46 protein-coding genes, 4 pseudogenes and 1 riboswitch (1 of these 51 cut by a window edge) are annotated in these 57671 nt (G+C 45.0%); of the genes and pseudogenes, 17 read left to right on the forward strand and 33 right to left on the reverse strand.

The window, feature by feature from the left end; all coding sequences use genetic code 11:
- Nucleotides 1-486 precede the first annotated feature (486 nt).
- The 4 genes and pseudogenes from DWY79_RS23395 to DWY79_RS15860 all read right to left on the reverse strand — a co-directional run.
- Nucleotides 487-585 (reverse strand): annotated as a pseudogene (locus tag DWY79_RS23395) (AraC family transcriptional regulator); the annotation flags it as partial.
- Between the two features lie 164 nt (nt 586-749).
- Complete coding sequence (locus DWY79_RS15850) at nt 750-1763, reverse strand: ABC transporter ATP-binding protein (RefSeq protein ID WP_008779842.1); 1014 nt, start codon at nt 1761-1763, stop codon at nt 750-752.
- Nucleotide 1764: 1 nt separating this feature from the next.
- Nucleotides 1765-2802, reverse strand: coding sequence for an iron ABC transporter permease (locus tag DWY79_RS15855; RefSeq protein WP_008772222.1), 1038 nt, complete (start codon nt 2800-2802; stop codon nt 1765-1767).
- A gap of 9 nt (nt 2803-2811) precedes the next feature.
- Complete coding sequence (locus DWY79_RS15860; protein WP_008772223.1) at nt 2812-3975, reverse strand: ABC transporter substrate-binding protein; 1164 nt, start codon at nt 3973-3975, stop codon at nt 2812-2814.
- A 62-nt stretch (nt 3976-4037) separates the two neighbouring features.
- Nucleotides 4038-4237: riboswitch (cobalamin riboswitch) on the reverse strand.
- Nucleotides 4238-4303: 66 nt separating this feature from the next.
- Between DWY79_RS15860 and DWY79_RS15865 the strand changes: the two genes are divergently transcribed.
- On the forward strand, nt 4304-5008 hold the full coding sequence (locus DWY79_RS15865) for a precorrin-2 C(20)-methyltransferase (protein ID WP_121962327.1): 705 nt from the start codon (nt 4304-4306) through the stop codon (nt 5006-5008).
- Nucleotides 5009-5056: 48 nt separating this feature from the next.
- On the opposite strand, the gene DWY79_RS15870 is transcribed toward DWY79_RS15865, so the two are convergent.
- Nucleotides 5057-5569 carry a hypothetical protein gene (locus DWY79_RS15870; protein ID WP_048927265.1) on the reverse strand — a complete coding sequence of 171 codons (513 nt, stop codon included), beginning with the start codon at nt 5567-5569 and terminating at the stop codon, nt 5057-5059.
- A 393-nt stretch (nt 5570-5962) separates the two neighbouring features.
- On the opposite strand from DWY79_RS15870, the gene DWY79_RS15875 reads away from it, so the two are divergent.
- On the forward strand, nt 5963-7630 hold the full coding sequence (locus tag DWY79_RS15875; protein WP_005862573.1) for a formate--tetrahydrofolate ligase: 1668 nt from the start codon (nt 5963-5965) through the stop codon (nt 7628-7630).
- Between the two features lie 97 nt (nt 7631-7727).
- Here DWY79_RS15875 and proS read toward each other — a convergent pair whose 3' ends face one another.
- Entirely contained in the window at nt 7728-9209 is a 1482-nt protein-coding gene (gene proS, locus DWY79_RS15880; protein ID WP_122369690.1) for a proline--tRNA ligase, read from the reverse strand.
- Between the two features lie 108 nt (nt 9210-9317).
- Here proS and DWY79_RS15885 point away from each other — a divergent pair, with 108 nt between their 5' ends.
- Nucleotides 9318-10421, forward strand: a complete 1104-nt coding sequence (locus DWY79_RS15885) for a Gfo/Idh/MocA family protein (RefSeq protein WP_122369692.1) — start codon at nt 9318-9320, stop codon at nt 10419-10421.
- Between the two features lie 4 nt (nt 10422-10425).
- Here DWY79_RS15885 and DWY79_RS15890 read toward each other — a convergent pair whose 3' ends face one another.
- The 3 genes and pseudogenes from DWY79_RS15890 to DWY79_RS15900 all read right to left on the reverse strand — a co-directional run bounded on the left by DWY79_RS15890 (nt 10426) and on the right by DWY79_RS15900 (nt 12928).
- A complete protein-coding gene (locus DWY79_RS15890) occupies nt 10426-12165 on the reverse strand; it encodes a thiamine pyrophosphate-dependent enzyme (protein ID WP_048927262.1) in 1740 nt (579 codons plus the stop codon).
- A 72-nt stretch (nt 12166-12237) separates the two neighbouring features.
- Nucleotides 12238-12384, reverse strand: a pseudogene (locus tag DWY79_RS23080) (cytochrome-c peroxidase); the annotation flags it as partial.
- Nucleotides 12385-12523: 139 nt separating this feature from the next.
- Complete coding sequence (locus DWY79_RS15900) at nt 12524-12928, reverse strand: HsmA family protein (protein WP_048927261.1); 405 nt, start codon at nt 12926-12928, stop codon at nt 12524-12526.
- A 114-nt stretch (nt 12929-13042) separates the two neighbouring features.
- Between DWY79_RS15900 and DWY79_RS15905 the strand changes: the two genes are divergently transcribed.
- Both DWY79_RS15905 and DWY79_RS15910 read left to right on the forward strand, forming a co-directional pair.
- Nucleotides 13043-14200, forward strand: a complete 1158-nt coding sequence (locus tag DWY79_RS15905) for an MFS transporter (RefSeq protein ID WP_122369694.1) — start codon at nt 13043-13045, stop codon at nt 14198-14200.
- A 12-nt stretch (nt 14201-14212) separates the two neighbouring features.
- Nucleotides 14213-17323, forward strand: a pseudogene (locus DWY79_RS15910) (glycoside hydrolase family 2 TIM barrel-domain containing protein).
- Between the two features lie 90 nt (nt 17324-17413).
- On the opposite strand, the gene DWY79_RS15915 reads toward DWY79_RS15910, so the two are convergent.
- Genes DWY79_RS15915 through DWY79_RS15925 form a run of 3 tightly spaced genes read right to left on the reverse strand, consistent with a single transcriptional unit; the run spans nt 17414 to nt 20534 of the window.
- Complete coding sequence (locus DWY79_RS15915) at nt 17414-18580, reverse strand: MalY/PatB family protein (protein WP_044545375.1); 1167 nt, start codon at nt 18578-18580, stop codon at nt 17414-17416.
- Between the two features lie 5 nt (nt 18581-18585).
- The gene (locus tag DWY79_RS15920) at nt 18586-19452 is read right to left on the reverse strand and encodes a DUF3737 family protein (RefSeq protein ID WP_005862587.1); all 867 of its coding nucleotides are present in this window, start codon (nt 19450-19452) and stop codon (nt 18586-18588) included.
- Nucleotides 19453-19460: 8 nt separating this feature from the next.
- Complete coding sequence (locus DWY79_RS15925; protein ID WP_005862589.1) at nt 19461-20534, reverse strand: alpha/beta hydrolase; 1074 nt, start codon at nt 20532-20534, stop codon at nt 19461-19463.
- A gap of 232 nt (nt 20535-20766) precedes the next feature.
- Here DWY79_RS15925 and DWY79_RS15930 point away from each other — a divergent pair, with 232 nt between their 5' ends.
- On the forward strand, nt 20767-21684 hold the full coding sequence (locus DWY79_RS15930) for an AraC family transcriptional regulator (RefSeq protein WP_036615856.1): 918 nt from the start codon (nt 20767-20769) through the stop codon (nt 21682-21684).
- Between the two features lie 15 nt (nt 21685-21699).
- Nucleotides 21700-22587, forward strand: coding sequence for an AraC family transcriptional regulator (locus DWY79_RS15935; RefSeq protein ID WP_122369696.1), 888 nt, complete (start codon nt 21700-21702; stop codon nt 22585-22587).
- A gap of 43 nt (nt 22588-22630) precedes the next feature.
- Here DWY79_RS15935 and DWY79_RS15940 read toward each other — a convergent pair.
- Both DWY79_RS15940 and DWY79_RS15945 read right to left on the reverse strand, forming a co-directional pair.
- A pseudogene (locus tag DWY79_RS15940) lies at nt 22631-25147 on the reverse strand (glutaminase domain-containing protein).
- A 4-nt stretch (nt 25148-25151) separates the two neighbouring features.
- Entirely contained in the window at nt 25152-25835 is a 684-nt protein-coding gene (locus DWY79_RS15945; RefSeq protein WP_057326552.1) for an SGNH/GDSL hydrolase family protein, read from the reverse strand.
- Nucleotides 25836-25967: 132 nt separating this feature from the next.
- On the opposite strand from DWY79_RS15945, the gene DWY79_RS15950 reads away from it, so the two are divergent.
- Nucleotides 25968-27152 carry a dicarboxylate/amino acid:cation symporter gene (locus DWY79_RS15950; protein ID WP_122144684.1) on the forward strand — a complete coding sequence of 395 codons (1185 nt, stop codon included), beginning with the start codon at nt 25968-25970 and terminating at the stop codon, nt 27150-27152.
- Nucleotides 27153-27227: 75 nt separating this feature from the next.
- Here the strand turns inward: DWY79_RS15950 and DWY79_RS15955 are convergent, their stop codons facing one another.
- On the reverse strand, nt 27228-28061 hold the full coding sequence (locus tag DWY79_RS15955) for a helix-turn-helix domain-containing protein (protein ID WP_005862599.1): 834 nt from the start codon (nt 28059-28061) through the stop codon (nt 27228-27230).
- Nucleotides 28062-28211: 150 nt separating this feature from the next.
- Between DWY79_RS15955 and DWY79_RS15960 the strand changes: the two genes are divergently transcribed.
- From DWY79_RS15960 to cysK, 4 genes are all read left to right on the forward strand, one after another.
- Entirely contained in the window at nt 28212-29321 is a 1110-nt protein-coding gene (locus DWY79_RS15960; RefSeq protein WP_122369698.1) for an efflux RND transporter periplasmic adaptor subunit, read from the forward strand.
- A gap of 5 nt (nt 29322-29326) precedes the next feature.
- Complete coding sequence (locus DWY79_RS15965) at nt 29327-32530, forward strand: efflux RND transporter permease subunit (protein WP_122369700.1); 3204 nt, start codon at nt 29327-29329, stop codon at nt 32528-32530.
- 28 nt (nt 32531-32558) lie between these two features.
- The gene (locus tag DWY79_RS15970) at nt 32559-33923 is read left to right on the forward strand and encodes an efflux transporter outer membrane subunit (RefSeq protein WP_044545221.1); all 1365 of its coding nucleotides are present in this window, start codon (nt 32559-32561) and stop codon (nt 33921-33923) included.
- Nucleotides 33924-34092: 169 nt separating this feature from the next.
- Complete coding sequence (gene cysK / locus DWY79_RS15975) at nt 34093-35040, forward strand: cysteine synthase A (protein ID WP_122369702.1); 948 nt, start codon at nt 34093-34095, stop codon at nt 35038-35040.
- 130 nt (nt 35041-35170) lie between these two features.
- Here cysK and hisB read toward each other — a convergent pair whose 3' ends face one another.
- From hisB to DWY79_RS16020, 9 genes are all read right to left on the reverse strand, one after another.
- Nucleotides 35171-36307 (reverse strand): bifunctional histidinol-phosphatase/imidazoleglycerol-phosphate dehydratase HisB, encoded by a 1137-nt coding sequence (gene hisB, locus DWY79_RS15980; RefSeq protein ID WP_122369704.1) that lies wholly within the window; start codon nt 36305-36307, stop codon nt 35171-35173.
- Nucleotides 36304-37341 (reverse strand): histidinol-phosphate transaminase, encoded by a 1038-nt coding sequence (hisC, locus tag DWY79_RS15985; protein WP_122369706.1) that lies wholly within the window; start codon nt 37339-37341, stop codon nt 36304-36306. The genes hisB and hisC overlap by 4 nt, the downstream gene beginning before the upstream one ends.
- Nucleotides 37338-38618, reverse strand: a complete 1281-nt coding sequence (hisD, locus tag DWY79_RS15990; RefSeq protein ID WP_122369708.1) for a histidinol dehydrogenase — start codon at nt 38616-38618, stop codon at nt 37338-37340. The genes hisC and hisD overlap by 4 nt, the downstream gene beginning before the upstream one ends.
- Before the next feature lies 1 nt (nt 38619).
- On the reverse strand, nt 38620-39471 hold the full coding sequence (hisG, locus tag DWY79_RS15995) for an ATP phosphoribosyltransferase (RefSeq protein WP_005857196.1): 852 nt from the start codon (nt 39469-39471) through the stop codon (nt 38620-38622).
- Between the two features lie 243 nt (nt 39472-39714).
- A complete protein-coding gene (locus DWY79_RS16000; protein ID WP_044544649.1) occupies nt 39715-40056 on the reverse strand; it encodes a type II toxin-antitoxin system RelE/ParE family toxin in 342 nt (113 codons plus the stop codon).
- Nucleotides 40046-40312, reverse strand: a complete 267-nt coding sequence (locus tag DWY79_RS16005) for a hypothetical protein (RefSeq protein ID WP_036615828.1) — start codon at nt 40310-40312, stop codon at nt 40046-40048. Before DWY79_RS16005 ends, DWY79_RS16000 begins: the two co-directional genes overlap by 11 nt.
- A gap of 54 nt (nt 40313-40366) precedes the next feature.
- Nucleotides 40367-42895 carry a M1 family aminopeptidase gene (locus DWY79_RS16010; protein WP_122369710.1) on the reverse strand — a complete coding sequence of 843 codons (2529 nt, stop codon included), beginning with the start codon at nt 42893-42895 and terminating at the stop codon, nt 40367-40369.
- Nucleotides 42896-42904: 9 nt separating this feature from the next.
- Complete coding sequence (locus tag DWY79_RS16015) at nt 42905-43360, reverse strand: DUF4268 domain-containing protein (RefSeq protein WP_005857205.1); 456 nt, start codon at nt 43358-43360, stop codon at nt 42905-42907.
- Entirely contained in the window at nt 43360-46209 is a 2850-nt protein-coding gene (locus DWY79_RS16020; protein WP_122369712.1) for a pitrilysin family protein, read from the reverse strand. Before DWY79_RS16020 ends, DWY79_RS16015 begins: the two co-directional genes overlap by 1 nt.
- Before the next feature lie 142 nt (nt 46210-46351).
- On the opposite strand from DWY79_RS16020, the gene DWY79_RS16025 reads away from it, so the two are divergent.
- The 4 genes from DWY79_RS16025 (at nt 46352) to DWY79_RS16040 (ending at nt 49397) form a co-directional block, all read left to right on the forward strand.
- Entirely contained in the window at nt 46352-47521 is a 1170-nt protein-coding gene (locus tag DWY79_RS16025) for a mechanosensitive ion channel family protein (RefSeq protein WP_008772244.1), read from the forward strand.
- A gap of 69 nt (nt 47522-47590) precedes the next feature.
- Nucleotides 47591-48862, forward strand: a complete 1272-nt coding sequence (locus DWY79_RS16030) for a mechanosensitive ion channel family protein (RefSeq protein ID WP_122369714.1) — start codon at nt 47591-47593, stop codon at nt 48860-48862.
- A gap of 26 nt (nt 48863-48888) precedes the next feature.
- The gene (locus tag DWY79_RS16035) at nt 48889-49128 is read left to right on the forward strand and encodes a DUF3791 domain-containing protein (protein ID WP_008772246.1); all 240 of its coding nucleotides are present in this window, start codon (nt 48889-48891) and stop codon (nt 49126-49128) included.
- Entirely contained in the window at nt 49125-49397 is a 273-nt protein-coding gene (locus tag DWY79_RS16040) for a DUF3990 domain-containing protein (protein WP_034531272.1), read from the forward strand. The genes DWY79_RS16035 and DWY79_RS16040 overlap by 4 nt, the downstream gene beginning before the upstream one ends.
- A 279-nt stretch (nt 49398-49676) precedes the next feature.
- Here DWY79_RS16040 and DWY79_RS16045 read toward each other — a convergent pair whose 3' ends face one another.
- The 8 genes from DWY79_RS16045 to DWY79_RS16080 all read right to left on the reverse strand — a co-directional run bounded on the left by DWY79_RS16045 (nt 49677) and on the right by DWY79_RS16080 (nt 56725).
- On the reverse strand, nt 49677-50423 hold the full coding sequence (locus tag DWY79_RS16045) for an SEL1-like repeat protein (protein ID WP_122369716.1): 747 nt from the start codon (nt 50421-50423) through the stop codon (nt 49677-49679).
- A gap of 95 nt (nt 50424-50518) precedes the next feature.
- Complete coding sequence (locus DWY79_RS16050) at nt 50519-52069, reverse strand: WG repeat-containing protein (protein WP_122369718.1); 1551 nt, start codon at nt 52067-52069, stop codon at nt 50519-50521.
- Nucleotides 52070-52178: 109 nt separating this feature from the next.
- The gene (locus tag DWY79_RS16055) at nt 52179-53045 is read right to left on the reverse strand and encodes a hypothetical protein (protein WP_147431807.1); all 867 of its coding nucleotides are present in this window, start codon (nt 53043-53045) and stop codon (nt 52179-52181) included.
- A gap of 7 nt (nt 53046-53052) precedes the next feature.
- On the reverse strand, nt 53053-53856 hold the full coding sequence (locus DWY79_RS16060; RefSeq protein ID WP_122369722.1) for a M48 family metallopeptidase: 804 nt from the start codon (nt 53854-53856) through the stop codon (nt 53053-53055).
- 6 nt (nt 53857-53862) lie between these two features.
- Nucleotides 53863-54597 carry a DUF3944 domain-containing protein gene (locus DWY79_RS16065; RefSeq protein ID WP_122369724.1) on the reverse strand — a complete coding sequence of 245 codons (735 nt, stop codon included), beginning with the start codon at nt 54595-54597 and terminating at the stop codon, nt 53863-53865.
- A gap of 173 nt (nt 54598-54770) precedes the next feature.
- On the reverse strand, nt 54771-55031 hold the full coding sequence (locus DWY79_RS16070) for a hypothetical protein (protein ID WP_122369726.1): 261 nt from the start codon (nt 55029-55031) through the stop codon (nt 54771-54773).
- Between the two features lie 2 nt (nt 55032-55033).
- On the reverse strand, nt 55034-56221 hold the full coding sequence (locus DWY79_RS16075) for a hypothetical protein (protein WP_122369728.1): 1188 nt from the start codon (nt 56219-56221) through the stop codon (nt 55034-55036).
- A gap of 210 nt (nt 56222-56431) precedes the next feature.
- Nucleotides 56432-56725 carry a hypothetical protein gene (locus tag DWY79_RS16080; RefSeq protein WP_122369730.1) on the reverse strand — a complete coding sequence of 98 codons (294 nt, stop codon included), beginning with the start codon at nt 56723-56725 and terminating at the stop codon, nt 56432-56434.
- 565 nt (nt 56726-57290) lie between these two features.
- Here DWY79_RS16080 and DWY79_RS16085 point away from each other — a divergent pair.
- A complete protein-coding gene (locus DWY79_RS16085) occupies nt 57291-57512 on the forward strand; it encodes a hypothetical protein (RefSeq protein WP_122369732.1) in 222 nt (73 codons plus the stop codon).
- Here the strand turns inward: DWY79_RS16085 and DWY79_RS16090 are convergent.
- Nucleotides 57496-57671: the 3' portion of a phospholipase D-like domain-containing protein gene (locus DWY79_RS16090; protein WP_122369734.1), read on the reverse strand. It continues 304 nt past the right edge of the window; 176 of the gene's 480 nt are visible here — the last part of the coding sequence; the start codon falls outside the window, past its right edge — the gene reads right to left on this strand; the stop codon is at nt 57496-57498. The genes DWY79_RS16085 and DWY79_RS16090 overlap by 17 nt on opposite strands.

Here is a 57671-nt window from a genome sequence, read left to right on the forward strand (position 1 = left end):
ACTCGAATTGCGCTGTCTCTTTCTTACGCAGAAAGAGACAACAGGAGTATAAACGCTCCTATCCTCTGTTTTTCAAGCCCTTGGAAATGTTAATAGGACAAGGCACGTCACGCTTGACGGCTCGCTATTGTTTGTCTTTTTTAATTTTGACAAAAGATTTAAGCACTCTCCTTGCCTTTATCAGCTATTTGAGCTACTTTTACACCCGAAAACGGATATTTACCCGTCATTCTGAAAGTTGTCTCTTTCTGCGTAAGAAAGAGACATTTTTTTTCTCCCTACTTCTTTATTCTCAATCACTTCTATTTTTCGATTCATTTTACATTATCGTTTTTTTTACCGTTTGTCTCTTTACATCTCACTACTCATTTAACATTTAGGACTTACTGTCCGGAAAGGCACGCACGAGCTAGCACGATTCCCGACGGAAGAACCGTGTAAAGATCCATACATGCAAACTTCATATTGTTACATGACGTTGAATTGATTCACATTCTCCCGCGTTTCGAATTGACGGTCATAGAACCGCTCACAATAATCAAGTAGGAGTTTTATATTGTCTGTAATCAGTGATTTCGTATGCTTATACAACACCTGTACTCCACACAGCCGTAGAAGTGACAGGAATGGTGGAATTAAAGTTGTATGTATCTTTCAAGCAATTACAGGAAAGCCGACGAAGCTAGCTTACTTTAAAACAATGGATTTGAATGGAAAAAATTCATAACTATGAATGAAGAAAAACATAGTTATGATTTTTCAGTATCAAAATAGGCAAGTAATTCTTCTATCGTTTGGGTGATATAGGTACCGCCGGAAGTCTCATGGATGATAAAGTGGGTGGTCTTTAAATCGCCAGTCTCAATCCAGATATTCGATTCCACTTCCCGATTCGCCAAAATTCCGTTTCGCTGGAGCGCTTTACGCACCATAGCGTATTTCTGGCCATGTCCAACGAGGCGGATCTGTCGGGAGAATTGATTATCTATACGGAATAATCCGGTATCCTTATCGAAAACAATCCCTTTCCGGGCGAAGAAATTGCTTAGATGACCACTCAATGCCAAATCCTCGGGGGTACCGGTAGAGATACCATTCGCTTTGTCCATTAACCAGATCTTATCCGATATCTGGAGAGCCAGCTCCAAATCGTGAGTGGACATAAATATCGTCTTATTCGTTTTCCGGGTTAGATGATGGAGTAATTGCATAATCTCTACCTTGCTGGGAAAATCAAGGAATGCGGTAGGTTCATCCAAGTAAATAACCGGAGTCTCCTGAGCGAGCGCCTTAGCGATCATCACTTTCTGGCGTTCTCCATCCGATAAGGTATGGACCATGCGGGATGCTAGTTCCTCAATGCGGACAAGGGCGATGGATTCTTCCACGATCCGCTTATCATCCTTGCTCAACTTGCCCCAGAAGCCGGTATACGGGCTACGTCCCATCCCGACCAATTCCCGTACCAACATATTCCGGATCTCACATTTATCGGTCAGCACGACACCGATCGTGGTGCTCAATTCCTTATCGGAATAAGCATCTATATCTTTTCCTAGGACCAATATTTCCCCATCTAATTTAGGTTGGAAAGCCGATAACGTGCGCAATAAAGTAGACTTCCCCACCCCGTTAGCACCCAGCAAACAGGTTAATTCACCACTATAGATCGTAGAGTGTATACCTTTAGCTACCAGCTTTGTACTACTCTTAGAATGGTAACCGATCGAAAGGCCGTTAATATGAATCGTATCTTGTTTCATCTTACTCGTTCAATTCATTCTTTCGTTTTCTAAATAATACCGAGGCCACTACAGGAGCACCTACTAAAGCGGTTACCGAGTTGACAGGTAACGCTCCCTCGAACCCCGGCATACGGGCGATCAAATTACAGATCAACGCCAACGCCGCACCTGCGAATAAGACCGCAGGCATTAAAATCCGATGGTCGGAAGTTTGAAATATGGCCCGGCATAAATGCGGAACGGCTAGCCCCAAGAAGATAATAGGTCCGCAATAAGCCGTGACAATCGCCGTAAGGACCCCGGCCGAGGTGATAACCAACAAACGGGCCCGCTTGATATTAAGTCCCAAATTGCGTGCGTAGCTATCCCCAAGAAGCATCAAGTTCATGGTCTTGATAAGCAGGAACGAGAGAGGGATCAAGACTGTCATAAGAATCACGAACAACGTCATCTGATTACCGGAAACACGGGCGAAACTACCCAATCCCCAAATCACGTATGCACGGATATCCTCCTCGACGCTAAAGAATTTAAGTACACCGATCACGGCGTTTGCCACGTAACCGATCATCACACCGATAATCAACAACGTGACATTTCCTTTTACCTTTTGGGAAACATACACGATCAGCGCCATCACGGATAAGGAACCGATCACGGCCGCTATCGATAAGGCGATCTCCCCCATAAAACCAAGTTTACTCAAGGCAACGCCCCCTAAACTACCGCTTAACAACACCACGAAAGCGACACCCATGCTCGCTCCCGAACTGATACCTAAGACCGAAGGTCCGGCCAATGGATTACGGAAAACGGTTTGCATCTGTAAGCCGCTGATGGATAAGCCTGCTCCCGCTACCAACGCTGTCAATGCCTGTGGTAGTCGGGATTTCCAGATAATATTCTGCCATGTAATAGGCTCATTTCCTGAATTCCAGATAATATGCCAAACCGATTGAAGAGGAATAGAGACTGACCCCAACACCAAATTCAAAAAGATTAGAACAAAAATAGCCGTGACAATCGCCAGCATCCATAGGGTATTTGAATGTCTCATCAGCGTTCCTTATTTAAGTCGAGAATAATAGACCGGCTCATGATCCGGTAATAAATCCGGATGAAAGATATGAAGCAAATCCGCTAGGACGATCTCCGGTTCTGTCGGCATACTCTCATAAAACGGCGTGTTCTTCATATTACAATAGATAATCCCTTTCTCCCGGAACGCACGGAAATCCGCATAACGAGGATCTTGCTCTTTCAATGCCTCATAGCTAAACGTTCCCGGGAAACTATTCACGATACGCCAGAAATCAGCATCGTCCGCTTGGTTATAGACCGTCTCGAAGTCTAATGTAACACCACCGGATCGCTCATCGTCTTTCAAGAAATAATCAGCGCCGGCATCCTTGAAAAGCTGTGCCAAGAAACTCTTTCCTCCTACGGCATACCAGTTTCCACCCCGTAACTCGCCACTAAAAACGATCGGACATTTTTTAACCTTGCCATCCGCCGTAAGTTCCTTTAATTCATTATACCTCTTCTCAATGGCGGCAAAACGCTCATTGCCCTCTTTCTCTACCCCTAACAACAAGCCTATGAACTTGATCCATTCAGCTTGTCCCAATGGCGTAGTCTCCTTATAACCCAAATGGGGAATCAAGGGGATACCCACGTCTTTCAGCGTCTCATAGCCTCCCCGCTTGAATGGCGATACAAGGATCAAATCAGGATTCATACTCATGATAACCTCGTTATCGAAATTTCCCTCTATACCGATCTTTGCGGTTTTACCTTCTTTCAGGCGTTCGTTCATCTCTTTATTGAACAAATGCCGTGTACTGGTAATCCCAACGACCTTATCCAAGGCACCCAATTTAATAAAATTCGATAATTGCAGGGAAGTCATACAGATAACGCTTCGGATAGGAAGCTCTATCATCGTATAATCAACGGGAATCCCCGTGGGTTTCGAACCTCTTTTTACGAACGCATAATGAAACGTGGTGCTTTCCTCGTTTTGAGGATCTTGAATATCAGCCAAGACATATTGATCCGCATAGGTAAGCTTGAATCCTTGGGCGTATAAAGGCTTAACCTGCTCTTGCGAGAATGCGGATTGCTCTACGGAAGCCGTCTTCCCTATTTCTCCTTTTTCACGGATACCTGAAGTACATGATAAAGTCAATACCGATAAAAGCAAGCATCCACCCGCTATAAACTTATTCATAATCCTTGTTTAATTGACAGTTGATCATTGACAGTTACTCTCGTCCTGCTCCACGGGACAGCAACATTTATTTATGAACCGGCAGGTCTTCTGACTTACTTCCATTCTAGACGCCTTCCCGATTACGAAACCAGTGGCCAAGGTATTGTCCGAATGTTTAGAAGTTCACAGCAGCGTGGTCTGTCCGGGATTCTCACCCGGTTCCCTTTTAATCCGCCTCCCGGAAAAAGAGATAAGCGGAGCCTGTTACAGCGACAAAAGTAGTAAGAATATTTGTATACATCCGCAATTTTAAGGACTTTTGCGTTTCAAATAAAAACAGATACACATGAATCATCCTATTCACTTCGTCTCATTAGGTCCCGGTGATCCGGAATTAATTACGCTGAAAGGGCTTAAAACATTACAAAAGGCTGATATTATCTATTGTCCTGCTACACAAGGCAAGCATGGAATCATATCTCGGGCGACGGATATATTGAAAGCTATTGAGGTAGACGAATCCTTGATCCATCCGTTTATTTTGCCAATGAGTAAGGAACGGACAGATGCGTTAAACGCTTATAACGAATTGTTTCTGGATGCCCAAGCTGAATATTTGAAAGGAAAACAAATCGTGATCGTCGCCGAGGGAGACGCTGGTTTTTATTCATCTATACAATATGTATACGATAAATTCGAGGAAGCAGGAATCCCGGTCGATCGAATCGCAGGAATTCCGGCATTTATAGCGGCAGGTGCCTTGGCCGGGATACATATCGTAAAACAAGAGGAGCAAATTAATGTAATCCCCGGGACTGCGTCGTTCGATGAACTTTCGGCAAAAATAGAAAATGGAATGATCATCGTCATCATGAAATTACCGGGTTGCCAAGAGGCTATTCATACTTGTATCCGGCAGTATGCGGATAAGGCGGTTTTTCATTATTTCGAGAATGTAGGAACAGGAAAAGAATATTATACTACTGATATCGCCACTATACATTCCAAGGATTTCCCCTATTTCTCCCTACTGATTATCCAACCTCGCTAAAAGAAGAAGGCTGCCCGGAGAGTAACCAAACCCGGACAGCCCATCTTATTACGCTACATGCAATATATGCTTAAGCTGATCGATATGGAAACGAAGTGTATCCATATAAGGTTTCACTGAATTATGGTACATGATCGCTTTTGCGTGCATATCTTCCAACTCGCTTACTTTACGGTTCGCCTCACGCATTTTACAAGCGTTGTAGCGAATACCCGATACATGCCCTTTGATATCCTCGATCGCTTGGTTTCCCCGGTTGAAGATAGACTCTGCTTCTTCCGGAGCGTATACCGTATAGGCTTGGGCAACGTCATCCAGTAATGCCTGTTGATAAGAGCCGGCTATCGGGAGCAATTGATGGATCGCATGATGACATAAAGAATGAACCTCGTTTTGAAGCTTCTTCAATTCTACTTCCCACTTTGATTCACATACTTCATCCAATTGTTTGACTTCCGCTACGACACGACCGCTAAACAATTCCACTACCATCTTTTCCCATGCTTCTGCTACCCACGATTTAGTAGCAAATGTAACCTGACTAAATCTTACTGTTGACATAACCTTAAATTTACATATTATATTGCTAATGTTATTAATCTCTCATCTATTTCAATTTATCACACTCAAACCATTTTAGCTTTCTTTTTATCGTTGTGACACCACAAAATTAATCAAATTATCATAGACGGATAATTTTAAAGACTATTTTATAATTCTTTAAGAGTGCAACAAGCAAAACGTATGATTTTTGCAAAGTTCACTTTACAAAAAGTTCAATTTCAAGCCTAACAGCTATCACAAAAAGCGAGATCATCGCCATTTTCGCACAAAAATATCAAAATAACACAATCTTCTTATTCCATAAAGGGGGAAAACCTTGTTCCGTATCATTTTGTTATTATAATAAATTAGATTTACTTTGTTCAAACTATATAAACTTACATAAAGCACATGAAATCGGACATTGAGATAGCAAGAGAAACAGACTTGCGTAAAATTAAGGAAGTTGCGACAACGTTAGGTATCCCTCGTGAGGAAGTACAAAATTATGGCAGGTATATTGCCAAGGTTCCTATCCATTTGATCGATAAAAAGCAAATGGACCAGCATAATTTAATTTTAGTGACCGCTATCACTCCCACTAAAGCGGGAATCGGAAAGACTACGGTTTCGATCGGTCTGGCTTTAGGGCTGAATAAAATAGGGAAGAAAGCGGTGGTCGCTTTACGTGAGCCGTCTCTTGGCCCGTGTTTCGGCATGAAAGGTGGTGCTGCCGGAGGTGGATATGCCCAAGTGCTTCCCATGGAAAACATCAACTTGCATTTTACAGGGGATTTTCATGCGGTTACTTCCGCCCACAATATGATTACCGCTTTATTGGATAACTATATTTATCAGACTCGCAACACCTGCGAGGGATTGAAGGAGATCAAATGGAAACGGGTTCTTGACGTAAACGACCGTAGCTTACGTAACATCGTATCGGGTCTAGGCGGCTCGGCGAACGGTGTCCCTACCGAGACCGGATTTGACATCACTCCCGCTTCAGAGATCATGGCGATCCTTTGCTTGGCTACGGATATAGAGGATTTGAAACGACGTGTCGGAAATATTTTATTGGGTTATACAAACGAAGATAAGCCTTTCACGGTAAATGATCTTGGCATAGCCGGAGCTATTACCGTATTGCTAAAAGACGCATTACTGCCGAACCTAGTACAAACAACGGAGAATACTCCCGCATTTGTACATGGAGGTCCTTTCGCTAATATCGCCCATGGATGTAATTCCATATTGGCCACCCAAATGGCTCTTACTTATGGAGATTATGTGATTACGGAGGCTGGTTTCGGCGCTGATCTGGGTGCGGAGAAATTCTTTAATATCAAATGTAGAAAAGCGGGGCTTTCACCGAAACTGACAGTCATCGTAGCGACTGCCCAGAGCTTAAAACTTCATGGTGGCGTTCCTGAAAAAGAAATCAAGGAACCGAATATCGAAGGATTAAAGAACGGATTCGCTAACTTAGATAAACACATTGAGAATATGAAGAGCTTCGGACAGCAAGTAATCGTGACTTTCAACCGTTTCGCTACCGATACGGACGAGGAGATCGCTTTAGTGGCTGAGCATTGCAAGGAAAAAGGGGTTGGATTCGCCATGAATAACGTTTTCTCCGAAGGAGGTGAAGGGGGTACGGAGCTTGCCCGCTTAGTGGTTGATACGATCGAAAATCATCCTTCCGCTCCTTTACAATATACATATGATCTGAATGATCCGATCCGTACGAAGGTACAAAAAGTGGCCCAGAAGATATACGGAGCCTCTTCGATTGTTTATACGACTTTGGCCGATAAAAAATTGCGTCAGATCGAAAGCTTGGGTATTTCCCATTATCCGATCTGCATCGCCAAGACTCAATATTCATTCTCTTCCGATCCGAAAGCTTATGGGGTTGCCAAGGACTTCGAACTAAAAGTACGAGATGTAATCATCAATAACGGAGCCGAGATGATCGTTGTCGTCATGGGCGAGATCATGCGTATGCCGGGGCTCCCTAAAGAGCCGCAAGCCCGAAAGATCGATATCGTGGATGGCATGATTGAGGGATTGAGTTAATAGACAGTAAAACAATTTAAATAAAAAAGGTACGCCTCACACATTCAGTAAGGCGTACCTTTTTTATAACCACTCTCGCCCCGAAACCGGGGGGCGATCAATAAGCTCTGGCGAACAGTACCCGGCAAGCCGACGGTTTACCTGTCACCATACACTTACCCGGAGTCTTATCACCAGCTAAAGGAATACAGCGGATCGTAGCTTTCGTCTCGTTCTTGATCAATTCTTCTGTTTCCGGGGTTCCATCCCAGTGGGCCATGATGAAGACGCCATCCTCGATCTTCTCCTTAAATTCCTCATACGTATCTACGTTTATGATGTTAGCCTCACGGTGATCGTACGCTTTCTTGAAGATATTCGCTTGGATTTCCTCCAACAGATTCTTCACGTATTCCTCAATGCCATCACAAGTGATCGTCTCCTTCTCCAAAGTATCACGGCGCATTACTTCGATCGTATTATTCTCCAAATCACGACCACCCATAGCCAAACGCACGGGAACACCTTTTAACTCGTACTCAGCGAACTTCCAGCCCGGCTTCTTGTTATCAGCGTCATCATATTTCACGGAAATGCCTAACGCTTTCAATTTAGCCACGATACCAGCGACCTTCTCGCTGATCTGCGTCAATTGCTCAGCGCTACGGTAGATCGGTACGATCACAACCTGTATCGGAGCCAAATGTGGAGGCAATACCAAACCGTTATCATCAGAGTGAGACATAATCAACGCTCCGATCAAACGTGTGGAAACACCCCAAGAAGTAGCCCAAGCATAGTCGCTCTTACCGTTCTTGTCGATGAAAGTAACGTCGAAAGCCTTACCGAAGTTCTGCCCCAAGAAATGGGAAGTTCCCGCCTGCAAAGCTTTTCCATCCTGCATCATCGCCTCGATCGTATAGGTATCCAAAGCACCGGCGAAACGCTCGCTCTCAGACTTCACGCCCTTTATTACCGGCATTGCCATATAATTCTCAGCGAAGTTCGCGTAAACCTCTTGCATCTTCTTAGCTTCTATCTCCGCTTCTTCACGAGTAGCGTGAGCGGTATGGCCTTCCTGCCACAAGAACTCAGCCGTACGAAGGAACAAGCGAGTACGCATCTCCCAGCGCATCACGTTCGCCCATTGGTTGCACAAGATAGGCAGGTCACGGTAAGACTGAATCCAGTTACGGTATGTATTCCATATAATGGTCTCCGAAGTCGGGCGAATGATCAATTCCTCTTCCAGTTTAGCTGCCGGATCTACGACAACCCCCGTACCGTCATGATTTGTCTTCAAACGATAGTGAGTAACCACGGCGCACTCCTTAGCGAACCCTTCTACGTGCTCAGCTTCTTTGCTTAAGAAAGACTTCGGGATCAGCAAGGGGAAATAAGCGTTCACATGACCGGTTTCCTTGAACATATCGTCTAGGATACGTTGCATCTTCTCCCAAATAGCGTATCCGTAAGGCTTGATCACCATACAACCACGCACGGCGGAATTCTCCGCCAAATCTGCCTTAATTACCAAATCTTGGTACCACTGCGAATAGTTTACACTTCTCGGTGTAAGTTCTTTCAGCTCTTTTGCCATTTCTTTATATTTCTAAATTATATTGTTTTCCTTAATCTGAATAAGTAATGGGTTGCAAAGGTAAGAAATAATCGTATATCTTTGTAAAAACTATATATAGATAATATCATGAATATACACAAGATCACACGTTACTTACTTATGTTATGTACATTTACGTTCTTAACTCTCACGGCGAAAGGGCAAGATGGAGAGCCTTTGCGACTGGCCGTGGCAGGGGTATCCCACGGACATCTATGGGAGGTGATAAGCCGTTTGGATAGAGGCGATTTCAAGATTGTAGGAGTCGCCGAGAAAGATGATTACTTACGGGAACATAACGGTCTGCGGGATAAGCTGGATCCTAACCTATTCTATGCGGACCTTGGCGAGATGCTGGATAAGACCCATCCGGAGGCGGTCATCGTATACGAGCCGATCCACGACCATCTTCGTGTGGTAGAGGCTTGCGCACCGAGAGGCATACATGTTATGGTAGAAAAGCCATTGGCCGTCAATAACGAACATGCTACCCGAATGGCATCGCTCGCCCGTGAGAAAAATCTCTTGTTGCTTACCAACTACGAGACTACGTGGTATAATACTAACCATGAGGCATTCCGCCTTATCGACAGCGGTGCTATCGGGAAGATCGATCGTATCAACGTATACGACGGGCATCAAGGTCCCTTCGAGATCAACTGCGGAAAAGAGTTCACGGACTGGTTAACTGACCCCGTGCTGAATGGCGGCGGGGCGGTTATCGATTTTGGATGTTACGGAGCCAACTTAGCCACCCGTCTCATGAAAGATGAAAAGCCTCTTAGCGTATACGCCGTACTACGGCAGAATAAACCGAATCTTTATCCCAAGGTAGACGATGACGCGACTATTATCGTGGAATATCCTTCCGCGACCGTCCAGATCATGGGATCATGGTGTTGGCCGATGGGTAGAAAAGATATGCATATCTATGGCGACAAAGGATATATCTACCAAGATACACCTAAGGAAATGCGAATTTATACCAACGGAAAGGAGCGCCAAGAAATAGCACCTTCCTTGAACGCTCCTTATAATGATTCCTTTTATTTCTTGAAAGCCGCTGTCCGTAAAGAGATTGACGTACCTCCCACGGACCTTTCCTCGTTGGAGAATAACCTAATGGTAGTGCGGATATTGGACGCTGCCATTCAAAGCGCAAAATCTAAAGCGGTTATCCAGCTCTTTTGAGAGTTTAAAACACCTCTTTCCAATGTTTTAGATTCGTATCGATGGTATCCAAGACCTCCTTGCTTCGCCCCTCCATCATTAACTTATACATGGTCTGGGCAAAACCAAGCATTTGGGAGAACTCAATCTTGGGAGGCATCGCTAATGCGTTCGGATCGGTCATGATGTTAACCAAGGCCGGTCCGTCAGCGTTAAACACTTTCTGCAAGGTGGGGAATACATCGTCGGGGTTGATCACGTTGTAGCCCGCCATTCCCATTGAAAGGGCTACCCGGGCGAAATCCGGGTTCAACATCGTGGTCTGCCAATCCGGCAGTCCAGCCACCTCCATCTCAAGTTTTACCATTCCTAGGGAACGGTTATTAAACACGATTAATTTAATCGGCAAATGGTATTGCACGATCGTAGCAAGGTCGCCCAACAACATTGAGATACCTCCATCACCACACAACGCAACGACTTGCCTACCGGGGTAAGCCAATGCCGCCCCTATCGCTTGCGGCATGGCGTTCGCCATCGAGCCATGATTGAATGATCCCAACATCTTCCGCATACCCGTAGCTTGCAAATAGCGGGCACCCCATACACAAGTCATACCCGTATCCACGGTAAATATGGCGTCGTCCGAGCTAAGCTCGTCTACGACCGAGATCACGTACTCTGGCTGTATCTTCTCTTCTTTCCCCCGGACAGCGGCGGCAGAACGGAGATTTTCCCGAACTTTCTCATATTTAGCCAACTGTTCCCGCAAGAAACTATCATCTTCTTTCTGGTGAATCAACGGAATCAACTCATCCAAAGTATCCTTCACATCGCCACAAAGCCCCATTTGTATCTTGGCACGACGCCCCAGACGATTCGGATTGATATCCACCTGTACGATCGTGTTGCTCTCTGGCATGAATGCCTCGTATGGAAAATCGGTTCCCAACAACACCAACACCTCTGCCTCATGCATACTATAATAGCCGGAAGGCATGCCCAATAGACCGGTCATCCCCACCTCGTTCGGATTATCGTATTGGATCTCCATCTTACCCTTGAAAGAATAGGCTACCGGAGCATTCAGTAATTTAGCCAACTGCACCAATTCCGGATGGGCATCTTTCGCCCCTATTCCACAATAAAGTGTCACTTTCTTTGCGTTATTCAACAAATCCGCTAATTCCCGGATTTCCTGTTCGGCGGGACAAACCCGTTGTCGCGTAGGAAAAGAAATGGTAGAGGACAAACCCGCTGTAGCATTCTCTGCCGCCAAGTCACCTGGAAGTCCGATCACCCCGACCCCACGTGATGAGATCGCCGCTTGCATAGCGCCTTGAAGCATCCGGGGAAATTGTTCCGGCGTAGTGGCTACTTGGTTATAATAGCTACAATCATCGAATAATTTGATCGTATTTGTCTCTTGGAAATATTCCGTACCAAACTCCCGGGAAGGGATCGTGGAAGCGATCGCCAAGACCCGTGCTCCGGATCGTTGGGCATCATACAGCCCATTAATTAAATGTACATGCCCGGGGCCACTACTACCTGCGCAACAAGCCAACTCGCCTGTCAACTGGGCCTCCGCCGCAGCGGCATAAGCCCCCGTTTCCTCATGACGGACATGAATCCACCGCAATCTGCCGTTTTTCCGAACAGCCTCGTTCACCTCATTCAGGCTATCGCCTGTCACGGCGTATATACGTCGTACGCCTGCTTTTTCCAGCGTATCCACTAACTGGTCCGCAACTTTCTTCGCCATAGTTTAAACTCTTCTTTTTATTTTATAAGAAAACTATCAAGGGCTGGAGAAAGTTTTTGGAAAGGCTGATTTTTATTTGATGCAATCCGTCAATGTTCGTAAAAAAGCGACAATCGCAGTCTCCTCTTCCTGAGATAAAGCTAAGTTCCCCAGTTCATCCTTATTTACGGTCTCGGGATATTCCGCCAGGGGGAAATCCTCTACATCCCTTACATTATGAAGCTAAATAGACACTTCACGACCCCTTCCGAGGTGATACGGGCGTATTTATCGGCAAAACCTTTTTCCGGGATATGGCATATAGTAAACATATCACCAAATGTACGATTTATTTCTCAAGATATATGAGCGATGGCCTCTATTTATGGAGAGACATCCCCATGTAGATACCGATGCAATAAGGAATTAACCAGATGAACCACACAACAATGCTAAATCTGTTGAAATGCTGCTTGGCTTTTAACGAACCTTTAAAGTAAGTCCAAATCGCCCAGATCGCATGGATTAGCATCAAGCAAATAGCGATAATTCCCGTTACGGTATGCGCCGTATCATGCAGATGGGTCAGCTGGGCGATATGCTCCATCAAGCCCGTTCCAATAGCGTCCGCATAAAGTCCTAATACAAAAAACCAAAGATGCCACGCTTTTAACTGTCCTTGGAAACGCTCGCCCCAGACCCCGATCGTATAGCATATCAAGGCGGATGATATCACACAAATGGCCGTAATCAGTAAATGAATATCAAGTTGATTGAATACCATATTTTTCCTTTTTCAAAAAGAACAGAAGCTTCCTAAAAAAGTTCAGGCTATTGGCAAAGAATTCATACATTCGCGTGTCTAAATAAAAACGACAGGGCAATCCCGTTGAAAAATATGAAACAAAATATACTCGCTCTCTATCTGATCAAGTTATCCAAATGGTTCTCGCTCGTAATGCCTATCATTGTCCTTTTCTATGAGGATCATGGGTTAGGATTGCAAGACGTATTTATTTTGAAGAGTGTCTACTCGGTCGCCGCTGTCGCTTTGGAGATTCCCTCGGGCTACCTGGCGGACGTATGGGGGCGTAAGAAATGCTTGATTCTAGGTTGTATACTTTTCTTTGGAGGGTACCTATGTTATTCTTTCACCTCCACTTTCACGGCATTTCTCTTTGCCGAGATCCTGTTGGGAACCGGGCAAACCTTGGTCAATGGAGCGGATTCGGCGCTGCTCTACGATACAACCGTACGATATAAAAAAGAAGAACTTTACTTGCGGTACGAGGGACGTATCACGATGATCGGTAATTTCGCCGAGGCCATCGCCGGGATATTCGGTGGATTGCTGGCCGCCTATTCCTTGCGATTGCCGTTTTACGCCCAAGCGTTTGTCGCCTTTATTGGCATTCCGGCGGCGTTCGCCTTGCAGGAATTCAATACTAAGAGCAAGGTGCAGAACCCGGTTTCCGAGATTCTCCGCATCTTGAAATATTCCTTGGTCACGAACCGTAAGCTATGCTATAACATCATGTTCTCCGGTATCATCGGAGCCGCTACATTAACGATGGCATGGTTCGTGCAGCCCGTATTGATGAAGTTGGAAACCCCGACCTCCTATTACGGTGTCATTTGGACCGTGCTCAATCTGACTGTGGGATTGTCCGCCCTCTATTCTGATCAGGTAGAGCGGTATTTCGGGATGCGTAAATCAAACACGTTTATACTACTTATAATCGTAGGTGGATATATATCGCTCGCTTATAACCTTACTTATTGGGGATTAGCGATCTTGTTCATTTTCTATATAGTCCGGGGCTTCGCCACACCGATTTTGAAAGGTTACATTAATCAAATGACCTTCTCGGAGATGCGGGCTACGGTCTTGTCGATCCGTAACTTTGTGATCCGCTTGATATTCGCTGCCATCGCCCCATTTATAGGTTGGCTAAATGATTTCTATTCTTTACGTGTCGCCCTGTTAGTTTCCGCCGGAATTATTGCCATACCCGGAATTTTATTCTTAGTTTTGCAATTCCGTAAAGCAGATTAAAAATATAATAGCATGAAAAGACAACTTATGACCGGACTGTTTGCCGCTTTGGCTTTCACAGCGGTAGCCCAGTCGAATGAGTGGCGAGACCCCGAGGTCAACGCCGTAAACCGTGCCCCGATGCACGCCAATTTCTTCGCCTACGAGACCGCCGAGGTGGCAGCGAAGGACGCCAAGGAACAATCCCAGAACTTCATGACCTTGAACGGTCCTTGGAAATTCTTTTGGGTAAAGAACGCTGACGCTCGTCCTACCGATTTCTGGCGGACCGATTACAACGACAAAGGATGGAACAATATGCCTGTGCCCGGTGTATGGGAACTGAACGGATATGGAGATCCTCTCTACGTAAACGTTGGTTACGCTTGGCGTGAGCAATTCAAGAACAACCCGCCCGAGGTCCCTACCGTTAATAACCATGTGGGTTCCTACCGTCGTGAGATCATGGTTCCTGCCAGCTGGAACGGAAAAGAGATCATCGCCCATTTCGGCTCCGTTACCTCCAATATGTATTTGTGGGTAAACGGGAAGTACGTAGGCTATAGCGAAGATAGCAAGCTGGAAGCGGAGTTTAACTTAACTCCTTACTTGAAACCCGGACAAAAAAACCTGATCGCTTTCCAAGTATTCCGCTGGTGTGATGGCACTTATCTGGAAGACCAAGATTTCTTCCGTTACAGCGGTGTCGGACGTGATTGTTATTTATACGCCCGTAACCCAAAGCAACAGATCGCCGATATACGTGTGACTCCGGATCTGGACGCTCAATACCAAAATGGCTCGTTGGCTGTCAACCTGACCATGAAGGGTAAAGGTACGGTAGAGCTTGAACTATTGGATGCCCAGAATAAAGCTGTCGCTACCCAATCCTTGAACGCTTCCGGAAAGGTCAGCACGACGATAGAAGTCTCCTCTCCCCACAAATGGACTGCGGAGACTCCTTATCTATATACTTTACGGGCTACTTTAAAAGAGGGAGGCAAAACAATCGAAGTAATCCCTGTAAAAGTAGGTTTCCGTAAGATCGAATTAAAGAACGCCCAGATACTCGTGAATGGGCAACCGGTTCTTTTCAAGGGTGCCGACCGTCACGAGATGGATCCCGATGGCGGTTATGTCGTTTCACGTGAACGCATGATACAGGACATACAGATCATGAAGAAATTCAACTTGAACGCCGTTCGTACCTGCCACTACCCGGATGATAACTTCTGGTACGATCTTTGCGATAAATACGGTATCTATGTCGTAGCCGAGGCCAATGTAGAGTCTCACGGAATGGGATACGGCGAGGAAACGTTAGCCAAGAACCCATCTTATAAGAAAGCGCATCTGGAACGTAACCAACGTAACGTCCAACGTGGTTTCAACCATCCGAGTATAATCTTCTGGTCCTTGGGTAACGAGGCGGGATACGGTCCTAACTTCGAGGCCGCTTACGATTGGATCAAAAACGAGGATCCCAGCCGTGCCGTACAATACGAGCAGGCCGGAAAGACCGGAAAGACAGATATCTTCTGCCCGATGTATTACAACTACGAGGATTGCGCTAAATACTGCGAGGACAACTCCATGTAAAAGCCTTTGATACAATGTGAGTACGCCCATGCCATGGGTAACTCTCAAGGTGGTTTCAAGGAATATTGGGATTTGATCCGTAAATACCCGAAATATCAAGGAGGCTTCATCTGGGACTTCGTGGATCAATCCGTACGCTGGACCGGCAAGAACGGGAAAATGATCTATGCTTATGGCGGCGATTTCAATAAGTTCGACGCTAGCGATAATAACTTCTGCGATAACGGCTTGATCAGCCCGGATCGTGTTCCGAACCCGCATATGTACGAGGTGGGGTATTATTACCAAGATATCTGGACAACCCCCGGCGATCTGTCGAAAGGTGAGATCAAGGTGTACAACGAGAATTTCTTCCGTGACCTTTCCGCTTATTATCTGGAATGGGAAATGCTGAAAGGTGGCAAGGTTGTTCGTAGCGGACGTGTCGATGACCTGAAAGTAGCTCCCCAGCAAACATCAACAATCCGATTGGATCTAGGCGAGACTTGCCAATGCACGGAATGGTTGCTGAATGTATCTTATAAACTGAAGAACCGTGAGGGTTTATTACCCGCCGGACATACCGTAGCCAAGGATCAGCTGACGTTGAATCCATACAAGGCTCCATCTATGGAATTGAAAAACGTGGAGACAACCAATATCGAAACCAAGGCTCCAGTCGTACAAGATAGCGATGCGAATTACCTGATCGTGGAAGGTTGTGGTTTCCGTACCGAGTTCAATCGAGAGAATGGTTATCTGATCAAATACGAGGTAAACGGCCAAGACATGATCAAGGAAGGAGAGGCTTTGACTCCTAACTTCTGGCGCGCGCCGACAGACAATGATTTCGGAGCTGGCCTACAGAAAAAGTACGCCGCATGGAAGAATCCGGAGATGAAGCTGACTTCTCTTAACCAACGGATGGAGAACAAGCAAGTGATCGTAGAGGCCGCTTACGATATGCCGACCGTATCCGCCAAGTTGAACTTGACGTACGTGATCAATAACAAGGGTGCGATCAAGGTTACCCAGAAAATGACAGCAGACAAGAATGCCAAGGTATCCCCCATGTTCCGCTTCGGTATGCAAATGCCGATGCCGAGATCATTCGAGAATATCGAATACTACGGCCGTGGTCCCGTGGAGAATTATATCGACCGCAAGGGTAACGCCGACTTGGCTATTTACCGCCAGACCGTAGATGAGCAATTCTATTCGTATATCCGTCCGCAAGAGAATGGAACGAAATCGGATATCCGCTGGTGGAAAATGCTGAACGAGGCTGGCAACGGTATCGAGGTTGTAGCCTCTGCCCCATTCTCCGCTTCCGCTTTACATTATACGATCGAGTCTTTGGATGACGGTGCCCGGAAGGATCAAAGACACTCTCCCGAAGTAGAGGAAGCTGACTTGACAAACCTTTGTCTCGATAAGGTGCAGATGGGATTGGGCTGTGTAAATAGCTGGGGAACTATCGCACTCCCGGAATATCAAATTCCTTACGGCGACTATGAGTTCACGTTCATTCTTACTCCGGTAAAACATAGCATCGAGATCGAGTAAAACGAATCTTTTATCTAGCGAGAGATATATGAAAGAAGGGGAAAGCAATTGTTGTTTTCCCCTTCTCTCGTTTTCTATCATCACTATTCTTTAACAGCCACTACCTACAAAATTCCTAAACCGTTCCAGTCCCTTTATCAGCGAGGAACGTGGACAAGCGATATTCCAACGCATGAAACCTTCGCCTTCTGCTCCATACATCGTTCCGGCATTGAGCCATAGCTTCGCTTTCTCGATCAGCAAGTGCTCCAATTCTTCCGATGATTTACCTAACTTACGGCAATCCATCCATACTAGATAAGTGCCTTCCAACAAGGTTATCGGGAAGTCCGGCAGATATTTCCCGCAAAAATCTTTCATGTATAAGTAATTCTGCCATAAATAATCGATCAGTTGCGACAGCCATTCCTCTCCCTCATTATAGGCCGCTATGGTAGCTATTACACCAAAAGGATTCACATCGCATACCTCGTTGATATTGATTGCCCGGTCTATCTTCCGACGTAGGTTCTCATCGGAACACACGATATTGGCGATCTGTAATCCAGCTATATTGAAAGCCTTACTAGGTGACAGGCATGTTACGGAATGCCGTAGGAATTCTTCCGAGATAGATGCGAACGGCGTAAAAGTATATTCCGGAAATACGAGTTCGCAATGTATATCATCCGATACGACTGTTAAACCATTACGGATACATATCTCGCCGATATGACTTAATTCCTCACGTGTCCATACCCTTCCAGCGGGATTATGAGGATTACACAACAACATGACCTTTACCCTCGGATCAGCGGCTTTTCTCTCCAAATCCTCATAATCAATCGTGAATGTATCATGGGCATAAGACAAAGGGTTGCGGATAATCTCACATCCGTTATTGCGGATGGATGAGAAAAAACAGTTATAAACCGGAGTCTGCACCAGTACTTTATCACCCGGCTCGGTCAACGCTTTGATAACGGCGGAAATAGCCGGAACAACACCGGAGGTATAAATCATCCATTCTTTCCGTATTTGCCATCCATGCCGACGTTCAAACCAACCTGTCACCGCTTCGTAATATGCATCCGGCACTTGGGTATAACCGAAAATACCATGTTCTACACGTTGCCGTAAAGCTTCGATAATAACGGGTGCCGTACGGAAATCCATATCGGCCACCCACATCGGTAGTACATCCGTGCCCACGGCACTATCCCATTTATAAGAGTTCGTACCGGTACGAGGCACTATTTCATCGAAGTTATATCTCATATTCTTTATGCGGAAAAGCAAGTACGTTCATTCCATAGCCTCAGTTGGCAATTACCCGGAGCCTTGATGTTCTCGTCGAGGATTACCTCACCATAACTTTCGGCGGTGATACTTCCCGTACGGGGATTCTTCACGCTACGGATCGAGCTGTTGATAGTCGCCTGCACGGAACTGTATTCAAAGGCTAGATCGCAATCATCTGCCATCGTACAGTTCTCCATCATAAGATCGTGGGCGTAACAAAGCGGCTGCGTACCCGAGATCTTGCAATTTACCAAACGCAGGTTCTTCGAGTGCCACCCCAAGTACTCGCCGTTAATCTCGGAATCGTATACGGTAACATTCTCCGTATTCCAGAAAGCGTCTTTCGAATTGATGACCGCATTACGGATTTCCACGTTCTTACAATACTGGAACGAGTAGTTTCCATTTTGAGCGTAGTTCCGGATTTTAATGTTCTCGCCGTGCATAAATAAATAATCAGCATGATCTATTTGCACATTTATCAATTCCACGTTCCGGCAATGCCAAAGGGTTTCTTGAGCATTGGGTAGTTGTACGTTTTCCAGTCTGATACCGTCCATCTCCCGAAACATCTTTGGGGCTTCCACCCGTGTATCCGTCATCACTAGATTTTGGGAGTACCATAACGCGGCACGTCCACCTTCGGTAAACAGGCTATTCTTGATGGTGAAGCCATCCACGTGCCAAAACGGATATTTACCCTCAAAACGACAGCCTACGGCTATGATATTGCTACACTCTTTCAATGCCGACTCCCCGGCATGAATAACGACATTGTCTAATTGTAAATCGTGAGAGGCGAACAAAGGGCGCTCACCACTAAATTCCATATTCTTTATCTGTTGCATAATGGATCTTATTTGAAGTTTTCTACAAAGAACCGTTCAATCTTATCGAAGGGAATGACATTCATCTGATCGTACAAATCCACATGATTCGCTCCGGGTATAATTAGCAATTCCTTGTTATCACCTTTCAGTTTCTTGAAAGCATCCTCGCTGAAGTAACGTGAATGCGCTTTCTCTCCATGAATAATCAATACGGCGCTACGAATCTCGTCACTATACGAGAGTATAGGCATATTGATGAAAGATAAAGCCGAGGTCTTGTTCCATCCGCCATTCGAGTTGAGCGAACGCTTGTGGTAACCACGCTTCGTCTTGTAATAAGCGTAGTAGTCTTTCAAGAATTGAGGCGCATCGTCGGGTAACGTATCGGGTAAGCCTCCCGCAAGGGCATATGAGCCGTACTTTGCGTCAGCGGTACGCTGTTCATTGAGTTGCTTGCGCAATTCATAACGTGCGTCGGTATCCATCGCATCAAAATAGCCATTAGCGTTCACACGGCTCATATCGTACATCGTAGAGGTAACGGTCGCTTTGATACGAGTATCGATAGCCGCCGCATTAAGAGCCATGCCTCCCCATCCGCAGATACCGAGGATACCGATATGTTCCGCATCCACATCATCACGTGTCGAAAGGAAATCGACGGCCGCACAGAAATCTTCCGTATTGATGTCGGGAGAAGCTACATAACGAGGCTCTCCGCCACTCTCGCCTGTATATGACGGATCGAAAGCGATCGTCAGAAATCCACGTTCCGCCAATTCCTGCGCATATAAACCCGAGGATTGTTCCTTCACGGCACCGAACGGACCGCTAATAGCGATAGCAGGCAATTTTCCATCCGCATGCTTGGGTTTGTACATATCGGCGGCAAGCGTAATGCCATAGCGATTACGAAAAGTAACTTTACTATGGCTCACCTTGTCACTCTGTGGGAATACTTTATCCCACTCCTTAGTTAGATTCAAATTCTTGTCCATTGTATGACCGGTATTAAATTGATTGTCTGTAGCGAACAGATTTCCCGTAGCGCAAAAGCATATGGCTATTGCCGTACATAATTCTCTTAATGACTTCTTCATGTCGTTCCTTGTTTATTTTTACGATGGCAAAGATAGAAGCTCAAATAGCATCCCTTTGTAGATAAATTACGGATGTCATGACCTCAATTACAGGTTTTGCGGAATCAGCCAGAAAACCTGTAAATACACATAATCCGTAACAATGGTTATATAATCCGTAATTAGGGTTATAACTATATATGAATTATCCTCTATTTTCGCGTACAGAATTATTGATTAAATACGTACGGCTATGGATAAGATACTTAACTTAGATAGTGTAGACCTATATAACAAACTATATGGCCTCGAAACCCTAAATCCGCTTGTCAGTGTCATAGATTTGAATAAAGCGACGAGTAGTGTAGATCTCATCCGCTTCAATTACGGCATCTATGCGCTGTATCTAAAACTAGAGAAAGCCTGCGATATCAAATACGGACGCCAGACATACGATTACCAAGAAGGCACGATCGTTTGCTTCGCCCCCGGGCAAACAGCGGAAACAAATCCGACAACCGATAAAGTCCAAGTAAACGCACATGGTATTCTTTTCCATCCCGATTTACTGCGTGGAACGTCACTCGGAAAGAGTATCAAGAAATATACGTTCTTTTCTTACGAGGTAAACGAGGCGTTACACCTCTCGGAAGAAGAAAGATCTATCGTGATGGATTGCCTGAAGATTATCCGTATGGAACTGGAGCATGGCGTGGATAAACATAGTAAAACCTTACTTGTAAACCATATCGAACTGCTACTTAATTATTGTATGCGTTTTTATGAAAGGCAGTTCATCACCCGAGGCAAGACAAACCGGGATGTGCTGACACGTTTCGAAAATCTATTGGATGAGTATTTCGAAAGTGCACTCGCCGAACAGGACGGATTGCCTACGGTGAAATACTTTGCCGACAAGCTTTGCCTCTCATCGAACTATTTCGGTGACATGTTCAAGAAGGAAACCGGCAAATCACCGCAGGAATACATCCAAGAGAAAGTAATCGAGCTAGCCAAAGAACGTATCTCCGACACGGCGGACACAGTCAGCCAAATCGCATATTCCCTCGGTTTCCAATATCCGCAGCACTTCTGTCGGCTATTCAAGAAACGGGTAGGATATACGCCAAGTGAATACCGTGCGCAGATCGGTCTATCAACGAATCTATAGAAGGCGTTCAAGAAGATGTTAGATATTAAGACCGTATATGAATGTAACCGGTGCTTGGGATGCAAGACGCTGCACCCACAAGTAAGCCTCATCAATCTAGAGAGCCCGAACCTAGAGCAAGAGGCCGTAAAGTTCGAGTTCTACGCAATACTCTTGATAGAAGACTGCCTGGACGGTTGCCATTGTTGCGGACGTAAGTATTACGATTATTCCAACGCTACGATGGTGTTTCTTACACCCGGTGAGATTTTCCGCATGAGCGAGAATAATACGTTACCCGACAAAGGGTACCTTTTAGCGTTCCATCCCGACCTATTGTTCCGCACGTCATTGGACAACCATATTAAGAACTATACCTTCTTCGCTTATAATAAGGAAGAGGCGCTACATCTCTCCCAACGTGAGACAGCCAAAGTTACGTGTTGTCTGGAAAACATCGAGGATGAGCTTCACCATGCCATCGATACACACAGTGGTACCATTCTATCCCGCCACATTGAATTATTATTGGATTATTGTACACGCTATTATGAGCGACAGTTCATTACCCGGGAGAATAAGAACAAGGCTATCTTGGAGAAATTGGAAGGGCTCCTCGACGAGTATATCATTTCCGGCAAATTAGAGAACGGCCAGCTACCCACCATCGAATATTGTACGGCAGAACTGAATCTTTCTGTCGCTTACTTCAACGACCTGTTAAGATTCGAGACCGGCAAAACGCTGGAGGAATATTTTCAGTTCAAACGGTTGAGTGTGGCTAAGACAATGCTACTGAAAAACGGTAATACTCCCGCTCTGGTAGCACGGCAACTAGGTTATCCGAACGTACAGTATTTCAGCCTTATATTTAAGAAGATCACAGGCATCGCCCCCAGTGAATATCCATATGCGCAAAACTAAGAAACGGAAGGAGGCCATCCCCCTTCCATTTCTTAGAATAACATTATTTTCCTAGCTTCTTTTCCAGCATCTTCATAAAATATCCCCCGACAACCGAACGGGCTTGAAAACCTCGTTGCGTACCATCAGAAGTAAAATGCCAATCGCTTAGAGGAACACGTGAAGTCGTCTCGTTGGCATAGTTCCAGACCGGAATCATCAACGTATTAAAATCCTCCATCGATCCGGTCAAACAAGCGGACCATAAAATCCAGTCGGACTTCGTATAATCCTTCCGGTTATCCAACGGCAAACCGTATTTATTTTGCTTTGTCTTGTAATAAGCCATTTCCATAGCGGCAACCTCTTTCGGGAAGATATTCAAGTCCAGCAAGCGATCCCATACCAAGTTGTATTTCAGGCTCCAAGTACCCGGCTTATCGAAAGTCAAGCGGTAATGATCGCCATCATCTGCCATTTTTACCCACTTAGCGGCCATCTCACGGGCGGCTTCCGTATATTGCCTAGCGATATCCGTCTTGCCTAACATCTCCGCCAATTTCCCGTAGCCGGCAACTCCCATAATTGCCTTGATGGACAAATTCGTGTTATGGGCGAAATGCCCGGCGAAATCATCCGTACAAAGTTGGTTCTTCGGATCAAGGCCTTCCTTCAACAAGTAATTCGCCCATGTAGTCAAAACCTCCCAATGTTGGGCGGCATAATCGGCATTACCATCCACTACCGCTATGGCAGTCGCTAGCACAAGCATATTACCACTTTCTTCCACGGGCATATCGCCACCGTAGGTCTGACCGTTCGCAACGGGATATGTACCCACGTCGTGAGCCGGGAAAGGTTTCTTCCACAGTCCGCTCTCGCTATAATAGAAAATAGGGTTCATCATTCCTTTCAACAAATCCGTATTGTACACTAAGAATAAAGGAGCGGAAGGATACGTTATATCCACCGTTCCGATAGAACCGTTGCTGAAATTTTCTTTAGAGAGGAATAAGAGAGTCCCTTCTTTATCAGTCACCAATTTATGGGCGGCGATCGCCTGCCGATATGCGATAGCGCATAACTCGGCGTACTTCTTCCCTCCCACGGCACTCGTCTCGCTCATCAAAGAAGAATCAAAGGAACCGCAACGCCGCATCAGATCCTCGTAAGAAGCCTCCCCTTTCTCAAACGCCTGATGGATATCCACTTTCCCGTCGTGCTTCCAATAAGGCATCCGGTTGTCTTGGAAATACTGGATCGAATATAAATCATCGTAACCGATCATCAAATGTCCGGAGACGGTTTCCTTGGAGACCTTGCCGATCGGGTCCGTATAAGCGAGAACCGTCATTTGCTTGCGCATATCCGAAGAGATACTTTGCGATCCAGCCGGTAAATTACCAGTAGTCATGAAAGCTTTCTTCGTAGCATAATACTCGTCGATCGTTGCGGAGACTCCCGGTTTCTTTGGGATAGCCAAATAGAAATATCCCCAGTCAATCCGTACATCATCCCCGGTTTTCGCCAGAACCTCTTGATCGATTGTTCCTGTCTTTAGGTAAATTAAATTAGGGGTTTCCGTTTTCTCAAAAGTCACCTCTTGATCGATCGTATTCACGGCCCATTGCGGCGTGGCTTCCATATATAATTGCACATCGTGATCTTTACCATCGATGGAGCGGACTTGATAGGTTATATAATTAAACGGAGAGGTCATAGCTTCCAGATCATTCAGCAAGAAGGGAGCCGTGAAAATCAAGTCCAGACTTACACCACCGCACTCAAAGGTGTAGAATGTTTGCGTAGGCATCACGTTCACGGATTTCTGGATCGCTTTCTCATCGAACGTATCTCCTCATTTCACCTTCCGCATGATTCCCATATCCACATAAGCGCCTCCCCCATTGTTCCGGCAATGAGCGGCCAACACGTTACCCGTAGGCTTCAAGTTTTCCGCCACCGCTTCCGGTATCTCTTTCAGCAAATCATAGTCCAGACCATTCCCTGCCACGGCGATTTGCTTTCCATTTAGATACACCTCGATATTATCATCGTGCGAATATTGAAGGTAAAGAGCATCCTTTCGCGCATCCGAAGGCCAGTCAAACGTACGGCGTACCCAGATATCGCCCGTAGACCAAGGCGTGGAACGATTCGGATTATCTTCCGTTCCAAAAGCGGCTTTTCCCCGCTTCCAATCTTTCAGATCATAAGCCTCGGCGAACCAATCTCCGGCAGGCTGAGACATCGTATAATCGGCCTCCCATAGGCCATCCGAGGCCGTACCGATCACCGAGGTCACCTGTATATCGTCCATTCCCATGAAACGGAATGATTTACCATCTACCCGTATACTGCCCAGAAGCGGATAATCACGGCCGGTCCAATGCCGTACCGACTCATCATTCAATTGATCGGCAAACGACCATGCGCTTGTATAGGGATCGATCGTGACCAAAGGAACGGCAGGAGCACGTAAAGAGTTCTCTGCCGCCGCCGTATAGACTTCAGAAACTTTCACCTGCGTACAACTCAATAAGGCCGTACAACAAGATAAAGCCAATAAATAGTTTCTCATCCGCTTACTTTACGGTTTTATGAATGGCCTCCAATACGATCTTCTCCATGATCTTATAACCTTCCAAGGTCGGATGCACACCATCTTTCGACAGGTTAGCAGGCAATCCGTTTCGCTCATCTTTCATGGCGGAATGATAATCCACGTATGTCAAACCATTCTTATCCGCATACTCCTTGATCCATTTATTGAGCTGGATAACCTTATCGGCCGGTTGCATGCCCGGTCTCCAAGGAAAGTCATAAGCCGGCAATACGGAGCAGAAAATCACCTTGATATGATTCGCCTTCGCCAATTCCGCCATGGAGACCAAGTTCCCAAACACGTTTTCCAAGGCGATCACACCATTATTGTGAGCGATATCATTGATTCCCGCCAAGATTACCACGGCTTTCGGCTTCAAATTAATAACGTCTTGGCGAAAACGCACTAACATCTCCGAGGTTGTCTGTCCGCTGATCCCACGGTCTACGAAATTATTCTGGATAAAGAAGGTCGAATCCGCCGGCCACCATCCGTCTGTAATGGAGTTCCCCATAAATACCACATTAGAAGGGACTTTCACGGTCTTGTTAGCCTTCGCATAACGACCAAACTGAGCCCAATCCCCTTTCTCGGTCTGGGCAAATAACGTAGTGGTAGCCAATAAACAGCCCGCTACTAGTAAAGCTTGTTTCATGTTTTTCATATTACTTGATTATAAAATACAAACCAACGATCTTGTTTTCATCAAACAAAAGTAATCAAAATTGTCCACCCACCCATTCACACAAGAAAATATCTTATATTTGCTGTCATTGAAAAATAAAAACATCCGAATATGCTGAAAAAGATTCTTTCCAACACGATCGTACGGTTGATACTGGCCGTCTTGATCGGACTTCTGGTTGGGCTTGTCGTAAACGAGCCTGTGTTAAAAGCGGTCATGATCATAAAACAAATTACGGGACAGATTATTTTCTTCTTGGTTCCGTTGATCATTCTAGGATTCGTGGCACCATCCATCGCCCGCTTAAAAAGCAACGCATCCAAAGTCTTATTATTCGCTTTTAGTATCGCATACCTGTCATCGGTTGGCGCCGCTACCTTTGGCGCCGTTGTGGGTTACGAGTTAATACCGCATTTGCATATTCAAACCGCCTCGGAAGATCTAAAAGACATCCCTCCCATGTTGTTTAATCTAGAGATTCCGCCAGTGATGAGCGTTATGTCGGCATTGGTATTGGCCGTGATGCTGGGACTTTCTACCGCATGGGTTAAATCCGAGGAGATGGAGAGGTTGCTGGAAGTATTCCAGAACATGGTGCTTAAATTGGTAGAACGGGTCTTGATGCCGGTGTTGCCGCTTTTCATCGCCGCGAATTTCTGTGTCCTCAGTTATGAGGGGGCGATTACGAAGCAGTTGCCTATCTTTTTATCCGTCCTGTTGATTGTCATCATTTGCCATTACATCTGGTTGACCTTACTGTATGTAGTCGCATCGATTTACTCCCGGAAAAATAGCTGGGGCGTATTGAAATACTACGGACCCGCTTATTTGACAGCCTTAGGCACCATGTCATCCGCCGCCACCTTGGGCACGGCCTTGACCTGCGCCAAGAAAAGCAAGATTTTGCGAGAGGAAGTAATTGACGTGACTGTCCCCCTGTTCGCGAACATCCATCTATGCGGCTCTATCTTGACGGAAGTGTTTTTCGTATTGACCGTCTCACAAATATTATATGGAAGTATGCCGGACTTCACGACCATGCTCGTATTTATCATCTTGCTTGGTTTCTTCGCGATCGGCGCTCCCGGCGTACCGGGCGGTACGGTGCTCGCCTCATTGGGCTTGATCATCGCTATTCTAGGTTTCGACGAGGCAGGAACGGCATTATTGCTTACGATATTCGCTTTGCAAGACAGCTTCGGTACGGCTTGCAACGTGACGGGAGATGGTGCCCTTACCTTAATCACGGATACGTTCGATCAAGGGCAAACGGAAAAGGCTTCCACGGCTTTATAAGAACAAACTTCCATGGTGTCTTTTTGTAGATATGGTTGATTCTTTAAGAGTCAACCATATCTACAAAAAGACATATCACTTCCTTTTCATTCGATACTCTATGGGTGACTCCCCGGTATGCTTCTTGAAATACCGTCCCAGATAGGATTGGCTGGGAAAGTTCAAGTGATTCGTTATCTCCTGCACGGTCATTTCCGTGGTACGCAACAACACCTTTGTCTCCAATATGATATGCCGGTCTATAATGGTCTTCGCCGACTCGCCCGTCACTTGCCGGGTGATAGTGGAGAGATAACGGGGAGAGATACAAAGCTCGTTCGCATAGAAAGAGACCTCTTTCTGGTCGAGATAATGGGCATGGATGCAATTGATGAACTTATGGAACAACTCCTCCCCACGGTTGCACCCATTTTGCTGGCGGCTCGAGAAGGAGTACCTTGTCTTATCATACATATTAAGGAAGAAGCATTGCAACTGGTTTTTCACGATCATATCACGGTACACGTTATCCCGATCCATGTAAATCAGCCAAAACAGCCGGATGATCACGTTTATGGTCTCCTCTTGATCGGCGGGATGCGTATAGCAAGGATTATCTTTTATGAAGCGGAAAAAGGGCGGATCCAGCCGGAATACGGCCTCGTCGAACAAGACCTTCGAAAAGGATATATATTGTACCTTGAAATCCTCGCTACTCGCGTTCAACGTCAGGATCGTATCCGGTATCAATACGATCACCGTGTTGCGCCGGATATCCCATCGGCTCAAATCGACGGATATATTCGCCGTTCCTTTATAGCAAAATAAGATCATGCCATATCCGCTCTTGTAAGGACGATCCAATAACTCCCTCAAATCGGAATCGCCTATTATGAACGACTCTCCTCTCTCTATCTCAAATGGATTCATATGTCTACTATTTTGCCCGCAAATATAAGAGATCATTAGCATATAACGGATCATTTCATCTCAAAATGAACAATCACCGCCTCATTGTGGAAACAATGGTTCGCCGATAAGCGAGTAGCTTTGCATCCGAAAATATAGGTATTAGTTAAGATGAAAAAGCAAAATCGATTGATGAAGACTGCGATCGCCTTATGGTGTATCGTAGCTGTTGGGTGTAAACAAAACCCTGTAATCCAACAAAGTTCAGGGTATGCGACAATGACTGTATCCACTTCGGAGAAGACTTTGTCCAATAATTACTCGGCGAGTATTCGAGGAAAACAGGATATTGATATTTATCCGCAAGTATCCGGTTTTATTACAAAGCTTTGCGTAGCAGAAGGCGAGAGCGTAAAAAAAGGACAAGTCCTATTTATTATTGATCAAGTTCCTTATGAAGCGGCCTTAAACACCGCCATTGCGAACGTAGAGGCCGCTAAGGCATCTGTAGCGACAGCGCAACTGACCTACGAGAGTAAACAAGAATTGTATAAGAACAAAGTAGTTTCCGAGTTCGACCTAAAGACCGCCTACAACACACTACTCTCGGCAAAAGCCCAATTAGCCCAAGCGGAGGCACAAGAGGTGAACGCCCGTAACAACCTTTCTTACACGGAAGTGAAAAGCCCCTCGAACGGCGTCATCGGAACCCTGCCTTATCGTGTAGGCGCATTAGTAAGCGCAAGCCTACCCAAACCGCTCACCACGGTATCGGACAATTCCGAAATGTATGTGTATTTCTCCATGACCGAGAACCAGCTATTGGCCTTGACCCGTCAATACGGCTCGAAAGACAAAGCCTTGGAGAATATGCCCGAGATCGAGCTTCAGTTGAACGATAAATCGCTTTATCCCCAAACGGGAAAGATCGAGACGATCAGCGGCGTTATCGATCAAAACACCGGAACGGTCAGCTTGCGTGCCGCATTCCCGAACGAGGAGCAATTATTGAATAGCGGAGGCTCCGGGAATGTGATCATTCCGGTTACATACGATAACTGCGTCGTAATTCCCCAAGCCGCCACGTTCGAGATCCAAGACCGGGTATTTGTCTTCAAGGTAGTAGACGGCAAGACGCAATCCGCCCCCGTAGAAGTGACCCGTGTGAACGGAGGACAAGAGTATATCGTAAACGCCGGATTGAATAGCGGTGACGTGATCGTAGCCGAAGGCGTGGGTTTATTACGTGAAGGAACACCGATTGAAGTAAAACAAAATTAAGAACAATGAAAGTTAGCACATTTATAGAACGCCCCGTACTCTCCGCCGTGATTTCCATCACGATTATGGTAGCGGGTATCATTGGGCTTTTCACCTTGCCCGTAGAACAATATCCGGATATCGCCCCTCCTACCGTTATGGTCAGTACGACTTACTTCGGGGCGAATGCCGAGACCATGCAGAAAAGTGTCGTAGCCCCTTTGGAAGAGGCGATCAACGGCGTGGAAGATATGACCTACATGACCTCCACGGCTACCAACTCCGGTACCGCCACGATCACGATCTATTTCCAACAAGGAACCGATCCGGACATGGCCGCCGTAAACGTACAGAACCGTGTATCGAAAGCGACCGGACAATTGCCGGCCGAGGTTACCCAAGTAGGTGTCACGACTTCCAAGCGCCAGACCAGTATGTTACAGATCTTCTCGCTCTATAGCCCGGACGGTTCTTATGACGAGAACTTCCTCAGTAATTACATCAGCATCAACCTGAAACCAGAGATCCTTCGTATCTCCGGAGTCGGCGAGTTGATGGTTATGGGTGGCGATTACAGTATGCGTATCTGGATGAAGCCCGACGTTATGGCCCAATACAAATTGATCCCCTCGGACGTGACCTCCGTGTTGGCCGAGCAAAATATTGAGTCCGCCACGGGTTCTTTGGGCGAGAACTCGGACGAGACCTATCAATACACCATGAAATATAGCGGTCGCCTACTTACTCCGGAGGAATTCGGCGAGATCGTGATTCGCTCCACCGAGGATGGCGAGGTATTGAAGCTAAAAGAGATAGCGGACATCGAGCTGGGTCAAGAAAGTTATGCCTATATCGGACAAACAAACGGTAAGCCGGGTATCTCCTGTATGGTTTTCCAGACAGCTGGATCGAACGCCACGGAGGTGAATAATAAGATCGACGATTTTCTCGAGGAAGCCTCGAAAGACTTCCCGAAAGGTATCGAGGTCGTAAAATTGATGAGTACGAATGATTTCTTGTACGCCTCGATCCATGAGGTTGTAAAAACCTTGATAGAGGCCATTATCCTCGTTATCCTTGTGGTATATGTCTTCTTGCAGGATATCCGTTCTACGCTGATTCCGTTGGTAGCGATCGTAGTTTCCTTGATCGGTACGTTCGCCTTTATGACGGTCGCCGGATTTAGTATTAACTTGATCACTTTATTCGCTTTGGTATTGGTGATTGGTACGGTGGTGGACGACGCAATCGTTGTCGTAGAGGCAGTCCAAGCCCGGTTCGACGTTGGATATAAGTCCTCTTATATGGCTAGTATGGACGCGATGAAAGGATTGACATCCGCCATCGTCTCTACTTCATTGGTATTTATGGGCGTGTTTATCCCGGTATCGTTTATGAGCGGTACATCCGGTACATTCTATACGCAGTTCGGTTTGACGATGGCAGCGGCCGTAGGTATCTCTACCGTTAACGCATTAACGTTAAGCCCGGCGCTTTGCGCTATCTTATTGAAGCCTTACATCAACGAGGACGGCACCCAAAAGAATAACTTCGCCGCCCGCTTCCGTAAGGCGTTCAACGCCGCATTCGATTCGATGATCGCGAAATATAAGCATGGGGTATTGTTCTTTATCAAACGGAGATGGCTGGCTTGGTCGCTGTTGGCATGCTCCATCGTATTACTTATCGTCTTGATGAACACGACAAAATCCAGTTTGGTGCCCGATGAGGATCAAGGTACGGTCTTTGTCAACGTAAGTACGGCCTCCGGAAGCTCCTTGGCTATGACTAACAAGATCATGACGAATATCGAGCAACGGATCAACCAGATTCCACAGCTTCAATCTTATTCCAAGGTTTCCGGTTATGGTTTGCTGGCCGGACAAGGTAGCTCTTTCGGTATGTTCATCTTGAAACTAAAACATTGGGATGAGCGCCCGGACAAGGAAGATAACGTACAAGCCGTGATCGGACAGGTATATGGCCGTACAGCAGATATCAAGGACGCTACGATTTTTGCCATCGCCCCGGCCATGATCCCCGGATATGGTATGGGTAACGCATTGGAAATGCATACGCAAGACAAGGCCGGTGGAGACTTAACGACCTTCTTTAACACGACCCAGCAATATCTCGCCGCCTTGCGTGAACGGCCCGAGATCGCTACGGCTTACTCTACCTTCGATATCAAGTACCCGCAATGGCGCGTGGATGTGGACGCGGCGAAATGCAAACGGGCCGGAATCACTCCGGATGCTGTTCTATCAACCCTTTCCGGTTATTACGGAGGGCAATATGTGTCGAATATCAACCGTTTCTCGAAGGTGTATAAGGTGATGATACAGTCCGATCCTAAATATCGTCTGGATGAGGCCTCCTTGAATAATACGTTCGTACGCATGTCGAACGGCGAGATGGCACCGCTTAGTCAGTTTATCACCTTGACCAAGGTATACGGTGCCGAATCTTTAGCCCGTTTCAACATGTATAATTCGATCGCCGTCAATGCCGTACCGGCCAATGGATATAGCTCCGGGGATGCTATCAAGGCGGTAAAAGAGACAGCGGTCACTTCGCTTCCGAAAGGATATGGCTACGACTTCGGTAGTATCACCCGTGAGGAGAACCAGCAGAGTAATACGACCATTATCATCTTCGGTATCTGTATCTTGATGATTTATTTGATCCTAAGTGCCTTGTACGAGAGTTTCCTTGTTCCTTTCGCCGTGATTCTTTCCGTACCGATGGGTTTGATGGGTAGTTTCTTGTTCGCTAAGTTCATGGGATTGGAGAATAACATTTATCTGCAAACCGGTTTGATCATGTTGATCGGATTGTTGGCGAAGACCGCCATCTTATTGACAGAGTACGCTACCCAACGCCGCCTGTCCGGTATGAGCCTGACTTCAGCCGCTCTTAGCGCGGCAAAGGTTCGTCTGCGCCCGATCTTGATGACCGCTCTTACGATGATATTCGGTTTGCTGCCATTGATCGTTTCCAACGGCGTAGGCGCTAATGGAAACCGCTCGTTGGGAACCGGTGCCGTTGGCGGTATGTTGATCGGTACATTGGCTTTGTTATTTATCGTGCCTTGCTTATTCATCACGTTCCAATACCTGCAAGAGAAACTACGCCCGATCCAATTCGAGCGTTCCCTTGATTGGCAGGTGCAAGAAGAGGTAAAAGAGGCCGCCGAAGAAAGAAAAGAATATTTAGATAGCAAGAAATAATCTATCCAATTGTATATATATAATGTATATGAAGAATAACATCATACTCTTTGCCGTAGCGACGCTAGCGTTGAATAGCTGCGGCATTTACAAGAAATACGAGCCTGTCGCCACCCTCCCGGAGAATCTATATCGGGAGGAGATAGCCCCGGCAGATACCTTCTCCATCGGGAATATCAGTTGGCGGGACCTATTCACCGATCCGGCCTTGCAATCCTTGATCGAACGGGGATTAGCCAATAATACAGATCTGCGGATCGCCCATCTAAAGGTACAAGAAGCTGAGGCGGCGTTAATGACCTCCCGCCTCTCCTACCTCCCGTCGCTCTCCCTAGATCCACAGGGCACGACAAGTAGCTTTGATAAGGCGAAAGCGTCGTGGACATACAACGTCCCGGTATCGGCCAGTTGGGAGGTCGATATCTTCGGCCGGCTGACAAACGCCAAACGACAAGCGAAAGCCGCCTTGTCGCAAAGCCAAGCGTATAGCCAAGCCGTACAAACACAACTGATCGCCAATATCGCCAATTTATATTATACCTTATTGATGCTGGACCGGCAATACGAGATCACGACAGAAACCGCCGTGAAATGGCAAGAAAGCCTTCGTACCACCCAAGCATTAATGGCAGCCGGCATGACTACCGAGGCGGCCGTATCGCAAACCGAGGCTACTTGCTACTCCATCGAGACCTCTGTTAAGGATCTGGAACAGACCATCCGGGAGACCGAGAATACACTTGCCGTCTTATTGGGAGAGACACCTCAGGATATTGAGCGAGGAAGGTTGGAAGACCAATCCTTAACCCCGGATCTGGCTATCGGTATCCCGGTACAGATGCTCTCGAACCGTCCGGATGTACGTAGCGCCGAGTACGCATTGGCGCAAGCGTTCTACGGGACAGCCTCCGCACGCTCCAATTTTTATCCCTCGCTACGTCTTAGCGGCAGCGCGGGATGGACAAACAGCGCAGGTAGTTACATCGTAAATCCGGGTAAACTATTACTATCGGCGGTCGGCTCCCTCACGCAACCGCTATTTAACAAAGGAGCGAATATCGCCCAATTGAAAATAGCGAAAGCGCAGCAAGAAGAGGCCAAGCTCACTTTCCAACAAACCGTGCTCAACGCCGGAAAAGAGGTGAACGACGCACTTACCCAAGCCCAGACCGCAAAGGGAAAGATCGACTTGCGTACACACCAAATCGAATCGCTTGAAGATGCCGTCCGTAGCACCCAATTGCTGATGACGCATGGAAACACCACTTATCTGGAAGTGCTCACGGCACAGCAAACCCTGCTCAGCGCCCAGCTCTCCCAAGTAACGGATCGTTTTGACGAGCTTCAAGCCACCGTAAACCTCTACCAAGCCTTAGGAGGAGGCAGACATTAAAGATAGTCCTTTCAGACTTGTATATAATTATGATTGTAACCTCCTTTTGTGCGTGACGCATAGAAGGAGGTAAAAAAATACCCGGTTTATGGTATATGCCGTAAACAATCCATCCACTATCTTTGTCATATAAATAAAAGAATCCAGAAACAACAAAATTCATTTGTATATGGCAAGAATAGCAAGACAACTGACCGACCTTGTCGGCAACACTCCCCTGTTGGAGTTCTCTAATTTCAACGCGAGCAAGGGCCTTAAAGCCCAAGTAATCGGCAAGCTGGAATATTTCAACCCGGCTGGTAGCGTAAAAGACCGCATCGCCTTGGCGATGATCGAGGACGCCGAGGCTAAAGGCTTGTTGAAACCCGGCGCTACCATTATCGAACCGACCAGCGGTAATACCGGAGTCGGACTCGCTTTTGTCTCCGCCTCGAAAGGCTACAAATTAATCCTGACCATGCCGGAAACCATGAGTGCCGAGCGTCGTAATTTATTGAAAGCGTTAGGTGCCCGGCTCGTCCTCACCCCCGGGGCGGAAGGCATGAAAGGAGCCATCGCCAAAGCGGAGGAACTGCGTGACGCAACTCCCGGTTCCATCATCCTACAACAATTCGAGAATCCCGCTAACCCGGCCGTACATATCCGTACGACCGCCGAAGAGATCTGGCGTGATACGGATGGTAAAGTCGATCTGTTTGTAGCCGGCGTAGGAACTGGAGGCACGGTCAGCGGTGTCGGTGCCGGATTGAAAGCTCACAACCCGAACGTACAAATCGTAGCGGTAGAGCCTAGCGATTCACCGGTACTTTCCGGAGGCAAACCCGGCCCGCACAAGATACAGGGCATCGGAGCCGGCTTTATCCCCAAGACCTACAACGGGGAGGTAGTTGACAAGATCCTGCAAGTAACGAACGATGACGCTATCCGTACCAGCCGGGAACTGGCCGGGAAGGAAGGGTTGCTGGTAGGAATATCTTCCGGCGCCGCTGTATACGCCGCCGTGGAACTAGCTAAACTTCCGGAGAATGAGGGAAAAACGATCGTGGCGTTGCTTCCGGACACAGGAGAAAGGTATCTCTCCACGGTTCTATATGCTTTCGAGGAATATCCTCTATAGGCTTTTATCGGTTTATCTGATGTCATAGAATCTGAGTCGAAAACACTATAGTGTTCGTGGATAAACACAATAGTATTCAGACTAAAACACTACTGTATTCGTGCACAAATACAGTAGTGTTTTTTACAGATTACAAGAGCCCTTTCGTACTCGGTAGCTCAAACCGATAAATATCTCGTCGGATCGCCATCTTGATCGAGCGGGCCAAAGCCTTGAAGATACCTTCTATCTTATGATGCTCGTTCGTACCCTCGGCACGGATATTCAAATTCATGCGAGCAGCGTCGCTCAAGCTCTTGAAGAAATGGAGGAACATCTCCGTAGGCATATCCCCTACTTTCTCACGGTGGAACTCAGCGTCCCAAACCAACCAAGGACGGCCACCGAAATCCAGCGCCACGCTACACAAGCAATCGTCCATCGGAAGGCAATACCCATAACGCTCGATCCCTCGCTTATCACCCAGCGCTTTCAGCATCGCCTCGCCAAGGGCGATCGCCGTATCCTCTATCGTATGATGCTCGTCGACTTCCAGGTCGCCTTTTACCCGTACCGTCAGGTCCGTACCAGAATGCTTACCGATCTGGTCCAACATATGATCGAAGAAACCAAGCCCGGTAGAGATCGATGTCTTTCCGGTTCCATCCAGATTCCAGTCCACATAAATATCCGTCTCCTTCGTGGCACGCCGTACGACAGCACGACGCTCGCCAGCAAACAGATACTCGGTGATTTTATCCCAATCATCCGTGATATAAACGGGAGACAATGAGGTAGCGTAAGCCGCCAACTCACTCTCCGCTCCCTCCTCCGGGCGCAACCAGATACCTTTAGCGCCCAGATTATGGGCCAACTCCATATCCGTAAGGCGATCCCCGATCACGAAACTATTCTCCAGATCGTATTCACCTGTCATATATTTCGTAAGCATTCCCGTACGAGGCTTACGATTCGGGGAATTATCCTCGGGAAAGGAAGGATCGATCAATATATCATCAAACACGATCCCCTCACCTTCCAGCGTTTTTAGCATCAAGTTATGGGCAGGCCAGAAAGTCTCCTCCGGGAAAGAGGGCGTACCCAGCCCGTCTTGGTTGGAGACCATCACGAACTCGAAATCCAACCGCTCGCGAATGAAATAGAGGTTACGCATCACCTTCGGGACAAACTCTAGTTTCTCCAAGCTATCCAATTGATAATCTACGGGCGGCTCTTTTACAAGCGTGCCGTCTCGATCGATAAACAACGCTCTTTTCCTCGTGCTCATAATTTCATGTTTTTCATCGCGTTCAATAAGCTATCATTCTCTTTCGGCGTACCGATCGTAATACGAAGGCAACCCCGGCATTTCTGCACGTTGCTACGGTTACGCACTACGATCCCTTTCTTCACGAGCCCATTATACATGGCATCCGCCTTGCCGACATTCACCAACAAGAAATTAGCGTCCGAGGGATATACTTGATAGGAGAAAGGGGGCTCGGACAGGATCTTCTCCAACCGGTTACGCTCCGTGAGGATCTCGTTCACTTGGTGCTTCATGGTCGCCTCGTCGCTCAAGAGCTCCAAAGCTTTCTCCTGCGTAAGTTGGTTGACGTTATACGGATATTTGATCTTATTCAAGACACCGATAATCTCCGGAGAGGCGAATGCCATACCCAAACGAATACCTGCCGCTCCCCACGCTTTCGATAAGGTTTGAAGAACGATCAGATTCGGGAACCCGGATAATTCCTTCAAGAAAGAGGGATAAGCGGAGAAGTCGATATAAGCCTCATCGATCACCACGATTCCTTCATAATTCTTCAATATCTTATAGATCGAGCCACGATCCAGGCTGTTGCCACTGGGGTTATTCGGGGAACATAGGAAGATCACTTTAGTCCACTCGTCCGCCGATTCCAACACTCGGTCAGCGTCCAAGTCGAAATTCTCGTCCAAAGAGACCCTGCGACATTCCACGTTATTTACATTCGCAGCCACCTCATACATACCATACGACGGCGAGATCGTCACCACACTATCCAACCCCGGCTCGCAAAAGGCACGGATCACCAGATCGATAGCCTCGTCGCTGCCATTGCCCAAGAAGATCGAGCTACGATCCACGCCTTTCAGTACGGCCAAACGATCCTTCAATTTCCACTGCAAGGGATCGGGATAACGGTTATACGGCACATTCCACGGATTCTCATTCGCGTCCAGAAAAACGGAGGCATCCCCATGAAACTCATCACGTGCGGATGAATACGGTTTCAAATTCCAGACATTCGGTCTTACTAAATCTTTCAGGTCTTTCATATCGTGTTCAGTCTAATTGTTACTGCGTTGCGGTGAGCATCCAGATGCTCGTTGGCCGCCATGGTTTGGATCGTGCTACCCAAGGCACGGATACCATCGGAAGAGATCTCTTGGAAAGTGATCTTCTTGATGAAACTATCCAAGTTTACGCCGCTATATGCCTTGGCATAACCGTTGGTCGGCAAGGTATGATTCGTGCCGGAAGCATAATCGCCTGCGCTTTCCGGAGTATATGGACCCATAAAGACACTGCCGGCGTTCTCGATTCGCTCCGCGATAGCGGTGTAATCCGCTGTTTGGATAATCAAGTGCTCGGGAGCGTATTGGTTCGTGAAGTCCACGACTTCCCGCGAATCTTTCAATACGATGATACGGCTGTGCGCTAACGATTTCTCGGTAATCTCCTTTCGGGGCAAACGATCGAGTTGCTCTTGGATGGCACGGGCCACGGGTTCCACGATCGTTTCCGAAGCGGTTACGAGGATCGCTTGGCTATCCACTCCATGCTCGGCCTGCGAGAGGAAATCGGCGGCGATAAAATCGGGATTCGCTGTCTCGTCCGCGATCACCTCTACCTCGGACGGACCGGCGGGCATATCGATGGCGACTTCTTTTAGGCTTACTAATTGCTTCGCCGCCGTCACGTATTGATTACCGGGGCCAAAGATCTTATACACCTTGGGGACCGATTCCGTCCCATAGGCCATCGCCGCTATCGCTTGGATTCCTCCGGCCTTGAATATCTTACTTACACCCGCGACCTCCGCGGCAAACAGGATAGCGGGATGCACTTTCCCTTCCCGGTTCGGTGGCGTACATAATACGATCTCCTTGCATCCGGCGATACGTGCGGGCACTGCCAACATCAATACCGTGGAAAACAAAGGCGCCGTTCCGCCCGGAATATATAAACCGACTTTCTCGATCGCTACCGCTTTCTGCCAACAAGTGACTCCCGGGGTAGTCTCCACTTTCTTTCCCTCGAAACGCTGTGAGGCATGGAACTTCTCGATATTCGCCTTTGCCGTACGGATCGCCTGTTTCAAGTCCTCAGTGACCAAGGCGTCCGCTTCCCGCATCTCCTCTTCCGAGACTTGAAGGGAGGAAAGGAGCACTTTATCAAACTTTTCCTCATACGCTTTTACGGCAGTGTCACCCTGCTCGCGTACCTCGTCCAATACCGTACGGACCGTATCGAACAAGGTGGTTACATCTAATGCGGGACGTTTGATTAGTGAGCTCCATTCCTCACGTCCGGGATATTTTATAATCTCCATATTATACAATCATTTTCTCGATCGGAAGCACCAAGATGCCCTCAGCCCCCAATGATTTTAGCTTACCAATAATTTCCCAGAAATGCTTCTCGGCGATCACGGATTGAACAGAGACCCATTCATCGTTTGCCAAAGGCGTTATGGTCGGGCTCTTCATACCGGGAAGCACCTCGATAATCTCATCCAGCTTTTCTTTCGGAGCGTTCAGCAACACGTACTTCTTGCCCTCGGCGACTTGAATCGCCTCGAAGCGGAATAGAAGCTCATCCAAGATCTCCAGTTTCTCTTTGGATAGATTATTGTTGGCAATCAATAAAGCCTCACAAGGAAGGACTACCTCCACTTCTCTCAATTGATTGCTTACCAAAGTGCTACCAGAGCTTACGATATCAAAGATAGCGTCCGCCAAACCAATGCCCGGGGCGATTTCCACAGAGCCGCTGATTACATGAATATCCGCCTTCACGCCTCTCTCCTCTAAGAAAGACCGTAGGATCACGGGATAGGAAGTAGCGATCGTTTTTCCCTCAAACCATTCAGCCCCCTTATATTCCTCATCTTTTGGGATCGCTAAGGATAGACGGCACTTGCTAAAGCCCAGACGCTTGATCAATTTCGCCTCTTGCCCTTTCTCCACGTACTCGTTCTCTCCGACAATACCAATATCTGCCACACCGTTAGCCACAGACTGAGGAATATCATCATCACGAAGGAATAATACCTCTACCGGAAAACCTTTTGCCGATAATAACAGAATGCGTTTGCCCCTGTTTAGTTTAATACCCGCTTCTTCAAGCAACATCATGGTCTCGTCGTACAGACGGCCTTTCGATTGTACTGCGATTCTCAACATAACTATATCTTATTTTTATATTATAAATATCAACAAAAAAGGCTTACCGCAAAACGGCAAGCCTTTATCTTTTTATCATGAGTACATACATACCATTCAGCCCACCGAACTATCGCCCGCTGTAATGATGATGGTGATGTAATGTAGTCGTTATTTTCATTTCTTTTGTTATTTACGTCGCAAAGTTACAATAATAATCGAAAGAACAAATATTTCTGACAAAATATTATCACAATATCTATATTACTTCAATCCGTTCTTACGGAGCAACTCTTCTATCTCTTTCAAGCTTATAGATTCACGTTCTGCTTTGTCGTAGATGTAGAGCAAGTTGATCTCTGTCTCATCGATGGCTACCACTACCGTAAAAGAGATAACCCTTGCCCCACCGCTTTTGCCTCGTCCTTTGGAAGAGATACGCATACGGATTTTACGAAGGCCGTTGCCGAGATCGGTCCCGATCTGGGGATTCGCATAGATCTCTTCCTGAAACTCTATCAAATCCGATTTCAATGAAGGATAACGTTTGCTCAAACGTTTTACCTCTTTTTCAAACGACTTGTCAAATACTATGCTATAATTCATTGATAAGTTCTTCTAAATGTTTCGCTCTCTTTCCACTACGCTTACGCTCTTGCATCTCTTTCAGCCCGGCATCAATCCCTGCCAAGATTTCTTCCTTGCTAATATATTCCGTTTCTTCCTCTTCGGCTTTTGTCCTAATTTTATTGTTCAGCTTTTTCAGATAGTTCTTCACACGGTTGAGCGTGTCTTTATCATCGATGCTTAACAATTCTTCGACCAAATCCATCTTTAGGCATTTTAGTTCCATTGCCGTCATACAAATACTCCTTTCTTATTAATTCGTTCTCAAGGACAAAGATAATGATTTACTTTAATACAAATGACTCGCTTGCTGCTTAATCTTATTGGAAAGCATCAAGGGGAAGTCCGGATGCGCGGTAAAAAACGCATCAACTTCTTCCCGAGCTTCCTTCGATGTATGGGCGGAAAGCAAGGAGCGAACCCAAGCGGTGGGGAAAAAGATATCGCCAGTCCGCTGTACTTCCGGCATCGCTTCCAAGGCCGGACGGATATAAGCGACCGACTCTTGTTCTCGTAGGCGATGGTTCAAATTAGCGAGAGCGGAAGAGGCCCATGGCTCCACCCTACGATTCCCGGCGATCAACAAGGAAGCGAAGACACTGTCACGTTCCGCCTTGCGGGGCGATACAGATGGGGAGATAAATTGATACTCCTTCTTCCGGTCCGGATTCTGTATGCGGGATAATTGCGTAGCGATAATCTTATCCGCTTTTTCCGGCAAATGCATCGCCAGCATATAGGATAAGCCAATATAATCACTCTCGCTCAACGCACAATCTTTCGGAGCTTTCCGTTCCTGCCATAACGTATACAGACATTGTACCGCCTCCTCTGAATCCGCTATCGAACGATACAAACGAAACGCCTGCAAGCGATGTTGGGATACGGGATTCGTTGTCACGATCTTCCACAAGACCTGTTCCAACGGACGAGAATCCGACGGGAATATCCGCTGGCAATCTCCTAAATAGCTTAAAGCCATCGAGAACAATAAAGAATTAGACTCATTCGGTAAATACGCTAACATCTCTTCACGGAACCCTTGCGGAGAAATCGTTTTCCAACGAAGATTCTCATAAAGGGTAATCAGCAAAGATCCCTTCAACACCTCATCTTCCGATGAGCGAAGCACAGACCATAGACCGGAAGACTCCCCCTCTGTTATTTTAAAGAAGCCATAACCACGCCCATTTATATTCGGAAGAATGACACAATTTCCATTCGGAAGAAAACTTAATTTCATTCGGAAGGAATCAGAGTTTCCTTCGAGAGAAACCGGGATTTCTTCCGAATCCGTTCCACAGATCACCCGATAGGTTAATTCTTGCGGCCATTTTAAACCCCGGCCCAACGGATCACGCTGCTCTACGACCAACTCGCCGTCCTTAACCGAAGCCGTAATCTCCGGCATACCCTTCTGATTCACCCACACCTCACTCCAAGCGGCCAGATCCTCTTCCGTATATTTATTCAAGATACGGATCAAGCCCTCCCACGTAGCGTTCCCATAAGCATAAGTAGTCAAGTACTCACGGATTCCCTGCTGGAAAGCGTCTTCTCCCAGAACACGTACCAACATCTCCATAATCACAGGAGATTTATCATAGATGATATTTCCATATACCAAACCGGCGTTCCGCAAATTATCCAAATCTTGCTTGATCGGATTCGCGCCAGACGTACGGTCTTCCGAATAAGACGCGGGAATATAATCCCGAATAAAATTCAACCGGTGATTCACGTCCGGATATAAAGGTTCTACGATACGGGAAGCGAAATAATTAGCGAAAACCTCTTTAGTCCATACATCATCAAACCATTTCATCGTTACATAATCGCCAAACCACATATGAGAGGTTTCATGCGCGATCAAGGAACTCCGACTCAATCGCTCATTTAAGGTAGGATGCTCATCCAGAAACATCCGGCGATCCGTATATAAAGTAGCACCCGTATGTTCCATACCCCCATATTGGAAACCGGGTAAGATAATCACGTCATATTTAGCGAAAGGATAAGGAATACCAGTAAAGTCTTCCTGCCATTCCAACGCATCGAACACCTCGTCGGCGATGGCTGGGCATTGAGCGATCTTTTTCGGATCCGTCTCCCGATGATAAATAGAGATATCCCGCCCGTTCCGGGAATAAACCTCCCGAGTCAGTTTACCGGCCACGAATGAGAACAGGTAGGTACTAAGCGGTTCCGTCTCCTTGAAAGAAATACGATTCCGACCGGAGACGCCCGTACTATCCGTTTGTGTGATAGCGCCATTCGCCACGGCCTGCCAAGTGGAAGGAACTTCCAAGGTCAAGGTAAAAAACGACTTCATATCCGGCTGGTCAAAACAAGGGAATACCGTACGTGCCCGGTCCGGAACCAATAACGTATACAGGAACTCATCCCGTCGATTCAAGGATTGATCCGCCGGAGTAAAAGTGATCGCTACCCGGTTCTCTCCCACCGCTACCCAATCTGAGGCAATCACGATATGCTCATCTTTCACTTCATAGGGAATATCGCCTCCGTTCAAGGTAACGGAGGTCACTTGCTCCGGTTCTCCGCGGAAATCAATAATAAGCGGCTGTTTCTCGTCTAATCGCAAGGATAGCTCCACTTTTCCCCGGATCGCCTCGTCACGAGATTCCGGGATCGAGAAGAAAAGATTATAACGGACATTTGAGAAATGCTCCTTCCGGAATTGAGCTAGCTCAAGGCTCACACCGGGCCGGGACAAACCGGCCTCATCTTGTTTAACAGAGCTACAAGCAACCAGACCGGACAGTACGCAAGCTCCGATAAATACCTTTAGATTCATATCTCGTAATTATTCTCTTAAGTATTCTGCTATACCCATAAAATTTCGTTCCAACAAATACATCTGGCTAGCCATAAAAGTGAAAAAATCTCCCCAATGCGCTCTCCGATGCAAATCCAATCCTTCCTTTGCCACATAGATACGGGCCACTTGTCGGCCATTCTCACGGACAAAACAAATATCCCAGATCAAGCCTTCGGGAAAATCCTGTTCCAAGGTCTCTTTATACCAAGTCAGGCGCTCAAACATTTCCAGACGTAAATCCTCGCTACGGTGGTTTACCTCAAGAATAACGTAAGCCCCTTGGCGGTTCGCGTCGAATTTCAACTCAACGCCCTTTACCTTCGTATCATATAATGTCCAAATTTTCTTACGCCCCCGCAAATAGGGTTGCACCTCACAAAAAGCGGCGAAGCTTTCCCAAAACTCCAATTTGAGATTCTTCAGTTCCTCCTTACTATACATTATTTATAAATGTCTTTCCTTGTTACCTTAACGATCTGTCCGAATTTGGAGAGTTTCTCCATATCCATACTCTTTGAATTACCGACTATCGCATATATCATTAAATGATCTTGTATATTCTCCTTATAAAAACGAAGGATATCCTCCATAGTCATCCGATCGATGACCTCCAGATAATCCTTGTTCGGATCGCTCTCGTACCCTTCACGCCGGAAACCGGCGATCTTCAAGGAAAGGGAGCGACTAGTAGGATATTCATTATTCACCCAATTACGAATCGTCTGCTTCACCGACTCCACCCGTTCCGGACGTTCCGGCATATCATGCACCAGATTCTCCAACACTTCCATCGCATCGATCATCTTATCCGTCTGTGTAGCCAATTTCATCACGAAACTAGCAGGCTTCTCCGATCGATTCAAAGGAGGATGTTTCAAACGGGCATTTACTTGATAAGCGAACGAACGAAACTCACGGATCTCCTGAAACATCAAAGATGACATATCCCCTCCGAAATAAGCGCTAAACAACCGGGAAACAGGACGATCTTCCTTAGCCTTCAACGGATCGATATACATATAGGCATAGATTATGCTTTGCGTGACATCCTCCATGTCCATGAAAAAGACAGTCGGCTTATCATACGTCATAAGATCACGAATATAGGGAGAGTTCGATGGAATACTTACCTCCTCCAATGGTAAATGCTGCTTGATCTGCCGGGCGGCCTCCTCCATAGACAATGTACCACAATAATGCAGGTTACAAGCGACCGAACGTACCTTACTGAAAGTGTCCAGCAACATCTTTCCTTTTAGTTTCTTGATTTCAGCGAACGATAATTTGGTCAAATAACGGGATTGCTCCCCAAATTTGACTTTCTCTAACAGCATATCGGCTACGTTCTCGCTGGAATTGAACAACGATTTCTCCGTTACCTTCGCCTCGTCCACAATCTGCCGTAACTTCTTGTCATCTGGCTTGGCGTGCCGCAAGAAATCGCCGACCAAAGCCATTGTTTGGGTAAAATGCCCATCAAAACCATTCACCACCACCAGAAACTCAGAATCCGTGGAATCAAAAGTCAATGTACTACCAAGTTCCTGCAATTTACCCCGAAAGACCTCAAAAGACATCGATTCCGTCGCTACGAAAGGTAGATAAGCGGACAATTTATCAAGATCACGAAGCTCCAACTGTCCCACTCCATAAGATAGTGTCAGCGAGAATATATCATTTACGGAATTATGAGTCTTATACAACGTGACAAGCGGACGCAAGGATACGACCTCGGCGTCTTTCTCAAAATCGAGAAAATGCGGTTTCAATTCTTGTACGGGTATCTTTTCCAGACGTTCCACATAAGCGGAGGAAGCATCGGAGTTCTTCGGTATAATCGGTGAATAATCCGGCTTGGGTAAGATCGTTTTTGGATAGCGTCCGGTCTTCTTCGTGACGTACATATAATTCTCCGTAAAATATTTCTTGGCGACCTCAATCACGTCTTCTCTCGACAAGGCATCGATACGGGTGACCTCATCCAAATAATCCTGCCAGCTTTTCCCTTGAGAGAAAATACGCATCATCACCTCGGCCCTTGAGTTTATGTCTTCCAATTTGGAGGCATATTCACGTTTCTGTTCCAATTTCAAGCTTTGGAACATCTCATCGCTAAAATCCCCCTCCTTAATACGGTTGATTTGTTTCCATACTAATTTCTCGGCTGCCGCATAGGTCTGGAAAAAGAACTTCGGAAATACCAACAAGCCTAATATTCCAGCCTCATTCATACTTTGGTTAACCGCCATCGCACCCATCACCTTATGATCTACCGTCAGCTTATCCAAAAATCCCGTACCATTGGAGTTATTCAATAAGGATACGGCGATATTGAGCGCAACTTGATCCGGATGATTCGCGGGAACTCCCCGGAATCCCAATGCCATAATTTTCACGAAAGGCATAGGAATACGTACGCTCACTTTCTCCCGCCCCTCGAATGGTGGAAGCGCAACGATATCCCGGTGGGGCGGCTTCCCTTTTCGTATCCGTGAAAAAGTAGATTCCAAGATTGGCAAGACCTCCTCCGAATCGAAATCCCCGCTTAAGATCAATCCCATATTGGAAGCGACATAGTATTTCTCGAAGAACCGGCGCATCTCCGAAAGACGGGGATTCTTCAAGTTCTCCGCACTTCCGATAATCGGATACGCATACGGATGCGGATAGAAATAACGCTCTGTCAATTTCTCGATGGCGACGCTAGCCATCGTGTCCCCATACATGTTCTTTTCCTCATAGACCGTCTCCAGCTCACTCTGGAAAAGACGAAATACGGGATTTACCAAACGCTCACTATTGATCTCGGCCCATTGGGAGATATATTGCGGAGAGAATGTATTGAAATATAATGTATAGTCGTAAGAAGTCCCGGCATTCAACTTCGTACCACCGAAACGAGAGATCAACCGGTCGAACTCGTTCGGTATTACATACTCAGCGGCACGTACGCTCAGGTCGTTAATGATTTGCTGCAAATGGGCACGCATCTTGGGATCCTCGGTATCCGCCAAAGCGTCATATTTCTCGGCGATAATGTCCAGCAAGACTTTCTCGGACTCATAATCGATTGTCCCGATCTTATCCGTTCCTTTAAACATCATATGCTCGAAATAATGCGCGATACCTGTGTTAGGGGAATCTTTAGCTCCGGCTTTTACAACTACGGCTCCGAATATCTTAGGTTGGCTATGGTCCTCATTCAACCATACCGTCAAATCATTACTTAATTTATGCTCTCGTACCTGTAGAAAATCTGAGGTTGACAACAGAGATCTCATGGAATCCATTTAAGTTTATATTATTTCACAAAGATACATTTTTCAATTGGATTAATACGCTTACATTTACAAGCAATCTTAACAAAAGGGCAAATTTAACGTAGGATTGAACCTATTTTTAAGAGTAGTGTTATATCAAAAAACGATTATTATGATAAATTTAGGTAGTTGGATGAACAAAGTCCTCACCGGATGGGGTGTAGATGAGAAAATAGCGAACACATTTGACGAGGCGATCATCGCCATCTTACTAGTGGCGGTCGCTATCGGATTAGATTATTTATGCCAAGCTATTTTTGTCGGAGGGGTACGTAGTATCGTTAAGCATACGCATTATAAATGGGATACGTTATTAATTAAACGTAAGGTCGTACATTATCTCGTACATACGATTCCCGGCATTTTAGTATATGCTTTGCTCCCGATGGCTTTTATCCGAGGAAAGGAATTATTATTCATTTCCCAGAAGATTTGCGCGGTCTATATCATATTTTCCCTGCTGTTAGCGCTCAACGGTCTTCTCTTAATGATGTTGGATTTGTTTAACCAACAGGAGAAAATGAAAAACAGGCCGATGAAAGGTTTTATACAAGTATTACAAGTGCTTGTTTTCTTCGTTGGCGGCATTGTCATTATAGCGATTCTCGTCAATAAATCCCCGGCTACCCTTTTCGCCGGATTAGGTGCGTCGGCAGCTATTCTTATGTTGGTATTTAAAGATAGCATATTAGGTTTCGTGGCGGGTATACAGCTTTCGGCGAATGATATGTTGCGCCCCGGCGACTGGATCACGATGCCTTCTGCCAACGCGAACGGTATTGTTCAAGAAATAACCCTAAACACCGTGAAAGTTCAGAACTTCGATAATACGATCTCAACAATCCCGCCTTATAATCTAGTAAATAGTTCTTTCCAAAACTGGCGCGGGATGGTTGAGTCTGGAGGACGTAGGGTTATGAAGTCCATTTATCTCGATTTGAATACGATCAAGTTCTGTACACCGGAGATGCTAGATACATTCCGCAAGGAAATTCCTTTATTAGCGGATTACCAACCGGATAAGGATGTAGTACCTACAAACTCCCAAGTATTCCGTGTATATGTAGAGCGTTATCTGACAAGTCTTCCTGTCGTAAATCAAGATTTGGATTTAATTATCAGTCAACTTCAATCCACGGAATATGGTGTTCCCATCCAGATTTATTTCTTCTCCCGAAATAAAGTATGGAAAGAATATGAACGGATCCAGTCGGATATATTCGATCATTTCTTCGCTATGATTCCTAAATTTGAATTGAAAGTATATCAATATTCAGACTAAAGTACGTGTTCGAATTATTTTTCCTATCTTCGTCTCCGGATTGTCTACTTAAAGTTTAAAATCGTATTTATGAGCAAGATACAAGAATGGGTATATAATTTATTAGTTCAAATTGGGTTGATAAGCGAAAATTCCAGTTACCTAGACAATATAGTGATCTTATTACTTATTATAGCCGTCACCGTTGGGATCGATTATAGTTGCCGGTATATTTTCCTAGGTATGTTCAAACGATTAGCGAGGAAGACGAAAAATCAACTGGACGATTTAATCGTGGATCGTAAGATCATCAATAAGATGATGCATATGATCCCGGCCATATTGATTTATATATTGTTACCATTCGCCTTCTCAGCCGAAGAGACACCGAAGATTTTAATATTGCTCCAAAAACTTTGTCAGATTTATATCATAGCGGTTTCTTTAAGGTTTATAAACGCTTCCTTAAATCTGATCCACGAGATCTATAATAAAAAAGATTCCTTTAAGAACAAGCCGTTAAAAGGCTTCATACAGATCTTGCAGGTTACGGTTTTCTTTATTGGAGTGATATTGATTATCAGTATTCTTATCAATAAATCCCCGGTTTCTTTACTGGCCGGATTGGGTGCGTCTGCCGCTATCTTGATGTTGGTCTTTAAGGATACGATCTTAGGTTTCGTTGCCGGCATCCAATTATCCGCCAATGATATGCTCCGGGCCGGGGACTGGATCACGATGAGTAAATATGGTGCGGACGGCACGGTTATCGAGGTGACATTGAACGCCGTGAAAGTAAGAAACTTTGACAATACCATTACGACCATCCCTCCTTACGCCTTAGTAAGCGACGCTTTCCAAAACTGGAGAGGTATGAGCGAATCCCCGGGCCGCCGTATCAAGCGCTCTATCAATATCGATATGAACAGCGTACATTTTTGTACCCCGAAAATGCTAGAGAAATTTCGTAAGATCTCTCTTATCACGGATTACATCGACGGAAAAGAACAGGAATTATATGAATACAATGAAGAGCATCATATCGATAGTTCCATTTGGGTGAACGGACGTAGACAAACAAATCTGGGTGTCTTCCGTGCTTATCTCGTACGTTACCTAAGAAGCCTCCCGGAGGTAAGTAAGGAATTAGTCTGCATGGTAAGGCATCTACAACCGACTGATACAGGTATTCCCATCGAACTTTATTGCTTCTCATCCAATAAGGTATGGGTCGAATATGAAGGAATCCAAGCGGATATATTCGACCATGTACTTGCGGTAATACCGGAGTTCGGACTAAGCGTATTCCAAAATGTATCCGGGGCGGATTTGAGGAATATTATCATTAAACAACCTTTGTAGATAAATTGAGGAAAAAAACAGCAGAGATGGAAAAGATTAGAAAAATATCGAAAGAACAAGTAGTAATGGCTTTTGTTGCCACCTGCATTGAAACAACAGCAAGGCAACTGAATACCAATTACAATGAGATATACCAAAGAATGGAACGGGTGGGGATGATAGAGAATTATATCTTACCCAACTATGAGCCGTTGCACAGCGAAAGCCGTGAAGTATTGGCTGAACGTTTGATTGAATGTTTAAAAAATTGGGAGAACAAAAAATGAATGAAATAACGGTATATCATGGAAGTACAGAGAAGGTAGAAAATCCAATTTGTAGATTTGGACGAAAACATTTGGATTTCGGACAGGGATTCTATGTGACTAATCTGCGTGAACAGGCAGTCGCTTGGGCAAACAACATGGCAGGATTGATACCCATTGAGATCGCATTGAAAGAACTGTCCAAACACCAACCCAACAATCAAATGTGTATTCTGAATCAAGATATAATCAACAAACATCTCCGATATGATAGAACAGAAAAGTTATAATAACCCAATGAAATCACCGATAATTCAAGAAATCATAATGAGTAATCAAATGGAGAACAAGCAATAACAGCATGCGAAACCGTCAATAAGAGGCTCTCCAAGTGAATAACTAACCACTTCCCAACTCGTAAGCTTACGGTTACCCCCAGCCGTTAGTTATTCACTCGAGAAGTGGTTAGTTATTCACTTGAGAAAGCTTTTTTATTATTCAACGCATTGATTTTCAGCAAATCCAAGATAAAAAGTTCATCTACCTTTTTGGGGTATTTAAGCATCAATTCACTCCTTGCCGTATAAGTTCAATAAATTTTCGCTTTTATCGATCAAGGCATGTAAAGAAGATGCCTTTTCATAATCTTGCGTCTCTGAAAACTCTTTTATTCTGCACGACAAATCATCTATACATTCCTTCAATGTATGAGCCGTTTCATTTCGTCCATTGGAAAGAGAAGCACCAAACAACTCTATCGCCTTCCCAAGATCTTGCTCAACCCCCTCTCCCTTGTAGTACTTAATTGCCAACCGATATTGTGCTTCCGGATCATTTTGTTCCGACAGAGAGAGAAGTTCTGATAGGTCAAGATCCGGAACTTGTTCTTCGTCTCCGGCCGAAATGATTCGTATAAATTCGATAAAATGATCATCCAGCGCACTTACCAACGGATAAAACGCAAATCGAAACACTTCCTCGTCTATACGGAAATCCGCCCCTACATTCAATGCCGATTGGGACATAAGTTGATTGCAGTTTTCATTAATAAACAGACTAACCGAATCAAAATTATCCATCTGTATCTTATTGATAAGACGAAGTACAGCCGAGTATTGGCTTTCTTGTATCTTGATTGGCACATACGCAAACATAAGTACCTGTTTATCCGCTTCCCTACAAATAATCCTCACATCCAAGCAAACATGATTCATATCGATTGAAAAGTAAAATTCAGCTTTCTCCTCATCGTACTGAAAACCCAACTCGTACTGATTTTTCAATAAATCATTCACTTGTTTTGCTAAAACATCCATAATATACCTTTTTCTCGTGTTGAACATTGTTACCTATAAACTGACCATCAAAGATACGTAATCCAATCCGTCAATTTGTGTCTGCTCCTCTTCATTTATAACCTTCTTCCTCCTATATTTTTACCGCCAATATCAGGCTTGCGTGTCTGAGCTGCCGCTATCCGATTAACATTTGAATTTCCATTCGTTATTGGTTCTAATAAGAGTTCCGTTTTTTCTAAGGTGGGATTCATACAGATTCCCTTTTGCACAGCCCGAATAAACAATTCCTTCTTTTTCCGCTTGACGATAGCAAACCAATTCATTGCGACTAAATAAGCATCAAATGAAGCTCTACTCTTTGCTTTTCTCAGCTGTTTGGCACTGATGCCTGAAAGTTGTCCCAATAAATCATAAAAAGCTTTGTGATGGTTTACATATTTCAAATGGACTAACTCATGCAACATAACTTCCCGAATGAATTTTTCCGATCGCCACAACAAGGAAAGGTTTAACTCAATTCGCCGATCCGCACAGACACATTGTCCCCAACATTTGTCATTTTCTTTCATTCGGTTCAGAAAACCGAATCGAACATATCGTAACTCATGTCGGGTCGCATATTGTTGTAGCATCTCTTCCATAAAATAGTAGGCATAGATGATGACCTCTTCTTTATCGGCATGGCTGACCCGCCAGTCTTTCATCTTTCTGCAATAGCAAAGAAGTTCTTTTAAGCTTTTAAACCTAAATTCATCTTGAACTTGCGACATCAGATAGTGGAAGCATGAGATCTCTTTTCGCTTGTTTACCTTCATCAGAATCCGTCCCTCTTTATCCAATAAACACTCCTCCTCACTCGTATAGGCTGTATAATAGCATTGCTTTCCATCGTAAAAACTATATTCCGCGATCACCGCATACGGATCAGTGCATATCTTAAGAGGTTTTATACCATCATATAAAGATACACCCTTTGCGTCATGAGCCAGTACAAATCCTTTTCGAAAAGGTGTGGCATAGGTGAATTTATCATAAGCACAAGGTATCACATTTTGTCCCTTCAAATTGAAAAGACCGTTCTTCCCATTCAACAAACCTTGGATAAAAATCCCCGTACCAGGCATCCACCAAAAGTTACACATATCATATTCAAAAGGTAACACAGGGCGTTCTTTATTATTATAATAAATATAGATGGCTCCGAAATGCCCTTGTTTCTTGACCAAGTAAATATTTTTAGGTTGGCGCCATCTATCATTAATAATATGTTCATAATCGGTTTGAAGCAAAAACTTTCCTCGACGGCTGGTCAGGTTGTATCCATGCTCATTTTGTATCCACAGCTTGTCATTGATAACATAATAACGAGTATGTGCATCCATCGGTTGAATAATGGGCTTATTATCCAAATTGATTAACATTTGATAATTGCCACATCTCACCCAAGAAGCAATGTACCATTTCCCATACAATTTAATGCGTGCGAATACGGTTGCCCAATCATATATCAGCGGAATGACGAGTTCGCCTTTTTGATTAACGAATCCATACTTCCCTCCTTTGATCACCTTAACCATGTCATGATGGAGAGTCCCAACAATATCGTATTGACTTTTCAGTTTACTAATCAGATTCTTTTCCTTGTTGGATATTATCTTTTTCATTGTCTTTCGTTTTTCTGTTTATTTTTATACATTCATACTCTCCTTGTATCGGCATAAATACTTTACCACCCACTTGAATGAAAGAAGTCGGTTCCGTACTGCTAATCAGTCAAATCCTATCACTCAGCTTCTCCACGACGTATTCGATCCCTACGACCAACATAAACGCCAAGCAGAAAAACAGGATGCGACTACCGAACACGTCTATCCCATTAGTGAGAAACGAATGAGATTGCAATAACACCTCTACCATCCTGCGGTCATACGCTCTTCCGGCATTTTCCAATGACATCAGCCGTAGAAGGGGAAACTCTACGCACATATTATAAGCGATACGAGCGATAGCGACAAAAAGGGATATTCCCAATATAACGCTTAGGAAATATCCCATACTTTGCAGATATTTCACCATTGGATAACGTCCTAAGAATATCGATCTCTTATTACGCATAAGGGCACATTCCAAAGAAGACTCTAACTTCAACAAATGATTCTCACGCAATTTAGACAACATCCAACAACTCTCTTTCCCGATTTCCTGGCGCGGAAAACTCGTCAAATGACCTATCAACGCCAGCTCCTCAAACAAGGTTGAGCCGTCCACCCCGAAGTCCATCTCTATACCTGTCTCCTGCATAAACAAATCAGTCAGCAAATCATAGCTATCAAGCAGCGACAGATTGAAAAAAGTTCGCTTCGTTTTCTGCTGCCACCAATAAGCCCCTAAAGTCTGCTTATAGTAAAACGTAGCCGCCAGCAAAGAGTCCAAGACCTCAGTGACTTTATAACCCGATTTATCTTTAGACAAATCCGTACAAGCTTCCTCAAAAACTTTCCGATATTCTTTTAGAGGCATGAAACCTTTCAGATACTCCAACGTATTCAAGAAGAAATAGGATATAAGGCTCAAATACTCCGGGGTTTCCTCTAGTTGGGTAATATCATATACCCGCTCTTTCATTTTTCGTATATTCATAACCTTTCTACTTATTGATTTCATATCTTAAACTACGTGTCAAACTAAACAAATGTCGATACTGAAAAGAATATCTCCAACGCTCCACCTCCAACGCCCGGACACACAACTGCGGATGAGAATAAAAAGCCGTATGATACCCTTGCTGCAAACGATTCCACAAAGAAGACTTACGAAACTCCTCATAAGCTCTTCCCTGCCGGATCAGATTATCCCGTTTATCGCTCTTCAATCCGGAAGCGAGCTTGGCAAGGGCTGATTGAAACACCTCCTCTCCTACCAAGACCGAGGCACATCGGTCAGCGGACAACTCGCTTTTTCGGCTCCAATATTGCAACGCCCCATATATCGGCAAGAACAAACCTTTATGTATCAAACCGAATAAGTATCCGGCTTCTTCCAATGTAATCAGAATGGTTTTATATAGCACATGCTTACAAAGGATATGGCCACACTCATGCCCTATGACGGATTTGAGTTCTTCACGATCCAGATGCTCGATCAATCCGCTAGAAAGGGCAATAAACGTAGAGGTCTCGCCATACGTATAAGCATTCATATAAGGAGAGTTGTAGATATACAATTCCGGTTCCCGAATGCCGAGCTTTTTAACCAGTTCTTGAAAATCATGATACAATACCGGGTAATTCCAAGCATCGACCCGTATCATATTTCCTAAATTCTCTCCGCGGAATTGTTGTTCAAATCCGAACTTCATGAAACAAGCAATCGCTTTCTCCAATCCGGGAATCCCTTTAATCGCCTTGATCGCTTTCGCATCTTCCGGATGTATGATGTCTTTCGCTTCCATAATAGATCAGGCCGTTAAAACCCTCCAAGAGGATTGATTATACACTGAACGCATATAAGCGATTTGAATCACGCAAGGGATTGTCACCCGATAAGCCGGAGAGGATAAATCGTAAGCCGTCCAACCGGCAGTCAAAACCCATCCGAAAGGACCGGAGAAGACAGAAGCCACTTTTCCAAGCGTATTTCTACCAGCAAACCACAGTCCATGCCCCAACATCATGCGGGAAACCATATTGGCCGTGTACAACGCTATCTTAGATGCGAAAACTTCACCTCCTTTCCGTATAAGAAGTTGTACGGCTGCCAACGTGCATTGTTTCTGTAAATCTTTCGCCGGAATCTCCAAAGCCGCAGCCAACTCTTTCGTATCCATGCGTCCAACCGCATCCGCAAACATCTTCCGCAACAGACGTTCTTCCACAGCCTCAATGGCTTCATGCTCCGAATAATCCACCCGCATCTTTTTACATACATCCCGCACGATCTCCCAATACGGAACTCCATACCTCCGGCAACAGTTCACAATCGTGTTCCCTCCATACCGTTGAAGCTCGTTAGCAACCTCTCGCCACATATTCCGCATATTATCCGGATAGTTGCACAAATAAGCATCCGTATCCGTCAATTGTTCAGCCATGCGGATTTCCCCTTTCGCATCATGCGTCAAATAATCCGCCAATGTCTTTAAATCTTCATTCCGGCATTCCGCCAAGAATTGTAAGTCTTTGTCGTATCGCATATCTTTCCTGTTTGATGACTATGAGGGCAAAGGAAAGAGGGGGGACGGACAAAAGGTGTCCGAGGAAAGAAATAAGATTTGATAACTTTGATATTGAATATTAAGAGTTCAAAATAATTTTATTATAGTTTGGAAATTTTTGCAATATTAATATTCTTTATTTATAAACCTTCCTATAAATTCAGAAATTGAGTAAGCCTATCAATAATTTTTTTTAGTTCGGAAATAATCCCGTCTTTCTTTTTTAATTTCTTTTCATAGTCATCTTGTAATGAATTTAAATCTTTTTTATGCTGTTCGTTTAAATCCCCAATGGCTTTTTTGACTTCTTTTGCTGTTTTGTTGCGATTTATCATTGCATGACCAAACCATCCAGCCAAAAATATTATCAAAGCTAGAAAGGTTGATAATATAATTTTTATAACCTTATTCATCTTTATACTGTCTTTTTTAATTCTTCAATTATTCTTTTTGTATAGAATTCTCGTTCTATTTCGCTGATCACATTTGAACTATGACATATTTGGTACAAAGTTACAAGATATCCTCCTAAATCAAACTTACGCATAGTATTTTTGTCTCCCATATATGCTGTAAACATGGAATAACCAATATCTGATACTGTAGACAATATATCAGAATACATGATGATTTTTTTTGTTCTTACCATATATAGTTTTTCATCTTCATTTTCATTTTTACATAGCCTGTGTAAAAAACCTATGAGCCAGTTAATGAATATTGTAGCAAAACCTCCCTGTGTTATTGTGCTTGTATTTAAACCATAAAAAGAAAGTGTACGGGCAAGTTCTGGCGAAAATGTAGAAATTATTGGAATTGGCAAACCTTGTTTACTTGGAAGATCGCTAAATAAATGAACTATCTCTTTTAGTAAAGCCGTTCCCAATGTAATCCATCCTTCTTTACCTTCCTGTTCAATTCTATTTGCAATACTTTTAAAAATCTCTATTATATTGGCTCTATCACACACTGTATCAAGATAAGCAAAATATTCTCCACCATTTTTAGCTGTTCTAAGATGAGCTATTGTATTTATATGCCAACAAACAAAGTCGTTACGAGTTATAGTTGAAGTCATAATATTCGCAGTCCCAATAACTATCCCTAATAAAGGATCATGACCAAGAGCTGTAACACGATGGTTAAACCCGCTAAAGCCAGGGCGTATTTGATTATTATCTTTATACCATTTATTATTATGTTCTTTTTGTATTGCATCAAATGGTACTGGATTTGATATTATCTCTTCTCTTGAGGTATAATATAGAGTTCCCTGTCTATTTGATTTCTCGTCTTGATGAAATGGGGTTCTCTTCGCAATTTCTTTATCACTTATCTCACTCAATACTTTTATGACGTATTTAATGCAGCCTTGAAGAAGAACAGAAAAAACAAAAAAAGGAATATCCTTTTTGTTTAGTATTGATGTTAGATTATTAAATTCAACTGTTGCATTATCAAGAATTTGCATTGTGTTTTCGCAAACCTTAATACGTTTACTAATCCTATCGCTGATAGACGCTATTTCTTGATTTAATATTTCATCTCGGTGCAGTATCTCTGCATAATTGACTAAAATATCATCTAAGTTATCTCTATTCATACTTTATGATTCTAACATATTTCGGAATGAATTTTATTTAACTACAAATGTTAAAAAACAATTTTCAATTAATATTCTACTCTCGCAGATTTATGTTGCTTTTCAATCAACGGATTTATTTATAAACTTATTATACCATGTTTTTATGAGTTGGTAAACTTATCCTCACTAAATTTACGTTGAATGTTCACTATCTGCTTAAATAAGTTTTTATAGATAATCGCATAATTCTCCATATAGGTAATAATCACCATCCCAATCTTCCGAATACTCTATATAAACATTATGAAGATTTTCACTTAATTCGGCAATTCTATTAGCTGTAAGATTCCTGCAGCCATAGTAATCTCTGATATCATCTTCATCTATATCAACATTATCTCCATTATATAATACCGCATAAGTACATGTATGCCTAATAGCATGTGTATCATGATTAGGTATAGACTCTTGTGCTTCGACAAACCAAACACTTCGTTTTACGTATTTAACTTTTCCCCTCATAAATAATAAGTTAATTGTTAATTATTACCATTATTATATTGTCTTGTTTATCAAATTTATATGTTTGACTTTTTCGCTTTTCAGTATGTCCTTCCGTTCAAAGCCTCACTTGGCTCTTACTAAGAATTACCGCAAATGTACCGAAAAGCTATTTGTAAACAAAGTATACGTCCTATAAAAACAAGTAAATAAAAAGCGCAAGCCCATCGCTCCATATCTGACTTAGAGGTATCGGCAAACACCTACTCACCAAGATAATAGAGCAACAGCTCACGCCTATATCGTATGTATGGAAACCGGGCGGTTCCTTTATATATACAATCCAGCATGAGCGTTTGTTGCCTATCATTCCCTAATGAGTAAAATTTTGCCGATTTCCTAAGTCGGGAATAATATCGTAAACGCTTTCTTGCTTCTTTTATGTCCTCCGCCGGGCTTTCCTCGCTTGGAAGTCGTAGCAGATTGGCACAAATGTAGCAATCTTATTTGATTCATAACCTTTTTCTCCTATATTTTTGCGATGTTCTCTTATTCTATATTCTGATAGCGCAAAAGAACCGGGGAGATGAGACAAAAACTGTCCGAGGCAGAGACAATTTTGATTGTATTCTCTTTCAGAAGTCTGTTTTTCGCAGGATTCATAGGTAAGGCATCCGTCTTGCCAAGGGAAGTCAATGGAATACGAAGGGTTTCTCTATGGGATACAGAGGGTTTCTCTATGGGTTTTCAAGCCTTGGCCGGTAGTGGAGCAATTGTACGTTATTCGGTCTTCATCCAGACTTGCTGAATATACCTACCCTATCCCCGCAAAACCTTTTTCTTTTGCAGGTCTTGCAAGGGGTACCCATCCACATGCCATCAAATTGCTCCACGGCTTCGGACACCAAGTCTGCCTCCGAAGTCAAGATACCGGCCTCGAAGTTTCGATGATCCTTTCCTTTCATAC

The organism is Parabacteroides sp. AF27-14 (assembly GCF_003635425.1).
In the GTDB taxonomy this organism is placed as follows: domain Bacteria; phylum Bacteroidota; class Bacteroidia; order Bacteroidales; family Tannerellaceae; genus Parabacteroides; species Parabacteroides distasonis.

Bases quoted from the DNA above. Each gene is read 5' to 3' on its own strand.
- DWY79_RS15850 (WP_008779842.1), bottom strand. From the start codon at position 1,763: ATGAAACAAGATACGATTCATATTAACGGCCTTTCGATCGGTTACCAT.
- DWY79_RS15855 (WP_008772222.1), bottom strand. From the start codon at position 2,802: ATGAGACATTCAAATACCCTATGGATGCTGGCGATTGTCACGGCTATT.
- DWY79_RS15860 (WP_008772223.1), bottom strand. From the start codon at position 3,975: ATGAATAAGTTTATAGCGGGTGGATGCTTGCTTTTATCGGTATTGACT.
- DWY79_RS15865 (WP_121962327.1), top strand. From the start codon at position 4,304: ATGAATCATCCTATTCACTTCGTCTCATTAGGTCCCGGTGATCCGGAA.
- DWY79_RS15870 (WP_048927265.1), bottom strand. From the start codon at position 5,569: ATGTCAACAGTAAGATTTAGTCAGGTTACATTTGCTACTAAATCGTGG.
- DWY79_RS15875 (WP_005862573.1), top strand. From the start codon at position 5,963: ATGAAATCGGACATTGAGATAGCAAGAGAAACAGACTTGCGTAAAATT.
- proS (WP_122369690.1), bottom strand. From the start codon at position 9,209: ATGGCAAAAGAGCTGAAAGAACTTACACCGAGAAGTGTAAACTATTCG.
- DWY79_RS15885 (WP_122369692.1), top strand. From the start codon at position 9,318: ATGAATATACACAAGATCACACGTTACTTACTTATGTTATGTACATTT.
- DWY79_RS15890 (WP_048927262.1), bottom strand. From the start codon at position 12,165: ATGGCGAAGAAAGTTGCGGACCAGTTAGTGGATACGCTGGAAAAAGCA.
- DWY79_RS15900 (WP_048927261.1), bottom strand. From the start codon at position 12,928: ATGGTATTCAATCAACTTGATATTCATTTACTGATTACGGCCATTTGT.
- DWY79_RS15905 (WP_122369694.1), top strand. From the start codon at position 13,043: ATGAAACAAAATATACTCGCTCTCTATCTGATCAAGTTATCCAAATGG.
- DWY79_RS15915 (WP_044545375.1), bottom strand. From the start codon at position 18,580: ATGAGATATAACTTCGATGAAATAGTGCCTCGTACCGGTACGAACTCT.
- DWY79_RS15920 (WP_005862587.1), bottom strand. From the start codon at position 19,452: ATGCAACAGATAAAGAATATGGAATTTAGTGGTGAGCGCCCTTTGTTC.
- DWY79_RS15925 (WP_005862589.1), bottom strand. From the start codon at position 20,534: ATGAAGAAGTCATTAAGAGAATTATGTACGGCAATAGCCATATGCTTT.
- DWY79_RS15930 (WP_036615856.1), top strand. From the start codon at position 20,767: ATGGATAAGATACTTAACTTAGATAGTGTAGACCTATATAACAAACTA.
- DWY79_RS15935 (WP_122369696.1), top strand. From the start codon at position 21,700: ATGTTAGATATTAAGACCGTATATGAATGTAACCGGTGCTTGGGATGC.
- DWY79_RS15945 (WP_057326552.1), bottom strand. From the start codon at position 25,835: ATGAAAAACATGAAACAAGCTTTACTAGTAGCGGGCTGTTTATTGGCT.
- DWY79_RS15950 (WP_122144684.1), top strand. From the start codon at position 25,968: ATGCTGAAAAAGATTCTTTCCAACACGATCGTACGGTTGATACTGGCC.
- DWY79_RS15955 (WP_005862599.1), bottom strand. From the start codon at position 28,061: ATGAATCCATTTGAGATAGAGAGAGGAGAGTCGTTCATAATAGGCGAT.
- DWY79_RS15960 (WP_122369698.1), top strand. From the start codon at position 28,212: ATGAAAAAGCAAAATCGATTGATGAAGACTGCGATCGCCTTATGGTGT.
- DWY79_RS15965 (WP_122369700.1), top strand. From the start codon at position 29,327: ATGAAAGTTAGCACATTTATAGAACGCCCCGTACTCTCCGCCGTGATT.
- DWY79_RS15970 (WP_044545221.1), top strand. From the start codon at position 32,559: ATGAAGAATAACATCATACTCTTTGCCGTAGCGACGCTAGCGTTGAAT.
- cysK (WP_122369702.1), top strand. From the start codon at position 34,093: ATGGCAAGAATAGCAAGACAACTGACCGACCTTGTCGGCAACACTCCC.
- hisB (WP_122369704.1), bottom strand. From the start codon at position 36,307: ATGAGCACGAGGAAAAGAGCGTTGTTTATCGATCGAGACGGCACGCTT.
- hisC (WP_122369706.1), bottom strand. From the start codon at position 37,341: ATGAAAGACCTGAAAGATTTAGTAAGACCGAATGTCTGGAATTTGAAA.
- hisD (WP_122369708.1), bottom strand. From the start codon at position 38,618: ATGGAGATTATAAAATATCCCGGACGTGAGGAATGGAGCTCACTAATC.
- hisG (WP_005857196.1), bottom strand. From the start codon at position 39,471: ATGTTGAGAATCGCAGTACAATCGAAAGGCCGTCTGTACGACGAGACC.
- DWY79_RS16000 (WP_044544649.1), bottom strand. From the start codon at position 40,056: ATGAATTATAGCATAGTATTTGACAAGTCGTTTGAAAAAGAGGTAAAA.
- DWY79_RS16005 (WP_036615828.1), bottom strand. From the start codon at position 40,312: ATGACGGCAATGGAACTAAAATGCCTAAAGATGGATTTGGTCGAAGAA.
- DWY79_RS16010 (WP_122369710.1), bottom strand. From the start codon at position 42,895: ATGAATCTAAAGGTATTTATCGGAGCTTGCGTACTGTCCGGTCTGGTT.
- DWY79_RS16015 (WP_005857205.1), bottom strand. From the start codon at position 43,360: ATGTATAGTAAGGAGGAACTGAAGAATCTCAAATTGGAGTTTTGGGAA.
- DWY79_RS16020 (WP_122369712.1), bottom strand. From the start codon at position 46,209: ATGGATTCCATGAGATCTCTGTTGTCAACCTCAGATTTTCTACAGGTA.
- DWY79_RS16025 (WP_008772244.1), top strand. From the start codon at position 46,352: ATGATAAATTTAGGTAGTTGGATGAACAAAGTCCTCACCGGATGGGGT.
- DWY79_RS16030 (WP_122369714.1), top strand. From the start codon at position 47,591: ATGAGCAAGATACAAGAATGGGTATATAATTTATTAGTTCAAATTGGG.
- DWY79_RS16035 (WP_008772246.1), top strand. From the start codon at position 48,889: ATGGAAAAGATTAGAAAAATATCGAAAGAACAAGTAGTAATGGCTTTT.
- DWY79_RS16040 (WP_034531272.1), top strand. From the start codon at position 49,125: ATGAATGAAATAACGGTATATCATGGAAGTACAGAGAAGGTAGAAAAT.
- DWY79_RS16045 (WP_122369716.1), bottom strand. From the start codon at position 50,423: ATGGATGTTTTAGCAAAACAAGTGAATGATTTATTGAAAAATCAGTAC.
- DWY79_RS16050 (WP_122369718.1), bottom strand. From the start codon at position 52,069: ATGAAAAAGATAATATCCAACAAGGAAAAGAATCTGATTAGTAAACTG.
- DWY79_RS16055 (WP_147431807.1), bottom strand. From the start codon at position 53,045: ATGAATATACGAAAAATGAAAGAGCGGGTATATGATATTACCCAACTA.
- DWY79_RS16060 (WP_122369722.1), bottom strand. From the start codon at position 53,856: ATGGAAGCGAAAGACATCATACATCCGGAAGATGCGAAAGCGATCAAG.
- DWY79_RS16065 (WP_122369724.1), bottom strand. From the start codon at position 54,597: ATGCGATACGACAAAGACTTACAATTCTTGGCGGAATGCCGGAATGAA.
- DWY79_RS16070 (WP_122369726.1), bottom strand. From the start codon at position 55,031: ATGAATAAGGTTATAAAAATTATATTATCAACCTTTCTAGCTTTGATA.
- DWY79_RS16075 (WP_122369728.1), bottom strand. From the start codon at position 56,221: ATGAATAGAGATAACTTAGATGATATTTTAGTCAATTATGCAGAGATA.
- DWY79_RS16080 (WP_122369730.1), bottom strand. From the start codon at position 56,725: ATGAGGGGAAAAGTTAAATACGTAAAACGAAGTGTTTGGTTTGTCGAA.
- DWY79_RS16085 (WP_122369732.1), top strand. From the start codon at position 57,291: ATGAGACAAAAACTGTCCGAGGCAGAGACAATTTTGATTGTATTCTCT.